The organism is Bartonella callosciuri, from assembly GCF_014203215.1.
Taxonomy (GTDB): domain Bacteria; phylum Pseudomonadota; class Alphaproteobacteria; order Rhizobiales; family Rhizobiaceae; genus Bartonella; species Bartonella callosciuri.
This window is the reverse complement of sequence record NZ_JACHIM010000005.1, coordinates 57,672-115,342: the sequence shown is the minus strand read 5'-3', so window position 1 is coordinate 115,342 and position 57,671 is coordinate 57,672. Positions and strand designations below refer to the sequence as shown.

The window sequence follows — 57,671 nt, the reverse complement described above, 5'->3', positions numbered from 1 at the left end:
TGATAAATGCGGTGATGCTTTTATCGGGAACACCATCACGCCCAGCGGCAACCGCACCACGGGTGACGTTAACGGTCTTTTCTTTTGTCAACAAAAGAGACTGAACAGCGGCGATGGGGGTATAGTAGGGTTTAAAGATAAAGCTTGTTTTTCCCCTTGGGGGCACAAAAATATGGGTTTCACTAGGAACGGCACTTGTCGAAAAGTCTTCCTCCTCTTCATAGCGCAAAGCAGCCAAGCGTTTGCGTTTGAAACCACTGATATTGGCTTCTCCCTCTTGAATACTGAACACTTGCTTTTGTCCCTCTTTTCCAAGGGCTGTGACACGGCATCCTCGCACGATATAATGTCCATGGGCGCGGTCGTACGTCGCAATAGCTTGCATGGCCGGTTCAAGCAGAGAGGGGGATTTTTGATCAATGAGAACACCATCTTGCAAGATATAGACCGGAAAGAAAGCCCCTTGCTGGTCATCCTCTTTGAGAGCCCACACAAGCTTTGCGATCTCACGTGCCGCTCCGGGCTCTCCTTCTGCCAAGGATCCTGGCACTTGTCCCAACAGTTCTGGATCATCCTCATGAGTAACCCATTTCTTTTGCAACTTTACACCGATTTCAATGCGCCCCATCATGGAAATATTCTCCAAGACAGCATTTGAGACGGGAAAGATATCGCCTGCGATATAAATCTTGCCCTCCGTTAAGGTGATGCTTTGATTGTCTTTGTTGACGAAAGCATCAGCCCGTTCAACGCGGTCTCCTTCTTGTGCCACAAGGCGCCCCAAACGGTCATGACGCCCCCTGATAATGGTTTGAACTTCATTGAGTTCACCACCTTGAAGAAAAGGGCGTCTGCCATAAAACACCACGCTTTGTTGTTCATCTTTGCCTACCGATCTGTCAATTGCAAAGGGTAAACCACTTTCATGCTTCATGTTAAAACCTCAATAAAATTTTGAATTGTTCGCGAACATCGGCACGCAAAGGAATGTTGATAGGTGTTTTGAGGATCTCGACCCCGCCCTTCAGTTCATCAGCCCCTAACCAAAGCTTGCCAGGAGGTGTCTGTTGTGTGCATGTGGCATGAACGAGGAGGGAAACAGAGGCGGTTTGTTTGTCCTCAACATTGTGACAATCTGTGCGGGCAGCAAGAAACAACAAAGTGCCTGCTGGGGAAGGACTAAATCTGTTGCCGCAATGGCTGTAAACACCCTCTAAAGCTTGTTCGACAGGCGCGACAGCATAGCATCTGCGAAACCCAATCACGGCATTTTGGCTGTCTCTTAACACCAGATAAAGCGTGCGGTTGCCAAACCACTCTGCCATGAGGATATCGCGTTGATGTTTTTTGACCGAACACCAGGGAAAATTTGCCATGTCCCAAGGATAATCAATTTGGTTCCAGCTTAATTCCTCATCCCCATCATCTATCCAATTGCCAATAAGCCTGCCTTCTTCTTCTCCCAGCGTGTGGTTGATCTCTGTTGTGCGCCCAAAGGAAAACAGAGTGCCTCCCGTTGTCACCCACACACCGCTTTCATACTCCAACAGGCTGTCATCAAGCCGTGACAGATTGCCTTCTAGGGCTTGCACATCATAACCATAAACACCCCGGCGAAAATCAGAGCGCAAACTTTTGGAAAGGTCGGTGATTGCTTCAATGGCTTCAAGGCTGTTTTGCTCAGGCAAGTGATCAAAGTAGAGTTGAAAGGAATTCCACCATACCCGCCCTGACCATGCTGGTACAAAGCGTGCCGAAATCTCCAACCATGCAAACCCTCTCTCAATGGCGCCAAGAGAGCCGCGAATATTTTGCCATTGCAGCTCTTGGTCAATAAGATCGTAAGGATTAGTAAAATAAGGACTTAATTCTTGTAAGCCATATTCATCAATTAAGGAGGGCAACCAAGAAGGCGGACGCGTGATCAATTTTGCACGGGAAATATCTTCGAGCGTACTTTTAACGTGAGGATCAAAAGCCATCGCTTCTGCCAAGCAGCGTTCAAATAAGTTCGAATTTGGGGGCAAAAGTGAGGAAAGCATCAATAAGCACGCCCCCGTTCAGACAAGACAATCTCCCCTAGTGCAACCGCTTCATCCGGTGCGACCAAAAGATCCTCACAAGGGTGCGTTATGTTCACATGGTGAACGCCCTCAACCATCAAGCGGCTTAGGATCCAACTTAAAGACAGATCACGCCCAAGCCTTTGCGCACGCGCCCATTCTGCTCTTAAATTCTGCTCTGCTCTTTCCAAGACAAAGGAGCCTTCATCCGGTAACAACCAAAAATCAGCAGAAACATTGATCATCCGCTGTACCGCGCTTTTCACAAGGATGTGGTCATTGGTCATTTTAACATGAGGGTCATCAAGAGCTGCTTGCACCTTGGCAATTAAAGCCTCATCAGCCACCCCTGAGGGGCTGTCACTAAAAAGCGCCACATGAATAAGCGGGCTTTTGCCTAAACGATAAACAAAAGCATCTTTGACATGGATATCACTGGAGAGGGCAAAATATTGATAATGTGGCACTGTGCCACCTGTGGAATGTCCTTGTCTCTTCAAGCGAATGCGGCGGCGAAAACGGGCATCATCTTCATCCAAAAGGCGCGTGACCCCATGAAAATCCCCTAAATGATCCAAACTTGTTCCACGAGCAAACGCAAGCAAATTATCCCGTGCACCTCATTGATCCGCTGGCGCAAGAGCAACTCTTCATAAGCCGCCGCTTGCAATTGAATGACCACCGGATCATAAGCGGTCTTTTCCACATTATAAGGAATATGATGCACCGCAAAAAGTTCAGTCAAACGCGTGATTTTTTGCTGTAAAATTGCTTCAACAGAAAGCTCTTCAATAATTTGTGGCAGAGGGAGTTGTGGATGAGGTAAATGTTCAAACTCTGTCATCACCAACCTCTAAATTGATGTGCATTGGCTCTTTGTGTGACCAATCTCCCAAATGTCCATCGGGATAAAAAACACCGGTTAAAACAAAATGGAATGTGCCTTCACGCGTTGCTTTTGTCAGATCAATCCTCTGCAACGAAAAGCCAGGCTCTCCACACTCTGGATCATCGAGTGCTTGCACAATGGCTTGATAAAGCTGCATCATCGTTGCAGGATCAGCATTAGCATCTTGGAATGCTCCAACATCACACCTATAATGACGACGCAAAACCCGTGTCCCAATCCTTGTCGTCAAACATTTACGGATAGACTGTTGGCAATGGTCCCAACCATATAAGAGAGAGCCATCCTTTTCGCTCATCCCGCACCGCATGCTTTAAGCCCCTTTCCTTGTCTTTACCGAAGACACGCTTGGAGCCGCAGAAACAACAGGGGCTGGTTTTTCAGCAATCTGACCAAGCAGCAACGGATATTTAGCCGCTTCCTCACTTAAACAAATTTCCTCACCTTTGCCCGGTGAACGCTTGCCTGCAACAAAATCGGCATTGGTTAAAATAACATAACTGTTCTCATGCATGATAAACTCCTTTAAAGGGGGTGAGAGGTTGTGGAGGGACCTATTTTGACCCCACCGTGAACATGGCTTGCGCCAACAGATTTTTGATTGTGCTGTAAATCTTCTGCTTGAATGTGCACACTGCTCGTTAATGCCACACGGGTTGATTGGTGGCAAAGCACCAGACCTTTTTCACTCAAATGGATTTGGTTTTCCCCATGGGAGAGAATGAGTTCATCTTTTGTGATACGCAAAGCACCACCAGCATAACACAGCGCCAACTCTTGGCAAGAGCGTGCGGGATTAGGTGCATCCGCACTATAACTGTCGCGCACCACTAAAGAGGCAGAGCCAATTTCGCCATGGGGGTTTAACAACCGCACCGGATCACCAATGTTTAAAGGCATATTGCTTGAGAGAGCACCAGAAGCTTCTTGTGCTTGCAACCAAGGCGATAAAACTGCTTGTCCATTGGAACTCTGTTCGGAAAGTTTCACCCGCACCCTATGGCCATCAACTTCTGCAACCCGCCCGATCATGTGCTGGTTAGCAAGACAGCGTTCAAGCGCATCAAGACGCTTCATGATTTGCCGCAAGGTGTCACTCAACAAATGCGCATCATTCATGGACACACCTCGTTGTCCCATGATTCATTGTCACATGAGAGCAAACCAGTTTTGAGTTGTCCCTCATCACAAAAAATATCCTGTCCCAAATGATGCAAATCTTGGTGCCATTCCACCACACTGATCGACACACCACGCTGCTTAATCGCCGCCGAAATAATCGGTTCGATCTGGACATCACGCGGGGCACTTAAATGCGTTAACCCCCACAATTGCCCGCTATGACAAAGCACTGCAATGGCTTCTGCCAAAAGCCAACTTTGAACATCACGCTCTTTGCCCGTGGTGATAATAAAAGCCCCTAAATGAAGATCGGCACTCTGCTGCCCAGAAGCCACAGAATTTAAGCGACTTTCTAACACCGCAACCCGTATGGCTGGTGCCACTAGCATTTGTGTTTCCAGTTCTTCTAAATTAAAACGCCCAAATTGACAGCTGCAATCACGTACATCCGGCAAAGCCCTTTTAAGGTTCTTTATCACCGCCTCACGAAACTGATTAATGCGCCCTGCATTTTTGACCGTTTGACTCATGAAAAGACCCTTCCCAACCAATCTTCTGCCGCTTTGACAATTTCCACTTTATTGCGCTCTGAAAGCCCCAAATAAGGCCGTGCCGGCATACTCACTTGAGGTACACACACGAAGCGATGCGCATTGCCGCTTTTTAAAAAAAAGCGCAGTGTCTTGCCACTTTTCGGGCGAATGACCCCACCCAATTGATGAATCCGCGCATAAACCAATCCAGAGCCCACAATCACCTGTTCTGGTGATGCCACCATATCAATGGAGCGTGAAAGCGCTCCACTGGCAAAAAGAATGGAGGTACGGGCATGATTGTTTTGCCATTTCTCTCCTTGAGGAGAAGTTTTTTCGCTTTGTATCCGCCGCCTTGTGCTCTCTTGGATGAGACGCCCCACCCCTTGTGCCAAAGTTCCCATCGAGCTCTCAGCGCCTTTTTGTAAAAAAGATAAAGCCGCTTCAAGCCCTGTCTCTTTAATCTCAATATGGGTTGAAACAGACATGTTATCTTCCTATCAAACGCGGCTTGGCATGGAAAAAAGCGCCATCCTTCACCGGACCATCTTCACTCATAATCTTAGGTTCATCCACACCCAAACCCGCCTTGCCTTCCGCAATGCGTTTCAATACATCAACCGCCTGTTTGTAACGATCTTCAATGGCCGTGGTCAGTGCCGTATGGCGTATGGCTAAATTATAAACGGCAATATTGACACAGATCATCGCCAAAGCCGCTGGCTGTCCAGCAATGGGGACAGAGTAGCGATGAGACAAATGCACATCAATCTCACCGCTTGCTTGCTCTAGAGCGCGGGCAATGGCTTGCTCTAAAAGAACGGGATCAAAATTCTCGTCAACCCCGCATAAATCGTCTAAGAAGTCATCACCCCAGAGCTCTTCAATCAATCTTTTGCTTGCATACGCTATGTTTAAAAGATTCCCTTAGACAACCTCTTGCAGCAACACACCGGCATCTTTTGCTGCCACCAATTCGCACACACGTTCCCCCACACGCACCCGTTTACCGCCTGACAAGCCGATATCTGGATCATTAATCACCCCAGACAAACGCTCGCCCAACTGAGCACTAAAGCCCCAACTAATGACCGAGCCATCCGCCTGTTGTTTGGTCGGATCAATATAAAGCAGAGCAATCTTATTGCCCCAAACGCGTGCCAATTGTGCTGTGCGTCCTTTGCGGGCTAAATTCACTTGCGATTCACCAATGAGTAAACGTTCAGGGTGTATTTCCATTAGATCCGCAAATTGCGCCTTGGTCACAAAACCATCAGCAGTGCCACCGCCTTTAACGGCTTTGATAATTTTGGGATAGCGTTTAAGCTTTGACCAAACAACTTTGCTCATCACAAGGGTATTGGGCGTATAGACGAGACTTTTATCCATCGCCTCATCTAAGACAGCGTAAGGATCAGATTTCTCATAATCACTAAACTTATTCTCACCTTTAAGCGTTATCACGCGCTCTGGTGCATAATTTTCACTCTTTTGTACAAGGGCCGCTACACGCACTTCACGCCCCAATTCCAACAAATTGGCAAGTCCTTCCACAGCTGTCTTTTCGGGGTTATAACGAGAGCGTTTTTCCGCCCGTGCCCGTGCCACCGCCTCAATATCTGAATTGGGAATCAAATCATCAAGCCCGTAATCTTTGACACTGGCTTCCCGTTCAAAGGCGGAAAATTCCACCACATTCGGGCGCCCTTTTCGCCCAACCTCAAGTTCAGGCACGGTAAAATTTTCCGCTAAGTGAAATTCACTATATTTAAACACCTCACTTAAAACACAAACGCGTGGCAAAATTTTATCGCCAATAAGAGAACCTGCTGGATTGCGATAACCAATAGCAATGGCGGTAAGTGTTGGATCAATGGGAAATGGTCTGTTCATTTTAAGCCTCGATTAATTTATTTTAAAAGAAATAACATCACCAGCAGAGCCATCACTCATGGCAATACCAATGGTGCGATCTGCAGCTTCAGCCCTTATGGCGTGCCCCTTTGGGTCAGAGGTCAAAAAATCGCCAAAGGAAACATTGCCCCCACAAACCACTTCGCCCCAACCACATTGGCCAACATCAAGCATCTCACCAGCCTTTGCACGCAAAGAGCCAGCTGTTCCTAATAATTTATCACCCTTACCAGTCGCCGTTGCCACCATTCCGTCGGTGCGCGCTGCAACAATGCAATAAGGCGAAATCTCTGCAGCAGCGCAAAAAGATTTAATCAAAATCATCGTACTCATCATTGGTACTCCTTTTGCTCGCAAATATGCTCAACCGCTTGGCTAATAGTGATGTCCCAGCCTTTTTTCTTCTGCTCTTCCTGATAATGGCGTGCTGCAAGAGCAATCTCTTCTGGCGCAAGCTTTGGTTCTTGCACCAAGGCACACACTTCTAAAGAGCTTGTGGAGGCAAGCGCTGGCAATTTTTCGACCAAACTTTTAAAATGCTCCATCCCTCCTTCAAGGCTACAGAGCGCACGGTATTCTTCGCGGACAGCAGGCAAAATCTTGCCCTCTTCAATGGCCTTGTCTAAAAGACTCTCAATAGCGGCATTTTTCTGCTCTTCCCGCAAAAGCGCTAAATCTTCTCGCGCTTGTGTTAATTGCGCACAAAGCTCCACGCGTTCCTTTTCGCGCGCTTTAAGCGTTGCTAAAACCTCATCCGCTTTAGCATCTTCTGCCAGCGAGAGTGCACTGGCAATGGCTGTCAAATCCATCATTTTCTCCGTCAAGGTTATAATAGGGGAAGGTTGTTCACGGCTTAAAGCCGTCATGACAAGAGCTGGACGGTTCACCAAACCAGCACCAGCTAAATTCAAAATTTCACCTTTCTTCGAATGCCTAAATTCCGGCGAAAGATAGCGATATTCTTGGGCGATAATTTTTTTGCTTGCCATATCGGTCCATTTAACCCGCCCCCAAATCGCACCATCCCGCTCTGCTAACTCTTCAATCCAACCACTGGCAGGCGCTTCTAAACCATTTCTCGCACGGTGATGTTGCCCATGCTCATAATCAATTACAAGCGGTCCTTTATTGGCTGCAAAAGCTTTTAAAATGGTTTGTGAGTTATAATGCCATTGCCTGCCATCACGTGCCTTCACATGCGGCCCTTTGGGCAAAAGCTCTACCCACTCAGGTGCTTGGCTAACGGTGATATCTTGGCAGAAAATGTCTTTGCATAAAACACCTGGGCAAAGGTCAATCAATTTGCCATAAAATGTCCCGTCATGACATATCTCAGCATACCCATCTTCGCCATTTTCGTGAAATTCTTGCTCCATACATTGCCTATTGCTTTACAATTGTCATTGGCAATACAATGCATGAAACTTACGCATCTCATAAGTCTAACACTGTCAGTCAAAAGAACATTTCTCAAAAAAGCACTTTAAAAAGCACTCTTTTTCCTATTCTTCTTCTCTTCTTGTGAGAGAAAACCTCCTGCCAGACCATCCCATAAAATCGTTTTCAAAGGCACTTCAAAGGCGATAGAGCGCCGTTGTGAAGTGAAAGGTACAAATATCACTCCACATAACAACGCTGCTCCTAGAGCGTTTTTTTTAAATTTGCTTTTGAACTTTTAAACTGCTACATTATCCACGAGGCGTGAGCCAGTTATACCAGGACGGTTTTACCGGATCTGCGAGGAGTTGACCGCCCTCCACGCCTTCTCATTTTCCCTTGCACCTTTTCCGCTAAGATCACATGGCTTTACGTGGTTTTATCCTATTGTAGCACCGTAAAAGAGTGCCTTTTGAGAATGGTATGAAACGTCAAAATAATCTCTCACCCTTTTTTTCAGCCGCATCCAATAAGCGTCCAATTTCTCTGAAGCTTTTTTTATGCATGGAGGTCAGCCACCATTCTTGTTTTCTTACCACAAATTTAACTGCTAAGCGCCACCATGCCCCATCATTTTCACCCAAAAACACAACGCTCGGCACACCTTTTCGCCTCATAATGCCATGGGGTTTTATGAGTGTTTGAATGGCGCCACGAAAATCATCCAAATGAAGAGCACGCGCTTGATGCTCTAACAAAATATGTTTTACACTGTCTGAAGATAAGCGAATAAGAGAACTTTCCGCTGCAAAAACATCACGCACCTTTTGTATCATTGGGGCAATGGGAATAAACCCGTGCGGCATACGTCCTTCAAACATCGCTTCCAAAGGCGGCGAACCCACAATATCTTCAATGGCAATGCGCTTGCGATTGTCCCCCATCACAGAGACTTTATCACTCAAAAAACGGCTTAAATTTTGCGCCCGATGCTTCCCAGGGTTCAAATGCCAACCAGGATCAATGCCTGCTGGTATCTTCTCAACTTTCCCCGTCCGCTTATTGTGCCAAAGTTTCTGTTCCACATGAAGGGGCTCTGCCCCCTCTTCATAGCCTAAATTGTCTGCTTCATAACGGCTTACCTGTCGCACACTGCATTTACACCGCCAACCATTGGGCGGATAAAGCCAATCCCAAACCGGATCATCAACAGGTGCGGTAAACCCCACCCAACTTTCATGTTCTAAACGCTTATGTTCTGAACTGGACAAAGCATAGGTGAGATAGGGCAAAAACGCTTTATTATTTTGTGTACGCTCCCACTCACCTGCCGCATGGGCACTCATGGTATTGGCCCAATAGACCGTCTCTAAGCGTCTCGGACTCCCTAATTGCACCACGCTCTTTTCACCACTCACAGGATCAATTGCTAATTTTTTCCCCCACCAGCCCTTTTCCTGTAAAAGCGGCATCAGATTTTTTTGAAACTCTTGCAGAGGGCGTTGATACTTTATTGCCTCTTCAACGGCTGCTTTAAAATCAATCCAAAATGTCATAGCCCACCGATTTTGCCACCGTAAAGGAAAATGCATGCTCTTCTGGTGCCACATCACGCCAATCAAAGCTTGGAACAAGAGCCTTGGCTTCAAAATAACGGGTGACCTCTTTAGGGGCGGTTTTAAAAAGTTCCTCATCCATGATACCCAAGCCCACGTGCAATCATTTGCACCTTTGCCAAGCGCGCTGCTAATGCGTGATGATCCATTTCACCAAGCAATTCATCCAAGTCTTTGAGGATATCCTCATAACTGGTTGCTTCTCTCACAAGCTTTTTAAAAGGCTCTAAAAGAGGTTCTAAATCCTCTTCCCAGTCACTTAAAGCTTCTTCAGAAAGCCGGTCCAATTCGTCATGATGTTTCCCACCCTGCTCTCCTTCACCCTGCTTTCTTGTCACAGAAACATCAAAAGCACCCCCACGATCAGCACAAACATGAGCCTTTTGTCCCCTCTCATCATCAGGCGCATTATCAGGAGCCTTTAAAACATCTTCCTCTTTTGTTGGTTGCGAAAAGCCAATCTTATTGCGCACTTCTTGCGCCCCAACACGCAACCCCAAGGGAACAAGTTTTTGCAGCGCATCACTTATGGCTTTAATATCTTCATTCTCAGAAATCGGCCAATAGACAAGGGGAGGGCGTTCTTGGCGTCCAAAATTAATCTCAACAAAGGGCACAATCAAATCACGATTAGCCGTTAACGCCAATTGCCGTGCATCAGCTCTGGCAATATCATGACGCACATTTTCATGTATACGCGCTTGTGAAAAGGACGAACCATCATCCGTCGTCATCGTTTGTCCCAACACACCTTTTGAGATCTGCCGATCTAAATATTCAGCCTTCGCAGCAAAAACCGCATTGCCACTGCCCCCCGCTGCTTCAATAAATTCAATCTCCATCTCCTTGGGAATGATCGCTGCCGCATCACTGGATAAATCACGCACCGCTTGAATGAGAACCCGCCGCTCCTCATGAGAAGAGCTCGCACCATATTTGCCAACACGCAAAGGCATGCCGTAAACTTCTAAGAAGGCCATCCAATCTTTCAGTGTATAAGACTTAAACAAAAATGCCCAAGCCGCAAGCCGTGCAAGCCCCGTACGGATAGGCAAACCACTTTTTAACTTTGGTCTGTGAATGGAAAATTTATAAGCAGGCAGTTCACTTACATGAAGAGATCCCTCTTCTTTTAAACGCAAATGAAAGCCATCCCGTCGATCCAATTGAAAAAACCGCTGGTCACGCCATTTCCAAGCAACCGGCCCCCATTCCTTGGCACTCTTATCCCACAAGGTTTCAACAACCGCATAGCCTTTTCCCAAAGCATCTAATAAATCCGTCACATAATCATCAACAAAGGTCGGCGCACTTATCACTTCTCGAACAGCATCCGCTATCTTTTTGTCCTGTGCACTGTTGCTTGCCGCCATGACCCCAGGTTCTACCCCTGTGAGTGCATTTTTACGCATGCCAAGCACAGCACGATAATGCAAATCACGCTCTTCCATATCATCGGCAAGTTGAAAAAACTGCTCTGGAGCACCCCGTGCTGCCTGTTGCAAAATATCAGCAAGTTGCGCAGAGGTCAGACCACTGACAATGGTTTGCGACCACACATCACGAACACCGCCAATGCTAGGCGCTGCCACCTCCCGCTCTAGCCCTTTGATATGGAGTGCCCTGCCCCATTGATCAACCAGTTTTACCATCTCATTATCCCATCAATAAATCTTTGAGCGCATTGTTGAAAAAAAAGGAGTTGAAAAAAGCGGGCTTTCCTCAAAACCATAAGCCTCTCTCACAGGCGTATACTCATAAATTTCAGGCGTTTGCCGGCTAGCAAAATAAGCCAAAGCACAAGCAATCGCACTATCCCCATGGCGCATAAAGCCATCACTGCCTTTAAAACGATGATTGTCAGGAATTTTCACAATGCCATTGACATAAGCAAGTGCTTGATGATCGGCAACAATGTCACTATCGCGCGGCAAAACAATGGACCCATCCCCAAAAGCTTCTAAATAAGCCGGCATCTCCTTGCCATACCAACTTTGCGACAATTGTACTTCCTTTACAAGCCCCCCATAACGCTGCACCGTCTTTTCCGCTAAATAAGCCCCATTGCCCCGCGCATCCAAAGCGCCCCCCAACAAACGTGGCAAGCCATTCACCACATAAAATAAAATCTCTCTTTGTTGATCAAACGGCGTATTGCGCAATTCCACCATAAACCGCACACGGCGCACCAGATCTTGTCCCACTTCCATCACCACAATCGATGTCGCATCCCCACTGCGGGCAAAATCAACACCAAAAACATGTTGACGCCGCCGGTCAAGCCCAGCATGAAAAGGTTTTACATGCTTCTCACACCAAGCAAAAGCAGCAACACTTCGTTGATGTTCCGATTGGTTTTTAAACTCATCCACACAAGCAAAACGCAACACCGCAATATCTGGCGCACAACAATTTTCAATCTGCAAACGCGTTAAAGCCGCCCCTTCTTGATCAGCCGGTATGGCATCTAATTCTTGCCGCATCGCACTCAAACGCACCCCATAAGAAGCACGAATCTGCTGTTCCCATCGTTGTTCAGAGGCTAAACTCCACACCTCCCCCTTTATAGCACAAACCCGTTTAAACAAGCCATTTTTAACCGCTATACCAAAGGAGTAACAATGCACCGAAAAAGGCACTTTGCCCGCTCGCGCTTCACGGATTAATTCATTGAAAGGGTTTAACACACCGTTATGGGTGGAGATCACACGGATCTTGCCTCCCCAAATCAACAAAGCATTGACCGCATCCAAAACAGCGCGCATATCTTGATGAAACGCCGCCTCGTTAATCACCACAATGCCCTGCAACCCCCGAATGTTTTCAGGGCGGCTAGAAAGCGCCTCAATCCGAAAACCTGAAGCAAAACGCACCCGATAAGCTGAGATATATTTTGTTGACCCATCCGCCCTTTGATCCGAGAATAAAAACTCCTCCACATCCCCACTATTGCTGGTAATAGCCCTGGAAAAATTGCTCACATAACCAATAAATTCGCGTCCCTTTTCTTTGGTGTCTCCAATGTAAAAAACATTATTGCCACCAGCCTCAAGCGTCGCTGCAGCAATCAAAGTATCATCCAAAGCTTCCGCAAAAGTAATGCCGGTGCGTCGCCCCTTTTCAACCAATTTTAACGGGGACTTATCTTCAATCCATGTGCGTTGATGCGCCATCAAAACACCTTCCGCTAAAGGATCTTGCTCTTGGGGAAAAGCACTCGTCTGCCAAATATCAAAACCACTTTGATGCGCAAAGGCATGATTTTCTAGAGGGGGCTGTTCAGCCATTTTTCACTCCCAACACTTGTGCACGGATAGCACGTGCCGTCTCTTTTGAGAGCCCCGCTGCTGCTACATCAACCGCTTTGCTTGCTTTGGTGGTAAAATCTTTTTCCAACTTTTGCCGTCTGGTGGTCGACAAATGTTCAGCCGCCAAAACCCCTTTGAGCGCATTAGCCAATTCTTGTGCCGCCTTTGGTGAAAGACTTTTCCACTGCTTAACGTCGAAAATATCAGTTCTTTAATCGCCGCTGCCGTCAACAGAGTAATATTGTCAGAAGCTTTGGCATCAAAGCGCTGGGAGAGGCTTGCTGCAATTTCACGGGTTTGTTCTAAACGCCGCGATATCATCGCTAAACGCAAAGAATAACGATTAAAACTGGAAAAGGAGGGAATAGAAAAGCTTAAACCCGTTTCTTTTTGTAAAGCCTTCAAAGCCGCTTTAAACTCATCATAAATAGCCATTTGTGTCTTCTCACGCCCATTTAAAGCCTCAGCAGCCGCAGCAATAATCTGATCACAAGCTTGTGGCAATAAATCAATCGCCGTTAAACATCCACGCCCGACCTTGCGCATCCTTCACCTCGTCTTTTATTGATGAACGTTTAGGCCGCTTAATCTCCTCAATGGAAAAGCTCCGGTCTAAATGACGTGCTCCACGTTCTGTTAACGCCGCAAGAAAAACCGAACCCACCTGTTTTAATGTGACAGCGCCTTGATCTTCCATCCAAATGAGCTCATTATGCACAAAATTGCGATCACGCCGGATGCCATAACTGTATAAAAGCCGCTCAATCATCGCACTCGATAAAGTTTCGCTACGCTCACAAGCAAGCCCTTTTAAAATAATCAATCGGGCTTCTTCACGGATGATTTTATCCATATCTGCTTTCATTTCTTGGCATTCTCCAGTAAAAACTCTTGCAAGCGCTCACCTATCGCCGCCACCGGTTGCAATTGCGCAGAAAGCGTGTTGAGGCGACCATTCAATTTTTCCATATTCACTTCCAATCTTTGCAACGCATCGCGATCAGGCAAAAAATCTATCTCCGTTTCTAACTTCTGCACACGCTCTTTAAGCACCACGAGATCTTTCAGCATTTCCCGCGCGCCAGAAGAAAAACAAGCTCTCAAAACCCCACAAATCGCAACAATCGATAACAATAAAGACAACCAGCCATTCGCAACACTGATATCCAAATTCACTTGAAAGTCCCCTCTCTTTTGCCTAGAATTGCTTTAACCGCAGCTCCTCTACGCTGTTCGCAAATCAATAAAGCAGCGCGATCACGGCTCCAATAACGCACCACTTCACGCGCATTCAAAGCACGCTCTGGCAGTAAAGAAGGGCGGGAACACGCCATGCGAACAACAGGTGGCAATTCAACCGATAAAAACCGATCAAAAAAGCTATTCACGGGCTTGGTTGTTGAGCAAGCGCACACGCTCAAGCCCAATGCCACCACCAGGAATAGTTGGCAAGACTGCATTGATCTCCTCCATTTTCACAAGCTTTTGTTCCAAAGCCAAAATCACCCCTTGCGCTTGATGCTCTGCTTCCCACGCTGCTTGCCTCTGCCGCTCCTGCGCAAGCTGTACACGAGAAGAAACCTTGGCAATCTCCAACTGCCAATACAAATCACGTGCCCTTTCCGCCTTTAAAATTTCAGCTTTCATAAAGCCAAAAGCCGCTAACAACACACTTGCCAAAAACAACAATCCCAAAGACAGTTTCAAAACAGGGCTAAACATTGCGCTTATTCTCCCACCCCACTATCTCCCCGCCATCATAGGAGCTGGTATGCCGCTTATGGGAATGCTTCCTATTGGAGAAATCCAAAGAGCCAAAACCGCGGTGCACACCCAAATTGCCAACAAGGATCGCCACCATCGAAGGAATAGAAATGCCTGCCATATCAACAATGCCAGGCACGCCCCACAAACCACCAGAAACAAGCAAAAAAATACCCCCCCAAGCAAACCAAAAGGACCACCACAAATAGAGCCTAGAACCACGATAAGACGGTTTCATACCTTCGCCTCGCCTCCAATCCCCAAAAGCTTTTTGGCGTGGTTCAAATAGGTCAAACGTTGCACAAGTCCATTCTTGTCACCATTAATCGCCTTGGTAATCCTCACGACATCATCTTGATCTGCTAACCTATTCAAGCCTTTCATCTGCCAAAACCAAAGGGCAGACCAAAGCGCTACCGGAAATTTTTCCACCACTTCTGGAAAAGCTTCACAATCAACCGCTTGTTCATCGATTGAGCGCCAAAACTGTGTAAAGCGTTGATAATTCTTGCGCCCCGTTAATTGGATTAAGCCACGCCCCTTAAAGCGCACGCCATCCCCAGGCTTAACATTGCCTAAATCTTTGCGTCCTTCATAAGCACGCCCAGAGGCATATTCACAAACGGTAAAAAACCCGTCACTCTCATGCGCACATTGGCTTAAAAAATGTGCAACACGTAAACACGTCGTGATCGCACCATAAGACAAAGCTTCAGGAAGCACACGTGCCATTTCAACAATAATATGATCTTGCCGCGTGTGATGAACCAATTTAGGAGCAAGCTTATGAAGAAAAGATGTATCTATTGAAACCATAACAAACCACTGAATGCATAATAAAAATCCATTCGCAGTTTATCGGATCTCCACCCCCCAATATAAGTCTGACACTGTCAGTCATTGATGTCCTCACCAGTCTCATGACGCTATTTTACGGCATGACAAAACAACCTAAACACTATGGTATGGTGAAGCTTAAAATCATTCAAACTCTGGAGTCATAAAGCTCTGGAAATAACGAACCTTGTGGTTCTTGCAAAGATATTTTCTTCTTCAAGCGATAAGCCGTGCGCACATGCATACCAGAAACAGCAGCTGCAGTATCCACCGACCAGCCTTTTTGCAACGCTTTTAGCATTTTTTGCCGCCGTTCCGCATCTCTGCCAAGGGGGACAAGAAGGCGCACACCCGAACCATTCAAACAAAAATACTTGATCAATCGCTCGGCTTCTTCAAACCCAACAATTTCAATCAACCAATCCGCATTTTCAAGACGTCCGGGAAGATAAACTTGTCGTCCGCCAAAAGCCCGCATCATATTCCATGCCGCATCCATGCCTGCAACATCAGCTATTTCACGCAACAATGCAGGAAAATCGCTATAGGCTTCCTCGCGCATGCATGCTTACCCCTCGGCTTTTAACAGCTTTACGGATTGTCCACCCCCAAATATTCATCACTTCTCTAAAATCATCCCCATCCATCTTGGACAATGCTTTACCACTTAACGCCATAACACTTTGATGAAAAGTCTCAAGGTCAAACACAGCATCGGGATTTAAACACTTCCATTGGGCACGCAAAATCAAATATCCTGGCATTTTCTGCCAAGAATCTTGAATCTTTTTCCCTTTCCAGTCAACCCCACCCTCACGCTGCAACCAACCTTTCAACGCCTCAATAGCTTTGCCCGCATCATCGCTATCGCGTAAAAAACGAATATGATCAATCCCCGTTTGCCGCTTTACAAAGGCAAGCAATGCCTTATCTGAACGATCACGAATAATGCCAAGATTCCACCCAGCAATCCACAGCGCCTGGAGCTTCTTGGCATATTTACCCTCTAAACGCTTCACATTCGGCTCAAAACCACACGCTTTCATTTCATCAATGACTAAACGCTCTTCTAAAACACTCAAATCTTTCGTCGAGTGTTTCCCCGTCAGGCGATAAAGCAATGCGCGATAGGTCTCATCATCAAGACCTAACGCGCGTTTGCCCATATGAAGGACAGCTAAAGACATGTTGCCCCTCATGTCTTCGCAAGATCAATGGTCACAGCCCGCCAAGGGCTTTCCAATGTATCACGCTCATAAAAACGCACATATTCCTTAGAGGTCGTCACACGAATGGCTTCGCGAATAGCACGCATCGCCTCATTCCAGCGGGGATCATCAATATCCAAACGCAACAGCATAAAGATTTCGCCGCGATTCACCTTTCCCTCTTTATCCGTATTAAAAGCGCGCGTAATAATCGCACGGATTTCAGGGCGTGCATCCGCAGACCATTCATTCAAGCATTCATCAAGAAGGCTTTTGGCAATTTGCAATTGTGGTCCAAAATCAAAGCTCTCTTGCACCTGCACCTTAATACGCTGTAAACCATCAAAGCTCGTATACGTGCAATTGCCCTTTTTACCACGCCGCTCCACACCATATTCTTGCGCAAGCAAGCTATCAAAACCACTCAAATCCGCAAGCGTATGGCTGTTAAAACGCGCAATCCTTGCCGATAATTCTTTGGCAAAACCCATAATTTTGCGCACCGTTTCATCCTCAAGCAAATCCACAGGGCGGATCAGGCTGACAGGCACCAAAGCCCCTTTCGCATCCTTCATATAGTGCGTGCCTTCAAGTTCAATTTGTCGATTCATCACCAACTTCCTCCTGTGTTTTTTGAAAACGGCGAAACGGCACAACAGCCCCTGAATGAGGCGTGTACCCCGCCTTTATTTGCCAACGACACCGCAAAAGCTCATGACCTAAAACGTGGTTATAGCCCGCGAGACGACGCAAATAATCATTCAATTCTCGAACATCTTTTGCACTCAGAAAAATGTCCTCCATTTCATGCTTGAGTAAAGCAGAACGCAAAGCAACCAAGCAATCTCTCACCATATAAGGGTTCCGTTCCATCATTTTCCTCCTCCAAAATCCATATGAATAACCGTTCCTTTCTCACCCTCATCACTCTTGGCATGAAGCGCTTGGCTACAACGTAAAACTTCCACGACTTGCCCCTCTAAAACTGCATCGGCTTCGCTTAAGCGGTGAATACTCAGTTCCAATTCAAGCGATAACGCCAAATCAACACACAATTTAAGCGGCTCTCCAATATCCAAACCCCGTTGATAATCATCATAAAGACCAACAAGCGTATTCGATAATTCTCTATTGCTTATCGAGATCATGCCAATTCCTCCACATCGCGGTTTCTCCATGCCGCTTTGACATGTTTCAGCGTCACCTCACTCCCATCCCCAAGCGCTGCCATGCGTGCTAACATCATCGTCTTGTCAATCTGCCGCAAAGCACCAGATTTCAAGCCAATCCCTGTCAAAAACTTTATCGCACCAGCATCTTCAATTCCCCAATCATGAATGCGCGCAGCAATATCTTCGCTATAGGGCTTGCTACGTTTTAGATGCATCGCCAATCGGCTTTTAATTTGCGCATAAGAAGGACCATTTTGACGATGAACCAAACGCCCTGAAATCTCATCATTCCCCACCAAAGCTAACCCTTTGCCATTGATATCAACAAAATGACGTAACTGATTAATGGCTTCATCCGTTAAATTTTGCGCTTCATCCACAATCAATAATGTCCCACCACCAACACGCTCTAATCTCTTGCCAATCGCACGCGTTAAGCGGGTGGGGTTATATTCCACCACTTCCAATTCCGCTGCCATATCATTCAAAATACCGTGAACACTGCGCGTATGCGGACTTGCTGTCACAAGGTAAACATGCGGGCGGGTCGCGCGGTAATGGCGGCAAGTTTCCGTCTTGCCACTGCCCGCATCAAGCGTAATCATCACCATATCCCCCGTACTTTGTGCCAGTGTTAAAGTGTCAATAATCTCACCCGCTATACGATTCCTCTGAAAGGCTGGCTTTTCAGGGATCTTCTCCAAAAACCCCGCCGTTTCTTTTAAAACCTCAACCCATTGTTGAACCTTTGCATTTTGCTTGCCCAATTGCCCCGCATAACTGCCCGCATACCATTGCGAAAACGTCCCATCTGGCATACCAATGCGTCGCGCTACCTCTGCTTTCGACCAATCATTCATTTGCCCCAAAGCTCTCACCGCATCCACAAGCTCATTCCATAAAGCAATGTCATCACTGTTGCGGTTTGGGGCTGTTACACTGGGCTGAATTTTAGGTCGCGCCCAAGGATTTTTATCGACCGTTGCATTTATCGCGTACTTCATGTATATTCCCCTCTGTATTGATTTTAGACTTCGAAAGGGGAACGGCTTAAACCCGCCTCTTTCTTTTGTCTTCAATAACGCTTCAAGCCGTACGCGATACAAAACCGGCTCCTTTGAAAAATCCCCCTTGGTTCTTTCACACATCGGGGAATTTACGAACTTCACGCTCCTCACCTGATCAGGCAAAGGCACCTGAAATTTTGATCCTATTGATTTAAACTTTGAAAGGATTAAGATTCCTCCCCCCCCTTTCTTTGTTAAATCTTCAAGCTGGCACGCGATACTTAACCAGCCCCCCCTTGTAGGCACTCTTGTAAGCACCCTTGTAAATCCCCCCTCTCTTTTTCTAGTTCCTAGGAAACTTGATCACTTCACGCCCCTCATCAGAGGCCGAAAGCCGCCTCAAAGCTTTGTGCAAGTGCGTGCTAAACTCTTGGGCTTCCAAAGCCTCATCATCGTCTGCTGTCAAAGCTAAATTCCCCACATGGTTTGGAACCAAGCGGCTCACCTTTGGCTTGATCGGAAGCGTTGCTTTTAAAGCCTCACCCTTTTTCTCAAGGCGCCCATAAACATCGGCCAAGTGATCAGGTGCAAGCCTTGCCGCTAGCTGTTTTTCTGCTTTAACTGCCTTCACATATTCTTTACGCAAACGCCCATTGAGACGCGCCGCCTGCTGGTCATAAAAGCCAACATCCGCAAGACATGCTGCCATGCAAAGCAACCGATTGTTCAAATCATAAACCCGCAAATCCTGATGCAAATTATCCGGATCAAAGCGTACAATCACCTTTTTTCCAGCATACTGATTAAGTTCACGCGCCCAATAACGATTGCCATAAAAATGAATCTCGCCCGTCCCCTTTTGTGTACGCAATGCCTCTGAGGTCAAAAGCCATAAAGCACGCTGCGCCGCTGTTGCTTGCCGGATAATCGTCCCCTCTGCTGTCAAACTTTCTACAAAAGTCTCATCAAAACTGCGCCCCGCACATGTCAGCGCCTTGCGCCCTGCTTGTGCATTATGCGCCACAATCTGCGCGCCAACATGGGCTTTGAATTCTTCAAATCCTATCGCACGCCGCCCATAATCTTCAGGCTTAGCATCCGGTTTATTGCCCGTATAAGCCCCCGACAAAAGGGGTGTTTGGAAATCGCTTCTGCCAGATCACGCCATGCCCGCTCAATCGGTTTCGACTGTCCGCTATAGGGTGTGGTCCATTGCAATTGCACACCCAAACTCGTCAAAAGCCCTTGCGGATCATCCGGTTTAATCTTAAAACGAAAACGGTTTTGCACACCTCCAGAAATCCACTTGCTGGTAAAAGCACGCCCATTATCCAAAGTCATGCGCTCCGGTATGCCATAAGCCTCCACCATATCGCCAATCACCAAACGCACAATCTCCCAACTCTCCGCATCCGACAAGCGCCACGATAAAATCTTGCCTGAATAAAGATCTTGTATCGCTATCAAATAAAGCCGCACGGGCTTTGAGCTCCACGGAACGCTCACAAAAACATCCAGCTTATGCCCGTCCATATTCACCGCTTGCAGTGCATGCAGGCTCGAGCGATCACGCCGCTGTGCCGGATAAAGCTTTTTTGCCTTTTCCTCACCCTCACGCGCCAAAACAACAACCGCTTTGGAAATTTGCCTTTCAAAACGACGACGCAAAGCCCGCTCTGAAGGCACAGGCTCCCACCCCCGTTCCTTCGCCACCATCACCATACGCCGATAACATGCCGAAAAAGCAGGGCGAGACGGGCGCAAATAATCCCAACATAAAACCTCCCATGCCCCCTTCATGACACTCAGCCCATTGGGACAAACGCTCCTCACCATAACAAGGCGCTAAAGCCGCCAACCAATCAGTGCGCTCATACCCTTCCACCATCTGCCGCCAATGAAAAAGTGATCTGTAACTCACACCAAATTGCACCGCACACAAGCTTGCCGCATCATGCACCCCCATACCCGCTTGAAGCAAATCATCCATAGAACAAAGTGCCTTCAAACGCTCTTCACAACGTCTTTTATGCGCCTTTGAAAGCCCCTCATAACGCACCCAAATGCTTGCCTTTTGATCGCTTTTCTCTGTCTTTTCTTCTACACAAACCCCACCAGAGCGCACCAACAATGCCGCCCGCGCAGCTTCCGGTAATAAAGACACATGATACTCCCAAACCGGCTTGATTTTGCCTCCCACTTTCCTCGAAAGTTCAGCGTTTTTTCTCCAATATACCCGCCCATGGTTTTCAAGACTTTTATAGGTCGATGGCAACCCCTGGCAAAGCCGCCTCTGCCAATTCAGCAATAGTAAACCATTCCTTCATGGCTGCCCCCTTTTAATGCGCACCGGCGTTGCACGCATGGCTTTCAAGCGCGCTGCAATCTCCCGCTGTTCCTGCTGGAGGCGCGCAATCTCCGCTAAACGCGCCTCATCCCCTTGCAAAAGCAACAATCCATCTTCACTCACCACCTCATCCCAAAGCCAATAGGCTTCTGTTGCCCGCACAAAGGCTTTAAAACGCGGCAAAGAAATATCCACCTGCTTACTTTCTGCCACATAAGCATCCAAACTCGCCTTACTTAAACAAGCAATCCCTAAATAATGCGTCATGCGCTGTGCAATCTCACTACGCTCATGCCGGCATTCTCTCAACGCCCGTGCCATGGCACGCTTAATGCGTGAGCGAAACCGCCCCAAATCAATCTGCGCAACCGGCTCACGGCAAGGAAAAACAGGCTTTTGAAAAAAATCAAGCTGTTGAAAACCATGCGTCTTCATGCCTGCTCCTCCCCCCGTTCTCTTGCAAGATAAGCACAAAATCGCGCCCGTGTCTGCGCATCTGCTCTCTGCCACACCCCCAACAATTGAGCAAAAATCCGTTCCTGTTCATTGATTTGCGGTGGCGTATTAACGCCATTGACCAAATCAACAGCCCGCCGCAAATCTCCCTCAACCTGTTGCAAAGCAATCGCCACCCGCCGTTGCAAAACCGGCTCCATCTTGGCTAATTTTAACAACTGCGCTTGATTATCTGCCAATGCCGTGCCACGCAAAACCGCCCGCAACTCCGGCTGTAAATACTTGGAAATGCGATTGAGGAGTTTTATCGACTCCTTCGATAAACCAATGCGGTCCGCCACATGTTTAGCAAAAGATAAAACTGTCCCTTTGCCATTTAAGTCACCATCCTTTGGCAAAGGGTAAACTTTACCCTTTGCCACTTTGTCCCCTTCACACCCGATTTTGTTGTGATCTGAAGCTGCATTGCTGTCCCTTTGAGCAATAGGGTCAACTTTACCCAATTGCTTAAAATCTGCATCACCACCGATCAAAGGGTAAACTTTACCCTTTGATTTTCTGTCGCCACCAACCTTAATTTCCCCATACTTCTTTTCCCACAATTCGCGGTAGGTCTGGACAAACAAGGCACGGTCAATAACAGACAATTCATTGCGAAAAAGGTTCTCCGCCACTTCTAAAAGCGCAGCATTATCCTTATCGGCTTGCACCACAACCGCATCAATTTCGCTATAGCCTAAAAGCTCCGCAGCCCTCAGCCGATGCGCACCAGCAATAAGTGTGTAATTGCCCTCTTTAGCATTGGGGGTATGGCGCACAGTAATCGGATTCATCAATCCCTCCCGCGCCATCGATTGTGCAAATGCCTTGGCATGCTCATCATCCACAGGGCGTATACGCTCCGGCACCACAATCAAATCTAAAGCAATCTCTTGAAACTGTGCCATCACGCCGCCGCCTTTCTAATCTCTTTAAAGAACAAATCCATCGCACGCCCCGCCCATCTTCGATAGGCTTTCGCAAAAACGGGTTCTTCTAAACGCCGGTTAATCACTTGCATAGAAAGAGAAATAGAAGTCCGCTGCCGTGCCTGTATCGCAACAATACGCCGCCGTGGCACCTCAAACTGATAATGCAAGATATGAATAACAATCTGTCGTGCTAACGCCGCATCAAATAAGCCATGCGGAGGGTCAATAATATATCGGATCGGCAGATGCTTAAATCCACTACTCACAGCTTTTAAAGAACAGGAAAGCATAGCTTCTAACCGTTCAATCTCGGAATAAGGATTGAGAATTTCTCTTTTTGCCTCGGAGGTCCATAAATTATAAGCAGCAACCATAACCACCCCCGATAAAAACAATGTGACCACCAGCTAATCGCCAAAACCAACCCATCCAAACGGCTGCCTGACGACGCAATTCTCTGCAATTTATCTTGCCCATTTCGTATTGATCTTTAGACATTGATAAACCTTTTTATCTTATGGTATTTAAATTCATGGCAAGTGCGTTTAACGCACAAAGCCGTGTAACGAAGTTTAAGCAGCGTTACCGCGCAATGTGGAATGCTTTATCGAATCCGTATTGGCATGTTTTGCTGCTTTAAAAATGCGACGGCGACTTTTGGGGTAGCGGTCGTAGAAAACTTGCTCAACGGGCAAGCCGATAAAATCGGCAATAGCGCGTTCAGCTTTCTCGTTGGGTCGTGTCCAGATGTGTTGAACACTGGATAACGGGAGTTGATAAGCTTTCGCGAGCTCCGCCAAGGTCATATTACGGCGGCGTAGCTCGGCTAAAATACTATGGCGATCCCATTTTTGGGTGGTTGTCATAATTTTCGCTCCTGCTTTAAACGGATGCTCAAACCATCCGTTTTTTGTGGGGTTATTTGTAGACTATATGCCCTCTATAACGGGCGGTAATATGAGTTAAATCCATTTTACGGGTTTTGTCAACCCATAAGATGGTCTTAATGGGTATTTTTTTGGCACGTTTAGAAACAGAACCTAAAACACCATTGGCAAAACGCTTACGTGACATAAGACGAATCCTCGGAAACGAAGAACGAGGTGCTTTTGCAAAAACTCTTGATTTGGCGAAAAATACGCTCGCAAATTATGAACTCGGTATAAATGAGCCACCAGCATCTATCGTAATTGCCTATCACAAAATTTATGGCGTAGACTTTCATTGGCTTCTTACTGGTGAAGGTGAAATGTTTAGTGACATGGCAAAAGCGAAAGCAGCTGGTTTTAAAGCGCCCACCATTCCTACTGGTCTCATGAAAAAGCTTGGTCGCGTGGCTTATACAACCTATCGCGACGCAAAAATAAAACTCCCCCCTGAAGATATAGCGGAACTCGCGGCGGAACTTTATAAAAAACTGCAAGAGCTTGTTCAAAACATCAACGACACAGAAGAAGTCGAACTTACTTTGCCTCTTCTAAAATTGCATTTAAAGCGTCAAATCGAAGCTGAAAGTGCACATCTAGAAACCACACAAGATACGGCTTAATGCCCCTCTAAAATCAAAAATGAAAGTGGAAATCTTTTTACTTTAAAGAAATTATACAACATATTGATAAACAATATTTTTTAATCAATTTTTAGAGATTTCCACGCATATATGGAAATCTTTTTTGCTTTTTGGGTCATTTGGGGTTGATTTTGGAGTCGATTGAACTTTTGGATTGATTTTTTTCAAAGGGTCTTTAAAGGCGGTTTTCTAGGCTTTCACGGACTTTTTTAAAATCTTCAAAGGATTTTCAAAGACCTTTCAAAGCCTTCTCTCATTTTTACCATGAAAACGCACTTTTTTCTGATTTTCACTCTTTTTCGCAATTTTAGGTGTCAAAATCCAATTTTACAAAACGCGCTTTTAATGCTAAATTTTATGCATAAAAACAACAAATTATCACCTATTCCTAACTAATCCCACCTCTTCCCACTTACTGCAAAACCTACTGTCAAACTACATTCTTTTTTACTAATTTTCTCTAGTAATTTTTTGAATGCTTCTAAATCTTCTTGTGAACAACCTCTCTCACTCTCATTTTGCACCTTATAAATCAACGTCCCCTGCCCTTGCCGTTGTATCTTTCTGTTAACCTCACCTATCAACGGTTCACAACTCAATACGCTTCTTGGCAAATCACCCCGATAAATCCAAGCTTTCACTTGCGCCTTGGTACTGAAATCCGTATTCTCAGGCATGTCATAGTCTTGATCACCATAAAATTCTTCGTTCTCTCTCCTACCATCAGGATATTCGTAAAGGTTATAAAAATGCTCTGCCACTCCCAGTCCCCATGGTGCATGACCAACCGTTGTTGCAATAAGTTTTTTGTGTATTATGTACATTTGCTGTTTACGTTTTTTAAAGAATCGTTGTTTTAATATTTGCATACTTAATCCATAATTTTACCAATGGGTTATTTACCTCAAATTTGGCCGTACAGTGCGTTTTATATTCTGTATGTGATTTCATAAAATCTTTAAATCGCTCTGTACGGTGCCTTTTTATCGATTTAAACGCATATCTAATCACAAAATCATCACCATTTTTCACTATTTTGCTATTTATTCTTCGATCCCTTTTAACAACCTCTTCAAGTCCTTTTTGAAGCTTCTCAATGCGGTCTGAGGTTAACTGTAAATCTTATGATTTTCACTTTATCTTAGGCTTTTGCAGATTCTTAAGAATACGATTTGCTTGGTAACGAATATCGCTTTTAAATTTTTCACAATAACGATAAAGGTCTGCTGTTGAGGACAATAAATCTTGAGTTTAAATCCTCTCTGCTTTGCCTTTCAAAGCGTTCTTTGTTGCTGTCTGCAATACCCATCTGCTTATACCTTCAAGAGCGTAAAGATACGCAAGCGCTGTTGTTTTCTCATCTGATCCCATTGGGCTCTTAAGTCTATTTGAAAGGACAAGATACGCCATTTGGATTTCTTCTTCGGTTGCTTTTCTTTCAAGCTTTTGCAACACATCATGGACTAATGAGGTAATTCTCTGAGCTTCTGCAATCAATGGTTTTTGCCCCGTTTTCCAAAGGGATGACGGTTCGGTCGCCATCCTCGAATAAAAATTTGTATACACTATCTGAATTTTCGATATCGAACATGTGCTGTGCAACTCGATAACTCCACCCGCGCTGTTCTTCTGTTTGAGACTTGGTTTGTTTTCCATAGTTTTTTCCTTGTCTGTAATCCTTTGAATTTCCTACCCAGTTACGCCACGTAGCTTGCCAATCGATTTTGCTAGCACCCCTTCCGGATTTGGCAGTCTAGTAATCTCGAAACTTTGAAATCTCGACTTTCACACGCTCCAGAGGCAAGCCCTCTGCAATGGCAAAATCGTAATCGGGTTCAAAATCCTTAGGCAAGCAACAGCCGCGATTAGCTCGTGAAGGGATGGTTGGTTATCTGATGCTGTTTCGATTTGATCTGATTGGCTCTCAACAGCATCAACCTTTGTTGACTCGTCAACCTGATCTTGGATTTCTGAATTTTCAGAATCCATTTCTTTTTTTGCTAACACGACAGTGTTAGTTTTTTTATTATCACTGTTAATGTTAGTGTTGTTGTTTATGTTATATATATAGGCATCATTAAGCATGGTAAGCATCATGCTTAGCATCCTTAAAATCATGCTTAATGTCACATTTAGCATTTTTAGCATCGTTTTTAGCATAGTTTTCAGTATTTTCAGGGGCTTTAGCATCATCACAAGCATTATTTGTATGTTTTGCCCATCTTGCCTGCGCTGCTTTCTGTGCCCTTTCCGATAATATCTTTGACCGTGCTGCTTTAGAGACCTTATCTAAATTCTCATGACAGTTAGTGAGTTCTTCTTCGACTTTTAAATTCCACAAACGACCATCCTCTAAACGGATGATCTTTTCATCACGTAATAAGGAATTTAATGCATTTTTGAGAACCCGTACCGAACAACCAGCCCACCTTGCTAATTTAGGGGCATCTTCAACAATCGGTCGGCGCTCTTCACACATGTATAAAACAAGGGTCATATAAAGACCTTTTTCTACTACACTCATGCCACTAACATCTACAATCCATTGAGATGAAAAAAGCCTCGTCCAAGCCAACTTAGTTGACATGCCTTGCCTCCTCTTTTCTTTTGTTCCACCTCACAAGGGCTGCTTTCGAAGCACGCTCTGAAAATTTATTAATAGCATCATGATCAAAGGCAAATGACCTATGCCATAAGCTGCCATCCTCTAAACGTGTGGCCCGTGTTTATTAAAGTTTCTAACGTTTTTTGAAACGTTCTGACTGAACAACCACACCAACCTGATAAATAAGAGGCATTATTTAAAAGAGGCGTTCTTTTGTCACTCATCAGCAACACGAGTGTTGTGTAAACAGCCTTCTCGACCGCTTTCAAACCTGTAAGCTCTTTTAAAAATTGATCAGGATAAAGTTTTATCCAAGGTGATTTCGTCAACATGCCCAATCTCCCTCTCTAATTTATTAAATATAAAATTGCTAAAGCATCTGCTTCGTTATCATCACAAGGTGCATGCCCTTTTGCACGCACCGCCTCTATCATCTCTTCTTTTGATGCGTTCCCCTTACCCGTCGTCGCTTTCTTTATCGTACTAACAGGAATGCCTTCATACGGTATTTTGTAATACTCACACCAAACTTTTAAGGTTGCTAAAAAACCACCATAAACATGGGCAGAATCGGTCCCAATGTGACGCCTCACCCCTTAAAATACACCGCGTCAATGCCACCAACTGTCTGCTTTATTTCTGAAAGCCATTGTAAAGCGCAAGTAACGCATCCCACCATCCTCAAAACGGTGGGGTTCAGAATTGACGGTATCACTGAATATGTCACCATCTGCACCACGTATCGCTCAGCCCGTTTTGGTTCCTAGATCTAAACAAAGAATCGTGTTAATCACCGCACCACTCCATCCAAAATGCTTGGCATTGGATCAATAACAGTACTGTCATATCTACTATTATTGCGACACTTTTTCTCAGTATTGGAGGTTTTTTATTTAAGTATTTCAAACTCTGTAAAAGGAGGAAAATTTCAGAACAAAAGCTAATCGGGACAAATAATCCGATAATGTTTTTACCAAGATTAGAGTGTAAAGAACCATATAAAAGACCCTTAATCTTTATACCCTTAATCATCAAAAATCCTACAAAAAAGATATTAGAATCAATCAGATACGTCTTATTGAAGAAAAACCTTTTGAACTTATTGCTCCTATGATACTTGATCCTATTTCTATTGGATTTTCTAGAACAGATCCTAAATGTGTCAGTTTCGAAAAACAATTATCAAAACTTGTATCAGTCATAACTTTTCTGATGAAGAATTTGCCGCCTTTATTTCTGTTGCCAATACTTATGGACTAAACCCTCTCACAAAGGAAATCTATGCACTCCCTAAAAGAGGTGGTGGTATCATACCCGTTGTCTCTATTGATGGGTGGATTAAGATCATTAAAGCAAATGCCAAATTTGATGGCATGACCTTTCAAGATCAACTCGATAAAGACGGGAAGCTCATTGCTATCAAATGTGCCATTCGTCTCAAAGGCATTAAAGACCCTATCGAGGTCACAGAATATCTCAAAGAATGTCAACAAGCAAAAAGTGAAGCATGGCAAAAATATCCAGCACGCATGCTCCGTCACAAAGCTACAATACAATGTGCACGTTATGCTTTTGGATTTTCCGGCATTTATGAAGAAGATGAAGCCGCACGGATCAATGATGGAAACCACACCATACAAAATGAGTTCGTTTCTCATGATGTGCTTACAAAAATCAGACAGTTAATACATCAAACCCAAACAGAAGAAGAAAAGATACTTGCTTATGTAAAAGTCGAAAAGCTTGAAGATATGCCTGATAAACAAGCACAAACGGTGTTGCATCTTTTGGAAGATAAACAAAACAAGCAAATGGCTAAAATACAACAAGAGCAAACAGACGCTCCTATACAAGACGTTGAATATGCTCACATTCAAGATATCGAATATGTACCAACCCAACAAGAACAGGGAATGGCGGTGTGAAATGGAACAAAGGACTGCAGAGTGGTTTCAAGCAAGATTAGGAAAAATCACCGCATCAAACATTTACAATATTATCAGTAAAACAACTAAAGGAACACCTACAAGCAAATATGAAGAGTACAAAATCAAACTCATTACTGAACGTTTAACGGGTGAAATAAGCCCCTCTTATGAAACAGAAGATATGAGATGGGGGATCGAGCATGAAAAGGATGCCTTGCAAGAATATAGCTTCATTTATAATGCCGATATAATAAAATGCGGCTTTATCCAACATCCCACAATGGAAATGGCGGGGGCTAGCCCTGATGGGCTTATTGGTGAGGATGGGTTAATCGAAGTCAAATGCCCAAGATCAGTAAATCATATGCGCTTCTTTTTAGACGATAAGATAAAACCTGAATATCTCGCACAAATGCAATTCCAAATGGCGTGTACAGGGCGCAAATGGTGTGATTTCGTAAGCTATGACCCACGGTTCACCGATCAATCATTTCACTTGCGCATGAAAGTCAAACGTGTGCACCGTGATGAAAAACAAATTACATGTATCAACGAAGCTGTTGAAACCTTCTTAGAAAAGATAGAACGAGAGATAAAACAACTCTCGATAAAAGCTGCTTAACCCTATGGGGGTGCACTTACAGCCTCCCAGCACCCCCATCCTTTCATAACAACTTTCAAAACAAGCGTGATTCACGCCACAAGTGAATTGCATCTAAATGTAAGGACGAAGAGATATAGCACCTCACCTTGCTACCATAACACAACCAGCTATCGCACGCGCTCTACGAGAAGCGAAAAAACAAGGATGCGAATTAATAGAAATAAAACCTACGGGTGAATTATTCATTCATCTCAATAAAAATAGCATCAACAACAACGAGGAATGTTTATAGCGTCAACGATTTTCCTCCACTTGAAAATGAATAAAAAGAATGCAGTACAAGCCCATCCTGCCTTCCTGTTTATGATGACATAAAGTTTTAACTATGCCCAAACGTCGTCCACCACATCTTGTTCGTGAAGGTACACGCCATGGTAAAATCATATGGTATGTACGTATTGGTCATGGACCACGATTTCGGGTTGAAGGAACCTATGGAACGCAAGAGTTTGTTGACAATTGTACGCTGGCTATTAAACAAACGCAAAATGGCACCTCCAAGAAAACAAACCAGATTTACAGAAGGGTCTTTCGATTGGTTGTTGCATCAGTATTTACAAAGTATGCAGTGGCATAATCAATCAGAATCCACGAAAAAAGTTAAGTACAGAATTCTGAACAATGTTTCTAAGTATATTGGTGATCGCTCTTATAAAAACATAGAAAAGCACCATATTATTGATGCCGTAGATAGAAGACGAGATACTCCCGCGGCAGCAAAACATTTTTTAACGTCTTTAAATGGTCTTTTCAATTGGGCTGTTGATAATGCCCTTTTACACAGAAATCCTGCTTTTAATATTAAAGCACCAAGGTCTCTGAATACCAAAGGATTGCTGCCATGGTTAGAAGAGGACATCTATAAATATTATCATCGCTGAGCACATGGTACCCATGAACGCGTCTGGATTGATGTTCTTTTCTATACGGGCTTGCATCGTGGTGACGCTGTTCGCATTGGTTGGAAAGATGTCAAAGATGATATTATCCATCTTAAAACAGAAAAAAGCCAATTTAAAACAGATGTTTTTCTACTGATTTTGCCTGAGTTAGCAGAAACTCTTAAAATTGGTCCTATTGGAGGTGAGAATTCATTTGTGGTAAAGGCGGAAATAAACTCGTTAAAGAAAGTTTTGGCAATCTATTTCGTGAGGCATGTAATACAGCGGGTATTAAAAAATCAGCATACGGCTTGCGAAAATTAGCAGCAACACGTGCCGCCAATGCTGGTGCTACAGTTTCACAAATAAAAGCACTTTTTGGCTGGTCAGAAGATAAAACGGTATCCCTTTATACAAAAACAGTCGATAGAAAACGCCTCGCAATAGAAGCTATCAAAAAACTTCAAAAAAGTTAGAGCAATGGGCGGCAGCTCAAAACAAACCAAAGCCCCGTCAAAATTATGAACAAAATCAAAGCGGCGTTTGAGGTACATCAGAAACCAGAGGAGAAATAGGTGGTTGTGCCTGTTGCATTGTTTGCCATAAATTATAGTTTGTTTGCATATCCAACCAAAATTTTGCTTTACTAAAACCAGCTAATTCTAATTTAATTGCAAACTCAGTACTTATAGAAGCATGACCGTTAATAACTCTTGATAGAGAAGCTCTTGTCATATGGAGATGATCAGCTAATTTTTGTATTGTTATCCCCATTTCTTCTAAGAAAGCTACTTTTAAAACTTTCCCTGGGTGTGCAGGATTATGCATCATTTGTTTTCGTTCCTTTCATCAATGGTAATCCTGATAATCAACGGGTTCAACGTTTGTTCCGATAAAGCGAAAAGTAACACGCCAATTACCGTTTTTAAGAGGGTGCATTTTAAAGGCGGGTGCTTTTAACATTTCAGGACATATAGCACTTGTTAAAGCCGTTAAGATAACACGTAATTTTTTTACATGATCTGGCCGAATAGCTTTTGTGGAACCTGTTGTATAAAACAACTTTAAGCCTTTATGTTTAAAGCTCACAATTGCCATTAGTGTCCCTTATTGTATACCATTACTATACGGTCAATAAAAATAAGAATCAAGCACCCTACTAGCAAATCTGATTTCAGATCTAGATAAAATGCTAGATAAAATGATTGAGAATAAGCTATAAAAAAGTTCGGGATAGACATAAAAATAAGTTAAAAGAATCAACGGACTCGAAATCCCCTTACCTTTATATAAGTTATTGATTTTATATAAATATAACGCTCCTACCCCCTCCGCCATAGCACTTTTATCATGCTATAAATTATTGATTTTATATGTATTTTTTAAAGGTGTGGTGTAGCTTGCCAGCAGGTTTTGTACCAATCTATTTTTTCTCAAAGGGTTTTAAAGGCCTTCTTAGTACAAAAGCTACCGTCAAACTACGCCAAAAACACGCGCGATACATCATCTAGCTGCTTCTTGGTACTTTCCATGAAGAATCTTAAATACTCACGCGCCTCCTCATCAAAGTGCTCAAACCGCATTTGATGAGCCTCGGTGGATTTTTCTTGAGTAAGTGCTTCCAATTCCACTTGCGGTTTAAAAGATAGTTGCTCGATCTCCTCTGGTTTTGGTAGGTTAATAATCCGTGAATTTCTCATGCATCACTTGCTCTAACCCGTAGAAACCAGCAGAAGCAATCATAGAGGTAAAATTATCTTGCATATATAGAAATAGAAAGAGTTCACTTCGATAAAAAAACTCCAAACTTCCCTGCACTTCAATATTACTTTATCAATACAATCAATTGCTGCAAATATTCTTCTCCGTAGCGAGCAATGGCCCGTTACGCTTGAGTTGAGGAGCCGCTCATTCCAATAAAAGCCTCGTATGGAATCGTCATCGCCCAATTGTGCGTATGCAAAGCAACCTTTTTTGGATTTACCCCAAAATCATCGCTCATTTTCTGTAAAAAATCAAAATTACGATAACAACGGGAATAGTTAAGGCTCATTTTCTCTAACAATATCTCATAACCAGCGAGAAATTCACTATTCTTAAAATCACGATTGTTTTGAATGACCGCCATGATACCATTGGTTCGAAGTTGTTCTGAAACAGCCCAAAGTAACTTAGGACGATCCATCCACTGAAACGCCTGTGCCGCAACGACAAGATCGACCTCGCGATTTGGGACAAGAGGCTTTCGACTCGGCCTTGATACCACTGCACAGTAGGAAATTTTCTTCGTCCCTGCTTAATCATATCTGTCGATACATTGATAGCATGATATTGGTGTTCATTCCCCAGAAGTTCGACAATCTCCTCTAATGCGATACCTGTCCCAGCCCCCACATTCACGATAAACAAATGCTTTTTGTCCTTAAAAGGAAGCAGCATGGTTTTAAATAAGATGAGGGGGTAGCGCGGACGATAACGATCATAATCATCACAGCCAATCCGTAAAATTTTTCACTTTGCGGTTGAACACTTTGTATCATAGAATGTTATCTTCCTTATAATTGCTGACATACATAATTGAGAAGCCCTACTTTGACCAGTATCTTAAGCATAAATTCCAAAGGAGGGTTAAATAGGAATTGCCCTTTAATGCTTTCTATCTTTTCTTCTATAAAATTAATGCTTACATTTTTCGCTTCTTAAAATAATGTGTTTTGGAGCTCAATCGTAATTAGGTCGAGATTCCATGCATTTCGGTAAAAAATCCGTCCAAGTTCTGGTGTGATTACAGTTTTGATGCCCTTAGCCAGTATTAAACTTACAGCCTACTTGCAGGAACTGTCAAACCCAAACACTCGATTGCAAAAGAATGAGATCACCTATTTGTACCGTATCAGCAGAACGAGCTTGAAAACTTTTAAAAATGTGAGACGTTAAATATGCTAAGTTTGTGTATCTTTACACGTGTGTTTATACCTAGCAGGGATTATATAATCTGTAGAAATATCCCCAACAAGATTGCGGACTCTGAGGTTTTGTAAAGCCATTAAGCTAATTCCATCAAAGTCAGAATTTATCCTAGTAAGGCGCTTTTTACAGAGATGAAAGATAAAAAAGTTGAAATAAATATATGGCGACATCAGTATTGCCCATATGCCCTTTAAAGTTGTGGTTCATCTAGTACCTTTGTTTCTCCTACAGAAAAAAACCTTTGAGTCTCTCCCAACACTCCATATCCAAGTTGCAAGATTAAGAGCTCCGGATTCTACGAAGGATTGAATATAACCTTTCCTGCGTATTTTCAAATAAACTCCTTGTAACCCTCGTATTGTGATATAGTAAATGCTTTTATGAACCTGGTCTGCCTGTAATATTTGTGCTACGTTGACTAAATCTTCTCATTCACTCTGATCTTATACAGCCACGACTAAAGCTCTTTTTCAAGTATGTAAACTGTGCAAATGCCATGTTAAACCTTGTAATTAACCTAGTGCTGTTATTGTTTAGTGTGATTAAAATAATAGGACTCAAGAGTGCCATATTGAATCCGCAGCTCAAGTGTGAATTTCCAAATGACAGTAATAATATTTATGAATGTAGAGCATCGGTAAACTTTTTTTTCTTCAAAACAATCAACAATCTATCTATAACCTTTGATTCAGATCATCTAAATACATCTCACCATAGCAACGAGTTGGCATAAAAAATCATAAGACAGATTTTTTCTCATGCGAATACATGATCAGAATTTTACTGTTTTTCCGAGACAAGTCACTCCTATACAAACTTTAATTAATTCATTGTTTTGTATAAATAAAAATACTTGCTCTTTACAATTTTTATCTCTATAGTCTTCCCAAATTTTCTAAAAATTTTTCTCTAATTGTTTTCTCTAAAAGTAAGCGAAGTCTGAAAAAAGCGGAAAAGAACATGAAGTATAATATGTATAAATATTAATTAACATTAATATTTTATAAATTTGCATTAAAATAGCATTATTATTTTGATATATTTGATATAAATGAATCAAAATAAATAAGTTAAAAATCATACAGATATAACTTTCTTCATAAAATGTCTGTTTATAAAATTCAAAATACTTTTCGCAGAAAAAATGCATCCTATATAATACGCAAAACAGCTGTGGAGAATTTTATGTTAAATGGACGAACTGGTTCAATTGTACTTAATGATCCTATGGTAAAAATGTTGAAACATTTATCAATTGCTACCTTCTTGGCATTTTTAATACCATTTTTAAGTGGCTGTGGATTTAATACGATACCAACAAATGAAGAAAAAGCACATGCTGCATGGAGTGAAGTGCTGAACCAATATCAACGCCGTGCAGATCTTATTCCTAATCTTGTGGAAACTGTCAAAGCCTACGCAGCCCATGAACAAGCTGTTTTTACAAACGTCATTGAAGCACGTGCCAAAGCAACGCAAGTCAACATTAATGCTGATATGTTGAATAACCCGCAAATAATGGAGAAGTATCTCAACAATCAAACCAATTTATCAAGTGCGCTTTCGCGTCTTATGGCTGTTGTTGAAAACTATCCTGATCTTAAAGCAAATCAGAATTTCCTTGCTCTACAATCGCAATTAGAAGGAACTGAAAATCGTATCTCTGTTGCACGCCGTGATTATATCGAAACAGTACGTCTCTACAATACTGCTCTCAAAACAATGCCAACAATAATTTGGGCAAAATTATGGTTTCGCAATGCTAAGCCTATGCCAACTTTTACGATCGATACTAATAGCCAACCAACACCAAAAGTTAATTTCAATTAATGAAACAATTCCAATACTCTATACAATGCATTGTTTTTCCATATTTACTTGCTTTTTTTAGCATACTATATTGGGTCATTGCACTAGGGAGTATCGCTCATTCGCAGCCCCAATTTCCTCCCTTAACTGGTTATGTTAACGATGTGGCTCATTTGCTCGATACCGAAACCATAGAAAGTTTAACAGAAAAACTGTCTGCACTAGAGGAAAAAACGGGAGATCAAATTGTTATTGCCACTCTCCCTACCCTTTCAGGAAATGATATAGAAACATACAGCAATTCTCTTTTCCGTGCATGGAGACTAGGTCAAAAAAAGATGAATAATGGTGTATTACTTGTTATTGCACCAAATGAGCGCGAAGTACGAATTGAAGTGGGATATGGTTTGGAAGGAGAGCTAACAGACGCTATTTCCGCAGTCATCATTAATAACTTTGTTCTTCCCAATTTTCGTGAAGGAAATTATCGAAAAGGCATTATTGAAGCAGTTCATGCAATTATAAAAGTCATTACAGAGAGCAATTCAGACTTTTCTTTTCGAATCAAGGAGAAAGCTAAAGCTATTGAAGAACAACATAAAAAAGCGGAAAAAGAAGAAATGGTAATCAATACAATTGTGTTTTTAATCCTTTGTACAGTGGTTGGTTTGCCTATGCTTGCGATGATTTTTGGCAAAAAAGTAGGTCCACAAAAGTATCTCTGGATGGGTATCGTCTTCACACCTTGGTTTTTAAACTTAAATGCCGGTGGCAAACGTTTTGGTGGAGGCTTCGGTGGGTATTCAGGAAGGGGAGGATTCAGAGGTGGTGGTGGATCATCAGGTGGTGGTGGTGCAACAGGAAGATGGTAAAATAAGTGCAGCTTTTTTGAGCATAGAAAATTTTTAAATAAAATTCATGAGCATATTATCTCAATTTTAATAAACCACTCCATATCTTACTCTGCAATACTTTCAATGATTACAACTGAAAACCCAAACACTAACATAAATATTGCTCATGACATTTGAATTGAAACATACTGATCGTAATCACTTCCAACCCCATTTTAAAACAACTTCTGGTAACCCGCCAGTTGAATGGAAAATAAGTGATAACTTGGTCGAATATCCTGAAGCACTAAGTTATATGCAAAAGCATGTAGAAAAAATTCTTGCAAAAAATGCACATGAGCAAGTTTGGCTTCTTGAACATCCTTCTCTTTATACAGCTGGTACAAGTGCGAATAAAAAAGATCTTTTGGCACCTCATTTATTCCCTGTTTATGAGGCAGGCCGTGGCGGTCAATTTACTTATCATGGTCCGGGCCAACGTATTGCTTATATTATGCTTGATCTTAAACGCAGAAAGCAGGACATCCGTGCTTTTATTAGTGTGTTAGAAGAATGGATCATACAAATGCTTGCAAAATTTAATATTAAAGGTGAACGCCGTGAAGATCGCGTTGGTGTCTGGGTTAGACGATCCAATGGCGCATCAATACAAAACAACATTTCTTCGGAAGATAAAATTGCAGCTATTGGCATTCGAGTACGCAAATGGGTAAGCTTTCATGGCATTTCCATTAATGTTAACCCTAATTTAGCCCATTATTCAGGAATTGTTCCCTGTGGAATCACAAATTACGGTGTAACCAGCTTTTTTGATTTAGGTTTCCCTGTAACAATGCACGATATTGATATTGCTCTCAAACAAGCATTTGAAAAAATTTTCGGTCCAACAATTGATGTTTCCTAAGCACATTGATTTTTAAATAAAAAACAGGCATAAAATTTATTTTTATTTTAAGAGTTTGTTTTAATGAGGTGGACAATCAAACGTCATGAGCGATAACAGCAAAGATCTTTTTAGTATTTTAAATAATGCTCAGTCTCGGATAAGTACAAAAGAGAACAATCTGCAATCTCCAGTGAACTCAGAAGCGACGACTTTGAAAAAAAATACGAAAGATATGCAAAAAGATAACTATAATGCCCTCTCTATTCGCGTTCTTGAAGGCTTAGAGCCTGTGCGTTTACGCCCTGGAATGTATATTGGTGGGACAGATAGTAAAGCACTTCATCATTTGTTTGCCGAAATTATTGACAATGCCATGGATGAAGCCGTCGCTGGTCACGCCGATTTAATTGATGTATCATTAGAGAGAAGTGGTTATTTAACCGTTACAGATAATGGACGCGGTATTCCTGTTGAGAATCATCCTCAAATGCCTGATAAATCTACTCTTGAAGTCATTATGACTCAACTTCATTCAGGTGGAAAATTTGATGGAAAAGCTTATCAAACTGCTGGTGGATTACATGGAGTAGGAATTTCTGTCGTTAATGCTCTTTCCGATGATATGGAAGTTGAAGTAGCACGAGAACGAAAACTTTACCGACAACGCTTTTCACGCGGTGTTCCTCAATCTGGATTGGAAGATTTAGGCGATGTTTATAATCGTCGTGGCACACGCGTTCGTTTCCATCCCGATAGTAAAATTTTTGGCGAAAAAGCAGCTTTTGATCCAGAAAAAATTTATAGGATGGCACGCTCTAAAGCCTATCTTTTTGGCGGCGTAAAAATTCGTTGGAATTGCGATCCTTCCATACTTGAAGGTACTAAAAATATTCCTGAAAAGGCTGTTTTCTACTTCCCCGATGGGCTTAAAGATTATTTACTTTCATCACTGAAAGATGAATATCGGGTAACGTCGGAAATTTTTGCTGGTAAAACAAAATATTATGATGGCCATGGCTCTGTTGAATGGGCTATCGCTTGGCATGGTGGCGATGCTTGTGTACAATCTTACTGTAATACTATTCCCACCGGAGAAGGGGGAACACACGAAACAGGACTCCGTCAAGCTCTTTTGCGCGGATTAAAATCCTACGCTGAATTAATAGGAAATAAACGCGCTGCTATTATTACGTCCGATGATGTTATGATTTCAACGGCGGCAATACTTTCGGTCTTCATCAGAAATCCGGAATTTGTTGGACAAACAAAAGATCGACTAGCAACAATCGAAGCGCAGCGTATCGTTGAAAATGCAATACGTGATCCTTTCGATCATTGGCTGACAAATTCTCCACAAGAATCAACAAAACTTCTTGATTGGGTTATTGAACGTGCTGAAGAACGCGTTAAACGGCGTCAAGATAGAGAAATAAATCGACAAACAGCTGTACGAAAATTACGTCTGCCCGGAAAACTCGCAGATTGTAGTCAAAACTACGCTGCTGGAGCTGAATTATTCATTGTGGAAGGTGATTCTGCTGGTGGTTCGGCTAAACAAGCGCGGAATAGGGCAAACCAAGCAATTTTACCGCTTCGTGGAAAAATCTTAAATGTAGCAAGTGCTGCACACGAAAAAATGAACTCAAGCCAAACAATTAGTGACCTTATACTTGCGCTTGGTTGTGGAACACGCTCTAAATATCGTGAAAAAGATCTCAGATATGAACGCATTATCATCATGACGGATGCAGATGTTGATGGTGCTCATATTGCCTCACTCCTTATTACCTTCTTCTTTCAAGAGATGCCCGATCTTATTCGTCAAGGACACTTATACCTTGCCGTGCCTCCTCTTTATAGAATATCACAAGGAGGTAAAATCGCTTATGCACGTGACGATGCCCATAAAGATGAATTGCTTAAGACTGAGTTTACTGGAAAAACTAAAATTGAAGTTGGTCGTTTTAAAGGGCTTGGAGAAATGCGTGCTGAACAACTTAAAGAAACGACTATGCATCCTCAAAAACGTACATTGCTCCGTGTTTCTATTGATGCAATGGAAATGCAAGAAACTAGAAATACAGTAGAAAATTTAATGGGAACAAAACCAGAAGCGCGCTTTCGTTTCATACAAGAAAATTCTACTTTTGCTTCCAATCTAGACATTTAATTTTCAAAAAATATCTCTCTTATAACACCGCTGCTGCGTCAATCACACGCAACTGTGGAGTAATTGTTCCATTCCAATAATTCAAAGTAAGATTACCAGCCAAATGGATCATTTCACCAACATTTCTAGACAGAAAATCACCAAGCGCTGTACCCACAGCACGGAAAGCTATTCCTTGCAGTTTTTTTTCTTCAATATTCGACATTATAAGACGAAGATGTCCCTTACCAACCTCACACAGATTCACTAACCGGTGAGAAGGAAGAACAAAAACAGGTGTCATATTCCCTGAACCAAATGGCCCTGCTTTTTCGATCATATCAAAAAGCGCTTTATTAGCGCCAGAAGCAGAAAGGCAACCATCTATGCTAAGAGACTTTTTAGCACGTAACTGTGAGACCATGGAAGAGACTTTCTCTTCCAACCATTTTCGAAAAGTTTCAATTTTTTCCGACTGAATTGTAATCCCTGCTGCCATACTATGGCCTCCACCCTTTTCTAATAAATTTAATGCAACAGCTTCACGAACAAGTGCTCCTAAATCTATGCCGCTGATTGAACGGCCCGATCCTACACCACTTCCATCTTCTTTCAAAGCAATTGCAAAAACAGGGCAAAAAAACCGCTCTTTTAAACGAGATGCAAGAATACCAATGATTCCCGGATGCCATTCTTGATGAGCAATCACAAGAGATAGCGGTGTTTTTTGATCTTGATAAAGAGAATCGATATAAGATTCTGCTTGTACTAATTGAATGCCCTCCATTTCTTGGCGTTCTCGATTAAGCCGATCCAATTGTTCTGCTATTCTTTCAGCTTCCTCTTTATCCTCACAGCTGAGCAAACGTGCCCCCAAAGCCTGGTCTCCAATACGCCCTCCCGCATTAATTCTAGGACCTAACAAAAAGCCTAAATGAAAACTATTAAGCGGCTCACCTATACGTGCAACCTTTGTTAAAGCCACCATCCCGTGATTATGCATAGAACGAGCAACTTGAAGCCCTTTAACCACAAAAGCACGATTAACACCTTTTAATGGCACAACGTCGCATATAGTTGCCAATGCAACAAGATCAAGCATACTTAGAAGGTCAGGAAGTTCTCCCAAAAATTTCTTCTTACGCAATAAATGATTAACCCATGCTAACGTAACAAAGACAACGCCAGCAGCGCATAAATGTCCTTGTCCAGAAAAATCATCAGGACGATTAGGATTAACAAGAGCAACAGCTTCTTGGTGAACATCTGACATTTGATGGTGATCTAAAACTACAACATCAGCACCTGCAAGCCTTACTGCTTTTACTGCATCTGGGCTGTTTGCACCACAATCAACTGTGATAATTAAGCGAGCACCTTCTTGTACTAACATCCTCATTGCTTGTTCATTTGGACCATATCCCTCAACAATACGATCAGGAATATAAATTTTTACTTCAATACCAAAATAACGGAAAAAACGTGCTATAAGAGCTGATGAACAAGCGCCATCAACATCATAATCACCAAAAACTGCAACCTTCTCTTGATTCAAGATAGCCCTCACAATGCGTTCTGCTGCGCATTGCATATCGGTAAAACTTTCTGGATTAGGCATTAGCGTGCGCAAAGTTGGATTGATGAAAGCAACAGCTTCAGATTCATCCACATCTCTTGCCGAAAGAACACGGGCTAACTCATCTGGAAAACCAAATTTTTGAGAAATAGCGCGCGCGTTATTTATCCCTTGAATATCAAGGGCATCTAACCAAGCCTGACCGCAAACAGACGATTCAACATTAAGAAAGTAACGGGACCGCTGCATCACTATGTATTCTACAATGAAAACCAAAAAAAACACAATCGAGAGTTAAAAATAAAGTACTCTTTACACAGCACCTACTCTTTTTCTAAAATATGCACAAGTACTTTCATTGAGGTATTATAATACCTCAATCATAAAGCACTGTTTTATAAGTTTTTATTTTCTCTTGACGCAAGTCAAAAGACATTATATCAGGGTAAACGATACGCGTTAAATATTTCGCTGTAATAACAATTTTCAACGCAAAACAATGAAAATGTCCCTATGTTAACAAGGGCTTAATAAAGGATACTTCTATGGCAACTTTTTCACAAAAGCCAACTGAAGTGGTGAAAAAATGGGTTATTATTGACGCAGAGAACCTCGTTTTAGGTCGTCTTGCCACCTTCGTTGCTAACCGCTTACGTGGCAAACATAAAGCTACATTTACTCCACATGTCGATGACGGTGACAATGTTATTGTGATCAACGCAAACAAAATATCTCTCACCGGTAAGAAATATACAGATAAAAAATATTATTGGCATACCGGCTATATTGGTGGAATTAAGGAACGTACAGCGCGTCAGATTCTTGAAGGACGTTTTCCTGAACGTATTGTTGAAAAAGCTATAGAACGCATGATTCCTCGCGGACCACTTGGTCGTCGTCAATTGAAGAACCTACGTGTTTATGCTGGAAGCCAACACCCGCATGAGGCACAACAGCCAGAAGTTCTCGACGTTGGTGCTTTAAATCGCAAAAACAAAAGGATTGCTTAATTATGGCTGAAATTAATTCTCTTTCTGAGCTTAGCACAGTAACAAATATTGTCGAAGCTAATGAAAATGTCGCTCCTGTTCATGTTCAAAAACTTGATTCACAAGGACGTGCTTATGCAACAGGAAAACGTAAAGATGCTGTTGCTCGTGTGTGGATCAAACCAGGCTCGGGAAAAATTACAATTAATAATAAAGAATTCGACAAATATTTTGCGCGTCCTGTTCTGAGAATGATTCTTCGCCAGCCAATTGTTGCAACAAACAGAGATACTCAATTTGATATCACTGCAACCGTTGCAGGTGGGGGTCTTTCCGGACAAGCTGGTGCAGTACGTCATGGCATTTCCAAAGCTCTAACCTATTACGAACCAGAACTTCGTACAATCTTGAAAAAGGGGGGCTTTCTTACGCGTGATAGCCGTGTTGTTGAACGTAAAAAATACGGCAAAGCGAAAGCACGCCGTTCTTTCCAATTCTCAAAGCGTTAATTTCGCTTTTTGTGCAACATATAGGTCCCGTTTCGGCGGGGCTTTAATGTTTTCTGAAATAATTTTTAGGAAGAGAAGTGTAATAACCAGTTCTTACTGTATAAGAAAAAAATTGGTTATTTTACTCTCTTAAACTTTTCTTCTTATAGAGAAAAGAACTAAGACAAGATCGATTGGGAAAATTTTAAAATCCTAAATATAATTTCCAGGATCTGCACTTTAGTAGTTTAGTCCGATCTGCATGCTAATTCAAAAGAAAATTTGCGATATAACTGCGATTACCTCATTAGTTTTTTTATCGTTACTTAGCAAAGATTTAGTCCACAAAATGCTTTACCATTGTAATAAAATGAGGAACGGAGATAGGTTTTGACATGTATTCTTCGCATCCACTTGCACGAATTCGCTCTTCATCCCCTTTCATAGCAAAGGCTGTTACAGCAACAACGGGAATAGATCTAAGCTCCTCATCCTCTTTTAATTGTTTAATAACATCGATTCCTGATACCTCTGGCAACTGTATATCCACAAGGATAAGAGAAGGCATTGATGAACGAGCTAGATCTAATGCAAGAAGACCATTACGTGTTTCAACTGTTTCATAACCACTTGCCTCTACAAGATCACGGAATAACTTCATATTAAGTTCGTTATCTTCCACGATCATGACTTTTTTTGACATTAATATAACTCCACCCTTTTGAGATAAAATAGATTAAGTAGAAATTAACACACACTCTCCCTTTGCTAAGGTAAAATGATAAAAAAAATTGTAAACTGCGAAGAAATGAAATAACACCCGATAAAAGCATTTTTTCAAAAACATTTGTAAGGTTAATCGTTATGCTCCTTTAGTTTATAAGAGTGAAATCTACAATAACCATAATTGTATATTTTTTGAGTTGCTATGCAAAATTTATAGATATCCAAATCAGCTCGCACACCTTTTCATCATAGAAAAGATATAACATATGAGAATTAGCTTAAATATGAATTTCGAAGAGAAAAAAAATAATTAAGTGACTTTTATCTGTTATATTTTTATCTGTTATATACAGACGTTTTATTATTCAGCCATTATTGTTTTGTATATCAGAGTATTTACTCTTTTGATATTTTGTTGTCTCAGATACTTTGATTATACATCAGTACAGCTCTCAATAACAGATAAAATAGAGGTTATCTATGAATTTTAAACGGAATTTTGAAATGAATCATACACGCGATTAAGATATTGTTAAATGCAAAAGCAGTAACAACATTGGAAAGTGAGAAATCTCATCACAAATGCTAATATCTCCTTACCATTCAATTGTTCTCCTTATTATTATTTTAAAAAAGCTCTTTTAAGAAGGTGTGAATGGAAAGAAAAAATTTCTTCGTCTTTTTAATTTCGCTATCATCAGTTACTTTGTTTATGACTAATAATCAATAATATCCGTATGTTTATCAGCCTATTTTGCAACATCAAATGAAAACGCTGTTTTTTCTTATTGAAAGAGGACCTATACAGATTCATTTTAAGCTTTACTTCTTTTTAAAAACTGCAAAAAATCAAATCATTAAATTATAGAAATACTTAAAATCAATAACTTCTTAATCTTAATTAAAAGATCAAAAAATAATAAATAAAAATATATTGTTTAATATTATTAATTAATAAATATATTAGATAAATAATATATACTTATTAATAAAATTACTTATCTATTATACGTTTTTAAAATATTTATTCCTATGTTTTATTCTATTTTTATAAAAATTTGCACACATTAATACTTTGTATAAAAAGGTTTTTTGTAAAAATGATAATTAAAGTATATATTAAAAGTGTCTTTAAAATAAGTATTTAAAAAATAATACAAAATTTATTGATTATATTTATTTTTGTATAGAAATTTAATATACAACTCTCATATAATTGCAAGAACTCTTAAAAACGATAGCGCAATCCACCAGAAAACTGAATGCCGGAAAAACCAGCCTTAGTAAGCTTATGCTGATAGTTTAAATCACCGTAAAGTGTAATTTTGGGAGATAATTGCGAATTGACACCCAAGGCAGCTTCTACAGAAGATCCAAAAGAACCTAACCGGAAAGTATCTTTAAAATGTATAAACTGTTCTTCTCCAAAATGATGAGAAAGATGAATCTTACCATAAAAGGAAATGACACGATCGTTTTCAGATGCTGTAAATGTCTTGGTTAAACGTCCACCAATACGCATTATCCATTGATTAAATTTCCCCATATCAATATCAAATCCATCAATATCATGGGACTTATGAAACTGAAGATTTTGATAAATAAGCTGAATTTGCGGATTAAAAACAAAATCCTCATATCCCATCATAAATGCTTTACCAGCAGCCAACGAAACGTTCAGAGGATTTCCTTTTAATGTTGCTGCCTTACCCCGTGCAAAGGTAAAAACATGACCTTTAAAAAGACCATAGGATAAAAGAGCATCCATATAAAAACCACCATCATGTTTTATACTACCATATGTGGTAACTAACCATTTATGAAATACACTTTTTTGACTTTGTTTAACATCCCGAGGACGCAAAGAAACTTTTCCATAAGAGCCTATGAATCCAAAAGACGTTTTACTATATGTGCTCTCTACTGTTTTGAGCAAAATAGATGCCTCTATGGCATTGTAATCAAGATCGCCTCCATACCCATATTCAATTGCGGAAAGATCTGAGATATAATGATAATTTCCTCCATAACCTTGCATAGATAAAGCAAGACTTTTATCAGCCTTTAATAATTCACTAGAAACATTTTGTATTTTGTTCAAATGCTTGTTGTGATTTCTGATCTCCACTAACCCAGTATGGAATAAGGTATTTGGCAAAAGAAGATAAGTTGGAACTTGTGGAACAACCTCTCTTACCTTTAACTCAGAATGAGGTACAATGGGTATATCATGAGTAGGCTTAATGTATTTACTCTCAAGACGGAAATCCCAAAAGCCCCCATCACCTTTAACTAATCTTTGAGCGGTTTGGGCCTTCCCAAGGGTAGAATCTGGACCATATGCATGAAGATAATATTGGTAAGGCAAACCTTCCAACGCAATATAAGGACTACTCAGCTGAAAAGAATCTTCCGCCGCTTTTCCAGAAACTTGAATAAGCGAAACACTTTGAACATTTTCATCATCTCCTGCTCCCCCCTTATTTCCTATAATAAGTTGCACATGGACTGTTGTTTTTCCAGAAACATTACCATGTATCAAAAGTCGATCTGTTTTTTTATTATCAAGTAAACCATCACTATTGAGATGTGTATTGAGATAAAGATATGCACTCTCCTGTGCATTGTAAACTTCTTCCTCTCCCTTCCCGATATAAAGTGTCTGATATTCTTGGAACATTGGGGCTTCGAAGGCAATAGAACTCTCAGAAAGTTTTACAAAGGAAATGGATGAAGCCCCATGATTCAAATCCCGCAAATTTTCCCTTTTTCTTCTTGTTAAAACCCATTGTGAACCTCCCGTCAAATAAATTTCCGCAATAGAATCATCGGAAACGCGGGTTCCCCCTGTAAGTAAAGAAGAATCCGCCAAAATCGCTACAGAAGCCCCCTTCTCAGCTGCTAATAATAAATCACCGGAAATCTCTGTTCCGGCTGTTACAGCAAGATAAGCACTGCTCTTACTGCTATGAATAACTGTACCATCTGGAACATCAAAAACTGCCTTTTTTAAAAACACAATTCCTTGTTTATACTCCTTGTCTTTTTTGTCTATATCAAAGTGCATACCATGCTTGTTCCCTGTTACTGTAATTTTTGAATCTTCAATATTAACCCGTGAAACCAAAAAACTCCCTTCTTGTTCCTCACTCAATTGTGCATTAGAATCTAATCCAATCTGCAAACCACGAACATCGGTAGCAAGAACATTGGTATTCTTTAAATAAAGAATACCCTGATGACTCACATTCAAAGCTGCATGAACAGTATTATCTTCTTCATCTGCATTTTCTCTTTCTACCGCTTTTTGACTTTCAGAAGTAATCGTAACACTATCTAAAATTGCACTCCCCCTTGTTCTCACACGAAGTGCGGCTGCATTTGTCACTTCAATTGATCCACGCGTCATCTTAATATTCGCATCGGCGCCACTGAAAAGAGCTGCGTTTTGGCCAATATCTTGACCACTTACCTGAATTTTTGCATCCGTTAAAATAACAGATGTTCCTGACTTCTCTGCATAAACACCTACTTGAGTAGCCTCAACTACTCCACGATTGGCCTCAATCGTTCCACTATCAGCCAAGAGACCAATTGATACATTTTTAAAAATTGAATCGCTTAAGATAACTTTTCCACCTTGCAAAGCAATAACACCATAAGCCCCTTCCACACCATCAAAATTGTTAATTGTTACATGACTTGCTTGGATAACTGTACCTGGCTCCTGTGCTACTATGACAGCAGATGATATGAGAAAATCGCCATGCCCATTCTCTTCTTTAGAGGACTTGATAAACTGATATATTTTATCAGTAATTTTATGTTTTGCTCCATCACTGCATCTATAAGGTAATTTCCCTTCATCGCACAAAAATGATATGGATGGATGATAATGTGCCTCAACACCTCTATCTGATAAAAAAGAGAAAATAATTGCTATAAAAACACACGAATAGAAGCCGCTTTTAGACACTCTTTTGATCATCATTCCTCTTAAAATTTTCTTTTCTTAATAAAAAAATGAGTTGTGATTTAAAATACAATAAGTACAAATAAATTAAGAAGGCTTTACCAATTATCTGAATAATCATTGTTTTTATAATACGATTTGTATTTTATGTAAAGCGACAATAAAAATAATAAATCATAATTTACACTTACGACCTTTAAAAAGAATCGGTCCCAAATGCAGCTAAAAATAAACGACAACACAGTCTACAAAAAACAAATTTCGGAAGCTTATGCTGATCAAGAAAACGTTATGAAATAAAAACTCTGAAGGTCGTTGAATATTAAAACTTAATATCACTTATGTAAAAGAAAAATTACAAAAATAAAAATAGTCTTGAAAGTATAAAACATTATTTACGTTTATAAAAATACGAAAAATGGAAACCGTATAGAAAATAAAACAACACGCATCTCTCCAATAACAGAAAAATTTTAGAGAAATACGCACCAATATACAACGGCATATATATACAACAATTTGATAACAAAATTGGTCATGCCTAAAATAAAGATTGGATTATACAAACAGATTTTTTGACCAAAGCAGTTTTTTATACCCTATCCTCAATGTTTTACTATGACTCAATAAAGCCTCCCCCCAATTCCCTAACATTGCAATCTTTGCTTCATAGAAAGATAAAAACATTACCTCTAACAGCCATAAGATAAAAGTTAAGTTAAAACAAAGATATACAATGAGGCATTCATCATCCTAAAACTGATAGGAATTAAACCAAATATTTCACTAAAGTCAGCTCTATTAACTATAGCCTCTATGGTCATATCGGAGTAAATATTTTAGCAAAACTTTTTTATATCGAGTAAGTTTCCAGTAGATAATAACTAATAAGAATACCCATACAGTTTAGACCGACAATAATATTACCGTTCTGAACTCTCATGAACTTTATCTATATTGTGGTTAAGAGAACCATTGTTTTTTGGCTCTCTGTCCGTTCGTGTTTTTTATCCCATTACTTTTTTAAGGGTGTGGGTAAGACTGATGGTCACTTTTGTAAAGATTTTTTGTTTTCTGATGTTTTTTTCATTTTCAAAATGCTTTATCAAAAGGCGTTCCTGTTCCGTTGCATTGGTCACGCCAAAAGTGTTATTGTCCATAAACTTCTGGTATCCGGACATCATTAGATTCTCTAAAAACAAGTTACTTCATGATAGAGCTTGTGAAAAATAAACTCCCTTTGAATCTTGCAGTTTGTACAGATAACCTGCTTTAGTCATGCATTCATGGACTGATACAAATTCACTCATACGGGAATCCATATCTTCAGGAGAAGAATAAACTGATTTCCAGTCACATTTTAACAGTGCTTGTTGTATCGTAGTTTAATCAACACCCGGCTTTTTCCATAATGCCAATGTCGATGGAGGAATTTGGTTAATACACCCAGCCCTACTTAAAAGAACTATTCTAGTCAATAATTTCAAGATTTTTTCATTTTCCCTCTTCTTCAATGGGTTTATTTACAATGAGAGACTCGTAAGTCCTTTGATATTTTTATCTCCACTTTTCAAGAAAGCTATGGAAATTTTGGGATGGTGGATTGAGAAAACAATCCTGCACAGACAATCAAAAGCAAGAATGTGAAAATTTTAATCATCACCAACAATAAGACTTAAGGCTGGCATTCACATTGTTGTGGATGCTTTTTACAAAAAGAGTTATTCAAACGCTTTTTAACACTTCCTTGAGGGATGACTAAACCAGGACAGCAAATGAGCAGATTCCCAACTTTATGATTCTTACACCAAGTGCTTTTTTTATCACGGCCCCTGGACCAGGCAAACATCAATGATTGCATTCTTAAATTATCTTTTTCTTCCTCGACATCATAAGGCGTTGGCATTTCACATTTTAAACAGTGCTTTTTCTATCTCAGTAAAGTCTGCACCAGAGTTTTCCCGACACCCCTTATAAAGGAATTTAGGCCTTGTACCTAAGTTATGTCCAACAATACCTAACAGTGTTAGATCGCTTAATAATCTTAAAGTTTGTTTCATTTTTTCCTGCTTGAAGGAATTTATTTACTATAAGACGGAGCATAAAACCTTCTCTAAACCTATCATCCTCATTTCTAAAGCAAGTACGGGTATTATTGGGGATTGTCAGCATGTTGACTGCTTCTTTACCAGTTAACTACCAGCAGGCACTGTCTCGTAGGTAAAATCATTACCGCCGATCACTCTGCTCACAAATTCATATCTATGTCCATCAAAGCCGACATGCGTTTGTTTGTCATCGCTTAGCTTCTCTAACTGACCTTTTGCCATCACAAGATTAGATGCCGGTGCATAGAAATTGACTTTTATTTGACATGCTATACCCTGTATGCCCATTGTTCTAAAAAATTCAACGCATTATAGACTGTCATGCCGTCACGACTATGGGCATAAAATTCCAACCGCGTGTACCATAAGCTTTTTACAAGATCCTTTATTTCTTGTGCCAAGTTGGTTAGGTCAAAGAAGCTATTTTCTATAAACTTCTGATATCCTGCTACCCTGAATTCTGATAGATCCGAGTTGGCTTGGGGAAGAGGATAAAATAAAATGTTTCATTATTATATTATTGGCATGTTGAACCACATAGCCAACTGCCTCATCTGCTAAAGTTAAAGATACCATTGAAAAAGACATGGGACTTGCCATAAAAACCGGCTTGGCATTGGTGCCTTCACTGTTATGCTGCTACTTATCAGTAAGGCCTACGCATTTGCCAACATAAAGACCGTAACTGCTGCTATGGTATGCTTTTTTATATGGTGGACGTCATCAACAACAATATGATGAATTGCAAAGCAGTATTCTCCCCCCTGACTTCCTTCCGAAAAGTTTTGAATTCTTTTGGTGTTAAAGCGCCTCAATTCTCTGGTCTCTGCTTCTCAGAGTGCCTGTGAGCAAAATTATCTATCGGCGAGCATGAATATAAAATAGCTGAAAATCGCGCATAAACTGTACAATATTCAACAAGCCAAATAACAAAGGATGGTTAGAAAAAAACTGAATAAGCACTCCTGGCGTAAAATATAAATAATATTACAAACTTCTCCCGCATTTTCTCATTCATTTAGCGTTGCTAAAAAATCGCTTCATGAACGTTTGACAGTAAGAGAATGCCCACTAACAATGGTCATTATCATCTTAAACTTTTTAAAAAGAGCACATTTTTTTTCATCTCCCTACAGTTGTAAAAAGCATCTTACTTTCTTCCACTTGTTATATACCTTGCTCATCATATCCAAGTCAGAAATACTATAACAAAGATTGTCAAACTAAAATCCATTCAATGAAACAAAAAACTTGTTCAAAAAATAGGGTTGTTCCCTGCACCTCGACAATAATAAAAATGATAACTATGGAAAAATTCAAAACTCCCTTCATTCGCGTAAACAAGAACCTCAATCGCTTCTTAAAAAAGTATAAAATATCCGTTCTTCACTTTGACTTACAAAAAAATATTCCCTGATGTTTAAGGTATAAAGCCACTAAACGAATAAATTTACAAATTCAAAAAACTTATGAGGATAATTTATTCTGTTCAATGTAGTGCGGATAAGAGAAAAATGTATAATAACACTCATGTTGTATGTATTCATTTTTTTAAATTATTAAACAAAGGAATACATTTTTATGATATAAAATATATCTTTAAAACTTAATTCCTATTATAAATATAAATCATAATTCTATTTGAAATGCTTAGAAATATAAATTTCTACATCTTTGTATACTACAAAATCTACTTAATTCGCATCCTTATTACTTGTATTATGGCTGTTATATTTAGGACATTATCAATCACAATGATCTATCAATTTTGGTACTATCCCCGCTCTAGGTGATTTATCTACCGTGGTTAACAATAGAGTTCGCATAGCTCAAAACAGTATAATAATTGGAATATATTATTCCTCTCTCTGGAGAATAATTATCAAAGAACTTTCTGTCCTGAAATCATCTGCCATTTTTCTTATTTTAGCCTTTATTCATATTCTAAAACACTTTGTTTTTTCTTCAAGTTATAAAATTTAAGTGCATAAAAACAAATAACAAGCCAAACAATCCAACTAAAACCGACGATCAAAACTGGCCGCGTCTCATCGAAAAACCATAGGAGAATAAAAATAAAAACCATAAAAAAAATGGACAAAACTGATCCTATCGGCCAAAATGGAATTGGAAATTTTAAATCATATTGTACTTCTTTAGACATTTTAAGACGCATAAAAATTTGCGAAAGTAAAATCATCATCCAAACAAAAACCGTTGCAAATGTTGCCATTGCTGCAATAAGAAAAAAAAGTCCCTCATGATAAAAATAATTAAGAACAACACCAAGAAGGAAGATAATAAAGATCAGTAAAATAACAAAAATTGGTATACCATTTTTTGATAGATATTGAAACTTTTTCAAGGCATAACCTTCTTGTGATAACCCATGGATCATACGACAAGCACCATACATTCCACCATTCATCGCCGAAATAGCCGCTGTAACAACAACAATATTCAGAATGTTCGCTGCATATGAAATCCCAAGGTTTTCAAAAATTGAAACAAAAGGACTGTCCATAAGTCCAATTTTATTCCAAGGATAAAGGGACATTAAAATAGCTAATGTCATGACATAAAAGAGCAAAATACGAACTGGAGTAGAATTAATTGCCTTTGAAATCGTTTTATGAGGATTTTGTACTTCCATCACTGCCATCCCTATGATTTCTATGCCACCAAAAGCAAAGACAACAACACTAAAACAAGCCAAAAAACCAAACCAACCATTGGGAAAAATACCTCCATTTTTCCACAAGTTGTGAATACTAATAGGAGAGGAATTTATCCTTGCATCCCAACCAAACACAATAATTGCGATTCCTAAAATAATCATAGCAACGATAGCAATAATTTTAATAGAAGACAGCCAAAATTCTAATTCACCATACACTTCAACGGCTGCTAAATTAATCCCTGTAATGATCAACGTAATACTAAATGCCCATATCCACGGCGCAATATTAGGGTACCAAAATCCCATATAAGTCGCAAAAGCTGTGATATCAGCCAAACCAACAAGAATCATTCCAAATACATATGTCCATCCCGTTAAAAAACCAGCCAACGGTGATATATAATTTGCAGCATAACGGGCAAAAGAACCGGGCAGCGGATTATAAATAATCATCTCACCAAGAGCGCGCATAACCATAAAAATAGCTAAACCAGCAATACAATAGGCAATGAGAACACTTGGACCAGCAAGTTTGATCGCTTGTGCAGATCCGTAAAAAAGACCTGTACCAATAGCAGAGCCAAGAGCTAAAAAAACAACCTGGCGCTTATTCATGCCACGTTTCAGTTCATTTCCTACCATTTCTTTCCTTCTTCATTGAAATATTGATAAATATCCGTCCTACAAAACCAGCCGTATAATAAAGTAGGGCTTCATGTTTCTCTTATGAACAGATTAAAAAATATTGAACAACAGCCACTCAGATACTCCATCCTAGGCAATGAAAAAATACTTTTATTACGAATTATTCAGCTTTTTTATAACCTAAAATTTTGTATCATTTTATTTAGATCAAAGAGTAATAAAATTTTAATTATCGTTGAATTCATTTTTCTATTTTTTGCAGAAAAATATTGGATAAATGCAACATAAATCCCGATCCCTTCTTTTCAGTTTACGAAATAGAAGTTTTAAAATCTGTACTAGGCTATTTGAGAATGAGCGCGTTAATTTTTTTACTTTAAGCAAACTCTCTCTTACTTTTTTAGTTCATAACAATAAAAAATTATACACGATAGCGTATAAACCAATTTATCACACCAAATAGATAGTGTAATCAAGTATAAAGTGAAGATTTCCAATCTTCAACACCTTGATAATATGCATTCCCAGCCCATTTCTTAAGCATATTAAACGCATATCTTCCAAGAAAAAAAACGACTGCGAAAAAAATAACCTTTTTAATATTCCGTTGAATAATAGATTTACTATTCTCTCTAGTGCTTTTATCTGAAATAGCAACGATAGCTGTATTTGTCGCCTGACAAAGAGTATCTTTTTCTTGTGCCACCATAGCAAGGAAAATACCCTCTTGAGATTTTGCTCTCAAAATATTCGCATTAACCTCTATAATTTGTGAAAAACAAAAAACAACTGCCATAAAAATTATGAATATGCTTCTTGTAAACATTTCTTTCCCTTTTTTTGATTTAGAAATACAACAGAGTAAATATAAAACTCATAAAATATCTGAAAATAAGAAGAATAGATAATAAAAATGTTATATTTACTATATAGAATACAAAAAATAACCTTTTAAAAGGATAAAATATATAAATATACAATCTATATTTTTTAGCTTTAGCTAGAATAGGATAAAGGTGTTATTGAAAACTATTTGAAAAATCAGTTTCTTAGGTATGAGCCTTTATAAGCTTATTCTAATAAAAGATATCACCATGAAACACAATATTAAGAGGATAATTTGGCATTAGGAGAATAATTTGGCACGAACAACCGATACATATCGGTAAATAAATGAGCACACATCCATTTAATTATAAAAATATACCACCAGCTCCCTCCAATCTAGCATGAGGAAGTCCAAGAATTAAGTGTCCTTCCTTCCTCATTGATCTCAAAATAAATATTATTTTGATCCTAGTTTAGGAAAAATTGTTTTCGGTAAAATGGATAATAAATGCCCTTCACGCACAAGCATATGCACCTTATGAAGATCTGGAGCCATGTAGCGATCTTCTTTAAGGGTATCAATATTTTTGCGTAGATGCTCCATAACAGACTGTAAGAAAGAGCTTGTTTTTAAAGGAGAACGGTATTCAATTCCTTGCGCCGCAACAAGCGTTTCAATGCCAATAATAGTAAAAAGGTTTTCACTCATTGCTAATAACCGGCGAGCACCATGGCAAGCCATTGAAACATGATCTTCCTGATTTGCTGAAGTTGGTGTTGAATCGACTGAAGCAGGATGTGCCATCTGTTTATTCTCAGACATTAAAGCAGCTGCAGTTACTTCAGCAATCATAAAACCTGAATTAAGCCCCGCATTTTCTGCTAAAAAAGCTGGAAGTCCATAAGAAACTGCTGGATCAACCATAAGGGCAATACGTCTTTGAGAAATCGAGCCTATTTCACACAAAGCAAGAGCAATCTGATCAGCAGCAAATGCTACAGGTTCAGCATGAAAATTTCCACCTGATACAACATTATCATTACTTAAAATCAATGGATTATCTGTAACCGCATTTGCTTCAATAATGAGTGTTTTTGCTGCTGCGATCAGAATATCAAAACATGCTCCCATAACCTGCGGTTGGCAACGTATACAGTAAGGATCCTGCACACGATTATCATCACGCAAATGTGCAACCCGAATTTTTGAATCCTCTAAAAGCTTTTCTAATGTTTTTGATACAGCAATCTGCCCATAATGGCCTCTTAAAATATGGATATCAGGATGAAATGGTGCCGTTGACCCCATGATAGCATCTGTTGTCAATGCCCCTGCGAGAAGTCCACCACACAATGCACGATACCCTCGAAAAAGCCCCGCAAGAGCAAGCGCTGTTGATGTTTGGGTACCATTGATAAGAGCGAGACCTTCTTTTGCTTTTAAAATAATAGGAGACAATCCTGCTTTCTCTAAAGCTGCCGCTCCATTCATGCGAATGTTTTGAAAGAATGCTTCTCCCTCTCCCATCATAACAGCAGCCATATGAGCAAGGGGCGCAAGATCACCTGAGGCACCAACAGATCCCTTTTCAGGAATGACAGGAATAACCCCTTTTGCAAGCATATTTTCTAGCAAATGGACCAACTCTAAACTAACACCAGAAGCTCCTCGCCCTAAAGAAAGAAGCTTTAAGGTCATTATCAAACGCACAATATTTTCTGCTAAAGGTTTTCCTACACCACAACAATGTGATAAAATAAGGTTCTTTTGTAAAAGAGCTACATCGTTTGCATCAATTTTAATCGAAGCCAATTTGCCAAAACCAGTATTGATGCCATAAACTGGCTCAGTCCCAGCAGCAATTTCAGCGATGCGCTCTGCCCCCTTTCTGATAGAGAGATGCGTATCACTGTGAAGTTTGCTTACTTCACCATTGAAATAAATAATCTCAAGTTCGTTTAGAGTTACCTCACCCGGTTTTAGCATAATAGTCATAGTTTTCTTTCTTATTTATTTTTAAATATAATAATTTTAGAGTGGTTGATTTTCCTATAAAACAAAAAAGGTATAACCACTCTCTAGAAGAAATTGAAACCGATCAGGTAAAGAAATTCTCATCCTTCTTCAATTTATAATAGTAAAATCGACTATTTGCTTCTATTTAAACATCATTTTATTAGAGAAGTTATTTATACATCTTTTCCCAGCTCGAACTGGAATTCGCTCTTTTGTTATTTGAAGAATTTGTTTGTATTTTTTGCGTCATTCCCCCCTTCAAGACAATAAAAAATCTAGTAAATTTACATCTTTTAAAATAAAAATATAAACATTTTAATAAATTTATGTAGCATAGAAATGCTCAATTAAATTTATGATTAAATATATTAAAATACTGTAAAAATTTAAAAATATGTATATTATATTAATATAAAATATTACCTTAGATAAATCATATAATAATTTATTGATATATTTAATTAATATTTTAAAAATTCGATATTTTATAGTATAGTACGTAGTGTATTATAGAGTCATTGCTGATTTTTTCAAAGTATTGAATTTATAATGATAATTCATCTTTTTATATGTTGAGTGAGAAACCTGAATATAATAAAGATTCTCTCATTTCAACCCTGTTCATGATACATCGATCGAAACCATTCCTTACACATCATAATGGGAGTTATCGTGTGAATAAAAATCGTTTAAAAAGGACTAAAAATACCTCTTATGAACCGTCTAAAGACAAAAGCTGTCAGCAAACATTGGAAGCTTGCCAATATAATGATGGTGCCTAGCTTATTGCAAAGTAATAAAAATGCCAAAACTCGTGTTTAATGACTTTTAAAATAGACCTGAGGCTTTGAAAGCTCATACAATGAAAGAGGGTAATTATAAACTACAATAGAGAGCACCTTTTTTTCATAGAAAAATTTGGAACAAACTTTAATGATCTAATATTCGAGTATACAAAGAAGCTTCTGTATGCTCCAAAGAGCTTCACCAAAAGGAAAATTCATATAGAAGAGACTATAATATGCAATGAGATCTCTCGTTTTAGCAATACAGCCAGAATACGGTCTTTTCCTATAGAAGTAGTGCATACAATAATGCCTAAGGAAAACATAAGACCACCAGTAAAATAGTTATCATGAAATTAAAGGGAATATTTAAAAGCGCGATACAGTGTCTTTACGAACGAAATAAAGTTTTTACTACGCTGTTATACAAAGTCTATATATGGTGTTTTTATTTCTTCTTACCGAGTATCAAAAAAGACTTTTAACTTCAATAATTATAGGCTTGTTTAAAAAGCTCTAGAAAGCATTAATAACAATCCGTAGAAAAATGACGAAATATGGTATGATCTTTTATAATACAAGTGCTGTAAGCCGTAAACGATTGTAATATTTATAGAGGCACTATGCTTTTTTTACGATTTTTTGCATAACTTTATGGTAATCGATTATTTTTTGAATCTACTGTTCAAAATGTTTAAATCTGTATTTGCAAAACACCATCATAAAGAATTCTTAGAAAGCCTTTTACGCAAAAGTATTGATTCTTAACCTGTAATTACTGTTTACACAGAATTATGTTGCTCATGAATGTGATCACTCTGGAAACAGAATTATCCAGTATAGACTTCAACAAGCGTTTTTTGCCGCCTACATGGCTAAACGAAAATGCTTGACAGGCCATTCTGATTGCAAACTTTTTAATAGATCTCTCACGAAAAATAATAATATGATGAGTATAGATCGATACCTCTTTACGTATAATTACAAATAAATTTTATAAAATATTTTCTTAAGAGAATAATAAAGAACGTCTTTACTCTGTTTACAGAAAGAAAAAAGATATTGCAAATACAGTTCTTAGATGATTTTGATCTCTTACTGAAAAAACAAGATAAAGTAGTTTTACATGATAAATTCTTCCATGTCGTATTTCTCTCCTTTATCTCGATATTCAAAATACTTTACAAAAAAGATTATACAAACAGTAAAAAAGCTTACTTTTCTAAAATCATTATCTCTTCCAAGACAATTTGGTTATAAAAATAATATGATATAAAATCAGAAAATTTTGGTGCACCCGACAGAATTCGAATCTGTGACCTCTGCCTTCGGAGGGCAGCGCTCTATCCAGCTGAGCTACGGGTGCTTACAACTGAACAGTGATCTTTTAACTGATCATACTCTCAGCTTCAATGGTGAATTATCATTCTTTTAAAAAACACTCGTTTATACTTTATGTCACTATGCAATCTTTTTATCCTATCCTGCTATGATACACTACCTTAAACAGATTACTTTTCATACATTATCCTTTTTCTTACAAAAACGGTTTTTATATACAGCTTCAAAATTCTCCCAAAATACGCTAGAAAATAAGTTGTGAATATCAGGATAATTCTTAATGATTACATTACCAAACCGCTTTCATTTTATTTCTGCCGAAACTGAGGAAGCTATCAAAGCTACTCATAAATTAATTTCTGTTTACGGTCATTCTTCTCTAAAAGAAGCAGACGTTGTTATTGCAATCGGTGGCGATGGAACAATGTTACAAACAGTACGGGACGTTATGAACACTGGAAAACCCATTTACGGCATGAATCAAGGCTCTGTAGGATTTCTTATGAATGAGTTTCATGAACAAAAATTGCCAAATCGTATTGCTGCCGCGCATAAAAAGGAAATTCATCCCCTACGCATGATTGCAAATGCTGAATG

At 40.4% G+C, this 57,671-nt stretch carries 56 protein-coding genes, 1 tRNA gene and 7 pseudogenes (2 of these 64 cut by a window edge); 11 read left to right on the top strand and 53 right to left on the bottom strand.

The genetic code is table 11. The annotated features are described in order from the left end of the window. The 35 genes and pseudogenes from HNQ69_RS08175 to HNQ69_RS05505 form a co-directional block, all read right to left on the bottom strand. Positions 1 to 934 carry the 5' portion of a DUF4815 domain-containing protein gene (locus HNQ69_RS08175; protein ID WP_281380946.1) on the bottom strand. The gene continues 1,394 nt to the left of window position 1, outside the view, so 934 of the gene's 2,328 nt are visible here — the first part of the coding sequence; its start codon is at positions 932 to 934; its stop codon lies off the left edge, out of view. 1 nt (position 935) lies between these two features. Then, on the bottom strand, positions 936 to 2,042 hold the full coding sequence (locus HNQ69_RS05665) for a phage tail protein (protein ID WP_183229093.1): 1,107 nt from the start codon (positions 2,040 to 2,042) through the stop codon (positions 936 to 938). Continuing rightward, positions 2,042 to 2,907 (bottom strand): annotated as a pseudogene (locus HNQ69_RS05660) (baseplate assembly protein). The gene HNQ69_RS05665 and the pseudogene HNQ69_RS05660 overlap by 1 nt, the downstream one beginning before the upstream one ends. After that, the gene (locus HNQ69_RS05655) at positions 2,894 to 3,280 is read right to left on the bottom strand and encodes a GPW/gp25 family protein (RefSeq protein ID WP_183229091.1); all 387 of its coding nucleotides are present in this window, start codon (positions 3,278 to 3,280) and stop codon (positions 2,894 to 2,896) included. Before HNQ69_RS05655 ends, HNQ69_RS05660 begins: the two are co-directional and overlap by 14 nt. Positions 3,281 to 3,283: 3 nt before the next feature. Next, the gene (locus HNQ69_RS05650; RefSeq protein ID WP_183229090.1) at positions 3,284 to 3,484 is read right to left on the bottom strand and encodes a hypothetical protein; all 201 of its coding nucleotides are present in this window, start codon (positions 3,482 to 3,484) and stop codon (positions 3,284 to 3,286) included. Positions 3,485 to 3,495: 11 nt separating this feature from the next. Continuing rightward, positions 3,496 to 4,089, bottom strand: a complete 594-nt coding sequence (locus HNQ69_RS05645; protein WP_183229088.1) for a phage baseplate assembly protein V — start codon at positions 4,087 to 4,089, stop codon at positions 3,496 to 3,498. Next, entirely contained in the window at positions 4,086 to 4,622 is a 537-nt protein-coding gene (locus HNQ69_RS05640; RefSeq protein WP_183229087.1) for a hypothetical protein, read from the bottom strand. Before HNQ69_RS05640 ends, HNQ69_RS05645 begins: the two co-directional genes overlap by 4 nt. Continuing rightward, entirely contained in the window at positions 4,619 to 5,113 is a 495-nt protein-coding gene (locus HNQ69_RS05635) for a phage virion morphogenesis family protein (RefSeq protein WP_183229086.1), read from the bottom strand. Before HNQ69_RS05635 ends, HNQ69_RS05640 begins: the two co-directional genes overlap by 4 nt. A gap of 1 nt (position 5,114) precedes the next feature. Beyond that, the gene (locus HNQ69_RS05630) at positions 5,115 to 5,537 is read right to left on the bottom strand and encodes a phage protein Gp36 family protein (protein ID WP_183229112.1); all 423 of its coding nucleotides are present in this window, start codon (positions 5,535 to 5,537) and stop codon (positions 5,115 to 5,117) included. 15 nt (positions 5,538 to 5,552) lie between these two features. Then, positions 5,553 to 6,518, bottom strand: a complete 966-nt coding sequence (locus HNQ69_RS05625) for a major capsid protein (protein ID WP_183229085.1) — start codon at positions 6,516 to 6,518, stop codon at positions 5,553 to 5,555. 12 nt (positions 6,519 to 6,530) lie between these two features. Next, positions 6,531 to 6,875 (bottom strand): hypothetical protein, encoded by a 345-nt coding sequence (locus HNQ69_RS05620; protein WP_246348527.1) that lies wholly within the window; start codon positions 6,873 to 6,875, stop codon positions 6,531 to 6,533. Further along, entirely contained in the window at positions 6,872 to 7,915 is a 1,044-nt protein-coding gene (locus tag HNQ69_RS05615; RefSeq protein WP_183229083.1) for a phage protease, read from the bottom strand. Before HNQ69_RS05615 ends, HNQ69_RS05620 begins: the two co-directional genes overlap by 4 nt. A gap of 492 nt (positions 7,916 to 8,407) precedes the next feature. Then, a complete protein-coding gene (locus tag HNQ69_RS05610; RefSeq protein WP_246348526.1) occupies positions 8,408 to 9,472 on the bottom strand; it encodes a phage head morphogenesis protein in 1,065 nt (354 codons plus the stop codon). Continuing rightward, positions 9,456 to 9,614, bottom strand: coding sequence for a hypothetical protein (locus HNQ69_RS07935; RefSeq protein WP_246348524.1), 159 nt, complete (start codon positions 9,612 to 9,614; stop codon positions 9,456 to 9,458). The genes HNQ69_RS05610 and HNQ69_RS07935 overlap by 17 nt, the downstream gene beginning before the upstream one ends. Beyond that, positions 9,607 to 11,184: a DUF935 domain-containing protein gene (locus HNQ69_RS05605; protein WP_183229082.1), complete on the bottom strand. Its 1,578-nt coding sequence runs from the start codon at positions 11,182 to 11,184 to the stop codon at positions 9,607 to 9,609. The genes HNQ69_RS07935 and HNQ69_RS05605 overlap by 8 nt, the downstream gene beginning before the upstream one ends. A gap of 12 nt (positions 11,185 to 11,196) precedes the next feature. Then, on the bottom strand, positions 11,197 to 12,819 hold the full coding sequence (locus HNQ69_RS05600; protein WP_183229081.1) for a hypothetical protein: 1,623 nt from the start codon (positions 12,817 to 12,819) through the stop codon (positions 11,197 to 11,199). Continuing rightward, positions 12,812 to 13,386 (bottom strand): annotated as a pseudogene (locus HNQ69_RS05595) (phage protein Gp27 family protein). The gene HNQ69_RS05600 and the pseudogene HNQ69_RS05595 overlap by 8 nt, the downstream one beginning before the upstream one ends. Further along, the gene (locus HNQ69_RS05590) at positions 13,349 to 13,705 is read right to left on the bottom strand and encodes a VpaChn25_0724 family phage protein (protein WP_183229079.1); all 357 of its coding nucleotides are present in this window, start codon (positions 13,703 to 13,705) and stop codon (positions 13,349 to 13,351) included. The pseudogene HNQ69_RS05595 and the gene HNQ69_RS05590 overlap by 38 nt, the downstream one beginning before the upstream one ends. Continuing rightward, entirely contained in the window at positions 13,702 to 14,016 is a 315-nt protein-coding gene (locus HNQ69_RS05585) for a DUF2730 family protein (protein ID WP_183229077.1), read from the bottom strand. The genes HNQ69_RS05590 and HNQ69_RS05585 overlap by 4 nt, the downstream gene beginning before the upstream one ends. Further along, entirely contained in the window at positions 14,013 to 14,255 is a 243-nt protein-coding gene (locus tag HNQ69_RS05580) for a hypothetical protein (RefSeq protein WP_425486679.1), read from the bottom strand. Before HNQ69_RS05580 ends, HNQ69_RS05585 begins: the two co-directional genes overlap by 4 nt. Then, entirely contained in the window at positions 14,221 to 14,562 is a 342-nt protein-coding gene (locus HNQ69_RS05575; protein WP_183229075.1) for a hypothetical protein, read from the bottom strand. The genes HNQ69_RS05580 and HNQ69_RS05575 overlap by 35 nt, the downstream gene beginning before the upstream one ends. After that, the gene (locus HNQ69_RS05570; protein ID WP_183229074.1) at positions 14,555 to 14,842 is read right to left on the bottom strand and encodes a hypothetical protein; all 288 of its coding nucleotides are present in this window, start codon (positions 14,840 to 14,842) and stop codon (positions 14,555 to 14,557) included. The genes HNQ69_RS05575 and HNQ69_RS05570 overlap by 8 nt, the downstream gene beginning before the upstream one ends. Then, on the bottom strand, positions 14,839 to 15,420 hold the full coding sequence (locus HNQ69_RS05565; RefSeq protein WP_183229073.1) for a glycoside hydrolase family 19 protein: 582 nt from the start codon (positions 15,418 to 15,420) through the stop codon (positions 14,839 to 14,841). The genes HNQ69_RS05570 and HNQ69_RS05565 overlap by 4 nt, the downstream gene beginning before the upstream one ends. 169 nt (positions 15,421 to 15,589) lie before the next feature. Next, positions 15,590 to 16,003 carry a helix-turn-helix domain-containing protein gene (locus tag HNQ69_RS05560; protein WP_183229072.1) on the bottom strand — a complete coding sequence of 138 codons (414 nt, stop codon included), beginning with the start codon at positions 16,001 to 16,003 and terminating at the stop codon, positions 15,590 to 15,592. Continuing rightward, the gene (locus tag HNQ69_RS05555) at positions 15,984 to 16,628 is read right to left on the bottom strand and encodes a gp16 family protein (protein WP_183229070.1); all 645 of its coding nucleotides are present in this window, start codon (positions 16,626 to 16,628) and stop codon (positions 15,984 to 15,986) included. The genes HNQ69_RS05560 and HNQ69_RS05555 overlap by 20 nt, the downstream gene beginning before the upstream one ends. 8 nt (positions 16,629 to 16,636) lie before the next feature. After that, the gene (locus HNQ69_RS05550) at positions 16,637 to 17,260 is read right to left on the bottom strand and encodes a DUF3164 family protein (RefSeq protein ID WP_183229069.1); all 624 of its coding nucleotides are present in this window, start codon (positions 17,258 to 17,260) and stop codon (positions 16,637 to 16,639) included. After that, entirely contained in the window at positions 17,244 to 17,522 is a 279-nt protein-coding gene (locus HNQ69_RS05545; protein WP_183229110.1) for a hypothetical protein, read from the bottom strand. Before HNQ69_RS05545 ends, HNQ69_RS05550 begins: the two co-directional genes overlap by 17 nt. Continuing rightward, the gene (locus HNQ69_RS05540) at positions 17,522 to 17,797 is read right to left on the bottom strand and encodes a hypothetical protein (RefSeq protein WP_183229067.1); all 276 of its coding nucleotides are present in this window, start codon (positions 17,795 to 17,797) and stop codon (positions 17,522 to 17,524) included. Before HNQ69_RS05540 ends, HNQ69_RS05545 begins: the two co-directional genes overlap by 1 nt. Next, positions 17,794 to 18,825, bottom strand: a complete 1,032-nt coding sequence (locus tag HNQ69_RS05535) for an AAA family ATPase (RefSeq protein ID WP_183229066.1) — start codon at positions 18,823 to 18,825, stop codon at positions 17,794 to 17,796. The genes HNQ69_RS05540 and HNQ69_RS05535 overlap by 4 nt, the downstream gene beginning before the upstream one ends. A 346-nt stretch (positions 18,826 to 19,171) precedes the next feature. After that, a pseudogene (locus HNQ69_RS05530) lies at positions 19,172 to 21,155 on the bottom strand (transposase domain-containing protein). Next, positions 21,152 to 21,610 carry a hypothetical protein gene (locus HNQ69_RS05525; protein WP_183229064.1) on the bottom strand — a complete coding sequence of 153 codons (459 nt, stop codon included), beginning with the start codon at positions 21,608 to 21,610 and terminating at the stop codon, positions 21,152 to 21,154. The pseudogene HNQ69_RS05530 and the gene HNQ69_RS05525 overlap by 4 nt, the downstream one beginning before the upstream one ends. Beyond that, the gene (locus tag HNQ69_RS05520) at positions 21,607 to 22,578 is read right to left on the bottom strand and encodes a ParB/RepB/Spo0J family partition protein (protein WP_183229063.1); all 972 of its coding nucleotides are present in this window, start codon (positions 22,576 to 22,578) and stop codon (positions 21,607 to 21,609) included. The genes HNQ69_RS05525 and HNQ69_RS05520 overlap by 4 nt, the downstream gene beginning before the upstream one ends. Next, complete coding sequence (locus HNQ69_RS05515) at positions 22,578 to 22,976, bottom strand: hypothetical protein (protein WP_183229061.1); 399 nt, start codon at positions 22,974 to 22,976, stop codon at positions 22,578 to 22,580. The genes HNQ69_RS05520 and HNQ69_RS05515 overlap by 1 nt, the downstream gene beginning before the upstream one ends. After that, positions 22,960 to 23,100, bottom strand: coding sequence for a hypothetical protein (locus HNQ69_RS05510; protein ID WP_183229059.1), 141 nt, complete (start codon positions 23,098 to 23,100; stop codon positions 22,960 to 22,962). Before HNQ69_RS05510 ends, HNQ69_RS05515 begins: the two co-directional genes overlap by 17 nt. 74 nt (positions 23,101 to 23,174) lie before the next feature. After that, positions 23,175 to 23,468, bottom strand: a complete 294-nt coding sequence (locus HNQ69_RS05505; RefSeq protein ID WP_183229057.1) for a helix-turn-helix domain-containing protein — start codon at positions 23,466 to 23,468, stop codon at positions 23,175 to 23,177. A gap of 152 nt (positions 23,469 to 23,620) precedes the next feature. Here HNQ69_RS05505 and HNQ69_RS05500 point away from each other — a divergent pair, with 152 nt between their 5' ends. Then, a complete protein-coding gene (locus HNQ69_RS05500; protein WP_183229108.1) occupies positions 23,621 to 24,151 on the top strand; it encodes a helix-turn-helix domain-containing protein in 531 nt (176 codons plus the stop codon). Positions 24,152 to 24,564: 413 nt separating this feature from the next. On the opposite strand, the gene HNQ69_RS05495 is transcribed toward HNQ69_RS05500, so the two are convergent. The 5 genes and pseudogenes from HNQ69_RS05495 to HNQ69_RS05475 form a co-directional block, all read right to left on the bottom strand. Then, complete coding sequence (locus tag HNQ69_RS05495; RefSeq protein ID WP_246348522.1) at positions 24,565 to 25,041, bottom strand: hypothetical protein; 477 nt, start codon at positions 25,039 to 25,041, stop codon at positions 24,565 to 24,567. Between the two features lie 382 nt (positions 25,042 to 25,423). Further along, entirely contained in the window at positions 25,424 to 25,582 is a 159-nt protein-coding gene (locus tag HNQ69_RS07930; protein WP_246348520.1) for a hypothetical protein, read from the bottom strand. Between the two features lie 46 nt (positions 25,583 to 25,628). Further along, positions 25,629 to 26,759: pseudogene (locus tag HNQ69_RS05485) on the bottom strand (DUF1376 domain-containing protein). Between the two features lie 98 nt (positions 26,760 to 26,857). After that, positions 26,858 to 27,109 (bottom strand): DUF1376 domain-containing protein, encoded by a 252-nt coding sequence (locus HNQ69_RS05480; RefSeq protein ID WP_246348519.1) that lies wholly within the window; start codon positions 27,107 to 27,109, stop codon positions 26,858 to 26,860. A 15-nt stretch (positions 27,110 to 27,124) separates the two neighbouring features. Next, positions 27,125 to 27,520: pseudogene (locus HNQ69_RS05475) on the bottom strand (crossover junction endodeoxyribonuclease RuvC). A gap of 414 nt (positions 27,521 to 27,934) precedes the next feature. On the opposite strand from HNQ69_RS05475, the gene bet reads away from it, so the two are divergent. The 3 genes and pseudogenes from bet (at position 27,935) to HNQ69_RS05460 (ending at position 30,726) form a co-directional block, all read left to right on the top strand. Then, on the top strand, positions 27,935 to 28,702 hold the full coding sequence (gene bet, locus HNQ69_RS05470; RefSeq protein WP_183229056.1) for a phage recombination protein Bet: 768 nt from the start codon (positions 27,935 to 27,937) through the stop codon (positions 28,700 to 28,702). A 1-nt stretch (position 28,703) separates the two neighbouring features. After that, the gene (locus HNQ69_RS05465) at positions 28,704 to 29,327 is read left to right on the top strand and encodes a lambda exonuclease family protein (RefSeq protein WP_183229054.1); all 624 of its coding nucleotides are present in this window, start codon (positions 28,704 to 28,706) and stop codon (positions 29,325 to 29,327) included. 367 nt (positions 29,328 to 29,694) lie between these two features. Further along, positions 29,695 to 30,726 (top strand): annotated as a pseudogene (locus HNQ69_RS05460) (tyrosine-type recombinase/integrase). A gap of 55 nt (positions 30,727 to 30,781) precedes the next feature. Here HNQ69_RS05460 and HNQ69_RS05455 read toward each other — a convergent pair. The 5 genes and pseudogenes from HNQ69_RS05455 to HNQ69_RS08335 form a co-directional block, all read right to left on the bottom strand. Continuing rightward, the gene (locus HNQ69_RS05455) at positions 30,782 to 31,081 is read right to left on the bottom strand and encodes a HigA family addiction module antitoxin (RefSeq protein WP_183229053.1); all 300 of its coding nucleotides are present in this window, start codon (positions 31,079 to 31,081) and stop codon (positions 30,782 to 30,784) included. 18 nt (positions 31,082 to 31,099) lie between these two features. Further along, on the bottom strand, positions 31,100 to 31,348 hold the full coding sequence (locus HNQ69_RS05450; RefSeq protein ID WP_183229052.1) for a type II toxin-antitoxin system RelE/ParE family toxin: 249 nt from the start codon (positions 31,346 to 31,348) through the stop codon (positions 31,100 to 31,102). A gap of 380 nt (positions 31,349 to 31,728) precedes the next feature. Next, the gene (locus HNQ69_RS05445; protein WP_183229051.1) at positions 31,729 to 31,950 is read right to left on the bottom strand and encodes a hypothetical protein; all 222 of its coding nucleotides are present in this window, start codon (positions 31,948 to 31,950) and stop codon (positions 31,729 to 31,731) included. A gap of 70 nt (positions 31,951 to 32,020) precedes the next feature. Then, a pseudogene (locus tag HNQ69_RS08340) lies at positions 32,021 to 32,790 on the bottom strand (class I SAM-dependent methyltransferase); the annotation flags it as partial. Between the two features lie 159 nt (positions 32,791 to 32,949). Continuing rightward, a complete protein-coding gene (locus HNQ69_RS08335; protein WP_425486680.1) occupies positions 32,950 to 33,048 on the bottom strand; it encodes a hypothetical protein in 99 nt (32 codons plus the stop codon). Positions 33,049 to 34,405: 1,357 nt separating this feature from the next. On the opposite strand from HNQ69_RS08335, the gene HNQ69_RS05430 reads away from it, so the two are divergent. The 4 genes from HNQ69_RS05430 (at position 34,406) to parE (ending at position 38,939) form a co-directional block, all read left to right on the top strand. Beyond that, a complete protein-coding gene (locus HNQ69_RS05430) occupies positions 34,406 to 35,050 on the top strand; it encodes a LemA family protein (protein ID WP_183229050.1) in 645 nt (214 codons plus the stop codon). Then, complete coding sequence (locus tag HNQ69_RS05425) at positions 35,050 to 35,901, top strand: TPM domain-containing protein (protein WP_183229049.1); 852 nt, start codon at positions 35,050 to 35,052, stop codon at positions 35,899 to 35,901. Before HNQ69_RS05430 ends, HNQ69_RS05425 begins: the two co-directional genes overlap by 1 nt. Positions 35,902 to 36,049: 148 nt before the next feature. Beyond that, a complete protein-coding gene (gene lipB, locus HNQ69_RS05420; protein WP_183229048.1) occupies positions 36,050 to 36,787 on the top strand; it encodes a lipoyl(octanoyl) transferase LipB in 738 nt (245 codons plus the stop codon). An 85-nt stretch (positions 36,788 to 36,872) separates the two neighbouring features. Then, positions 36,873 to 38,939, top strand: coding sequence for a DNA topoisomerase IV subunit B (gene parE, locus HNQ69_RS05415; RefSeq protein ID WP_183229047.1), 2,067 nt, complete (start codon positions 36,873 to 36,875; stop codon positions 38,937 to 38,939). 19 nt (positions 38,940 to 38,958) lie between these two features. Here the strand turns inward: parE and recJ are convergent, their stop codons facing one another. Next, a complete protein-coding gene (gene recJ, locus HNQ69_RS05410) occupies positions 38,959 to 40,743 on the bottom strand; it encodes a single-stranded-DNA-specific exonuclease RecJ (RefSeq protein ID WP_183229105.1) in 1,785 nt (594 codons plus the stop codon). 296 nt (positions 40,744 to 41,039) lie between these two features. On the opposite strand from recJ, the gene rplM reads away from it, so the two are divergent. Together rplM and rpsI are read left to right on the top strand one after the other, a co-directional pair. Beyond that, positions 41,040 to 41,504 carry a 50S ribosomal protein L13 gene (gene rplM / locus HNQ69_RS05405; protein ID WP_183229046.1) on the top strand — a complete coding sequence of 155 codons (465 nt, stop codon included), beginning with the start codon at positions 41,040 to 41,042 and terminating at the stop codon, positions 41,502 to 41,504. Positions 41,505 to 41,506: 2 nt separating this feature from the next. Then, positions 41,507 to 41,992, top strand: coding sequence for a 30S ribosomal protein S9 (gene rpsI / locus HNQ69_RS05400; RefSeq protein WP_183229045.1), 486 nt, complete (start codon positions 41,507 to 41,509; stop codon positions 41,990 to 41,992). Positions 41,993 to 42,308: 316 nt separating this feature from the next. On the opposite strand, the gene HNQ69_RS05395 is transcribed toward rpsI, so the two are convergent. The 7 genes from HNQ69_RS05395 to HNQ69_RS05365 all read right to left on the bottom strand — a co-directional run bounded on the left by HNQ69_RS05395 (position 42,309) and on the right by HNQ69_RS05365 (position 57,099). Continuing rightward, positions 42,309 to 42,674, bottom strand: coding sequence for a response regulator (locus HNQ69_RS05395; protein WP_183229044.1), 366 nt, complete (start codon positions 42,672 to 42,674; stop codon positions 42,309 to 42,311). A gap of 1,251 nt (positions 42,675 to 43,925) precedes the next feature. Next, entirely contained in the window at positions 43,926 to 46,685 is a 2,760-nt protein-coding gene (locus HNQ69_RS05390) for an autotransporter family protein (RefSeq protein ID WP_183229043.1), read from the bottom strand. Between the two features lie 2,177 nt (positions 46,686 to 48,862). Further along, positions 48,863 to 49,066, bottom strand: coding sequence for a hypothetical protein (locus HNQ69_RS07660; protein WP_210302693.1), 204 nt, complete (start codon positions 49,064 to 49,066; stop codon positions 48,863 to 48,865). A gap of 1,645 nt (positions 49,067 to 50,711) precedes the next feature. After that, positions 50,712 to 52,100 (bottom strand): amino acid permease, encoded by a 1,389-nt coding sequence (locus HNQ69_RS05380; protein WP_183229042.1) that lies wholly within the window; start codon positions 52,098 to 52,100, stop codon positions 50,712 to 50,714. A gap of 475 nt (positions 52,101 to 52,575) precedes the next feature. After that, positions 52,576 to 52,899: a hypothetical protein gene (locus HNQ69_RS05375; protein ID WP_246348516.1), complete on the bottom strand. Its 324-nt coding sequence runs from the start codon at positions 52,897 to 52,899 to the stop codon at positions 52,576 to 52,578. A 489-nt stretch (positions 52,900 to 53,388) separates the two neighbouring features. Then, the gene (gene hutH / locus HNQ69_RS05370) at positions 53,389 to 54,927 is read right to left on the bottom strand and encodes a histidine ammonia-lyase (protein WP_183229040.1); all 1,539 of its coding nucleotides are present in this window, start codon (positions 54,925 to 54,927) and stop codon (positions 53,389 to 53,391) included. Positions 54,928 to 57,022: 2,095 nt separating this feature from the next. Beyond that, a tRNA-Arg gene (locus HNQ69_RS05365) sits at positions 57,023 to 57,099 on the bottom strand. Positions 57,100 to 57,354: 255 nt separating this feature from the next. Here HNQ69_RS05365 and HNQ69_RS05360 point away from each other — a divergent pair. Next, positions 57,355 to 57,671 carry the beginning of an NAD kinase gene (locus HNQ69_RS05360; RefSeq protein WP_183229039.1) on the top strand. 457 nt of this gene lie beyond the right edge of the window, so the window shows 317 of its 774 coding nt (coding positions 1-317); it begins with the start codon at positions 57,355 to 57,357; its stop codon lies off the right edge, out of view.

What these genes read in the sequence shown, in the direction of transcription:
- HNQ69_RS05665 (WP_183229093.1), bottom strand. Translation starts at nt 2,042, where the DNA reads ATGCTTTCCTCACTTTTGCCCCCAAATTCGAACTTATTTGAACGCTGC.
- HNQ69_RS05655 (WP_183229091.1), bottom strand. Translation starts at nt 3,280, where the DNA reads ATGCGGTGCGGGATGAGCGAAAAGGATGGCTCTCTCTTATATGGTTGG.
- HNQ69_RS05650 (WP_183229090.1), bottom strand. Translation starts at nt 3,484, where the DNA reads ATGCATGAGAACAGTTATGTTATTTTAACCAATGCCGATTTTGTTGCA.
- HNQ69_RS05645 (WP_183229088.1), bottom strand. Translation starts at nt 4,089, where the DNA reads ATGAATGATGCGCATTTGTTGAGTGACACCTTGCGGCAAATCATGAAG.
- HNQ69_RS05640 (WP_183229087.1), bottom strand. Translation starts at nt 4,622, where the DNA reads ATGAGTCAAACGGTCAAAAATGCAGGGCGCATTAATCAGTTTCGTGAG.
- HNQ69_RS05635 (WP_183229086.1), bottom strand. Translation starts at nt 5,113, where the DNA reads ATGTCTGTTTCAACCCATATTGAGATTAAAGAGACAGGGCTTGAAGCG.
- HNQ69_RS05625 (WP_183229085.1), bottom strand. Translation starts at nt 6,518, where the DNA reads ATGAACAGACCATTTCCCATTGATCCAACACTTACCGCCATTGCTATT.
- HNQ69_RS05620 (WP_246348527.1), bottom strand. Translation starts at nt 6,875, where the DNA reads ATGATGAGTACGATGATTTTGATTAAATCTTTTTGCGCTGCTGCAGAG.
- HNQ69_RS05615 (WP_183229083.1), bottom strand. Translation starts at nt 7,915, where the DNA reads ATGGAGCAAGAATTTCACGAAAATGGCGAAGATGGGTATGCTGAGATA.
- HNQ69_RS05610 (WP_246348526.1), bottom strand. Translation starts at nt 9,472, where the DNA reads ATGACATTTTGGATTGATTTTAAAGCAGCCGTTGAAGAGGCAATAAAG.
- HNQ69_RS07935 (WP_246348524.1), bottom strand. Translation starts at nt 9,614, where the DNA reads ATGGATGAGGAACTTTTTAAAACCGCCCCTAAAGAGGTCACCCGTTAT.
- HNQ69_RS05605 (WP_183229082.1), bottom strand. Translation starts at nt 11,184, where the DNA reads ATGGTAAAACTGGTTGATCAATGGGGCAGGGCACTCCATATCAAAGGG.
- HNQ69_RS05600 (WP_183229081.1), bottom strand. Translation starts at nt 12,819, where the DNA reads ATGGCTGAACAGCCCCCTCTAGAAAATCATGCCTTTGCGCATCAAAGT.
- HNQ69_RS05590 (WP_183229079.1), bottom strand. Translation starts at nt 13,705, where the DNA reads ATGAAAGCAGATATGGATAAAATCATCCGTGAAGAAGCCCGATTGATT.
- HNQ69_RS05575 (WP_183229075.1), bottom strand. Translation starts at nt 14,562, where the DNA reads ATGTTTAGCCCTGTTTTGAAACTGTCTTTGGGATTGTTGTTTTTGGCA.
- HNQ69_RS05570 (WP_183229074.1), bottom strand. Translation starts at nt 14,842, where the DNA reads ATGAAACCGTCTTATCGTGGTTCTAGGCTCTATTTGTGGTGGTCCTTT.
- HNQ69_RS05565 (WP_183229073.1), bottom strand. Translation starts at nt 15,420, where the DNA reads ATGGTTTCAATAGATACATCTTTTCTTCATAAGCTTGCTCCTAAATTG.
- HNQ69_RS05560 (WP_183229072.1), bottom strand. Translation starts at nt 16,003, where the DNA reads ATGCGCGAGGAAGCCTATAGCGATTTTCCTGCATTGTTGCGTGAAATA.
- HNQ69_RS05555 (WP_183229070.1), bottom strand. Translation starts at nt 16,628, where the DNA reads ATGTCTTTAGCTGTCCTTCATATGGGCAAACGCGCGTTAGGTCTTGAT.
- HNQ69_RS05550 (WP_183229069.1), bottom strand. Translation starts at nt 17,260, where the DNA reads ATGAATCGACAAATTGAACTTGAAGGCACGCACTATATGAAGGATGCG.
- HNQ69_RS05545 (WP_183229110.1), bottom strand. Translation starts at nt 17,522, where the DNA reads ATGGAACGGAACCCTTATATGGTGAGAGATTGCTTGGTTGCTTTGCGT.
- HNQ69_RS05540 (WP_183229067.1), bottom strand. Translation starts at nt 17,797, where the DNA reads ATGATCTCGATAAGCAATAGAGAATTATCGAATACGCTTGTTGGTCTT.
- HNQ69_RS05535 (WP_183229066.1), bottom strand. Translation starts at nt 18,825, where the DNA reads ATGAAGTACGCGATAAATGCAACGGTCGATAAAAATCCTTGGGCGCGA.
- HNQ69_RS05525 (WP_183229064.1), bottom strand. Translation starts at nt 21,610, where the DNA reads ATGAAGACGCATGGTTTTCAACAGCTTGATTTTTTTCAAAAGCCTGTT.
- HNQ69_RS05520 (WP_183229063.1), bottom strand. Translation starts at nt 22,578, where the DNA reads ATGGCACAGTTTCAAGAGATTGCTTTAGATTTGATTGTGGTGCCGGAG.
- HNQ69_RS05515 (WP_183229061.1), bottom strand. Translation starts at nt 22,976, where the DNA reads ATGGTTGCTGCTTATAATTTATGGACCTCCGAGGCAAAAAGAGAAATT.
- HNQ69_RS05510 (WP_183229059.1), bottom strand. Translation starts at nt 23,100, where the DNA reads ATGTCTAAAGATCAATACGAAATGGGCAAGATAAATTGCAGAGAATTG.
- HNQ69_RS05505 (WP_183229057.1), bottom strand. Translation starts at nt 23,468, where the DNA reads ATGACAACCACCCAAAAATGGGATCGCCATAGTATTTTAGCCGAGCTA.
- HNQ69_RS05495 (WP_246348522.1), bottom strand. Translation starts at nt 25,041, where the DNA reads ATGCAAATATTAAAACAACGATTCTTTAAAAAACGTAAACAGCAAATG.
- HNQ69_RS07930 (WP_246348520.1), bottom strand. Translation starts at nt 25,582, where the DNA reads ATGGCGTATCTTGTCCTTTCAAATAGACTTAAGAGCCCAATGGGATCA.
- HNQ69_RS05480 (WP_246348519.1), bottom strand. Translation starts at nt 27,109, where the DNA reads ATGTTGACGAAATCACCTTGGATAAAACTTTATCCTGATCAATTTTTA.
- bet (WP_183229056.1), top strand. Translation starts at nt 27,935, where the DNA reads ATGTGTCAGTTTCGAAAAACAATTATCAAAACTTGTATCAGTCATAAC.
- HNQ69_RS05465 (WP_183229054.1), top strand. Translation starts at nt 28,704, where the DNA reads ATGGAACAAAGGACTGCAGAGTGGTTTCAAGCAAGATTAGGAAAAATC.
- HNQ69_RS05455 (WP_183229053.1), bottom strand. Translation starts at nt 31,081, where the DNA reads ATGATGCATAATCCTGCACACCCAGGGAAAGTTTTAAAAGTAGCTTTC.
- HNQ69_RS05450 (WP_183229052.1), bottom strand. Translation starts at nt 31,348, where the DNA reads ATGGCAATTGTGAGCTTTAAACATAAAGGCTTAAAGTTGTTTTATACA.
- HNQ69_RS05445 (WP_183229051.1), bottom strand. Translation starts at nt 31,950, where the DNA reads ATGAGAAATTCACGGATTATTAACCTACCAAAACCAGAGGAGATCGAG.
- HNQ69_RS05430 (WP_183229050.1), top strand. Translation starts at nt 34,406, where the DNA reads ATGTTAAATGGACGAACTGGTTCAATTGTACTTAATGATCCTATGGTA.
- HNQ69_RS05425 (WP_183229049.1), top strand. Translation starts at nt 35,050, where the DNA reads ATGAAACAATTCCAATACTCTATACAATGCATTGTTTTTCCATATTTA.
- lipB (WP_183229048.1), top strand. Translation starts at nt 36,050, where the DNA reads ATGACATTTGAATTGAAACATACTGATCGTAATCACTTCCAACCCCAT.
- parE (WP_183229047.1), top strand. Translation starts at nt 36,873, where the DNA reads ATGAGCGATAACAGCAAAGATCTTTTTAGTATTTTAAATAATGCTCAG.
- recJ (WP_183229105.1), bottom strand. Translation starts at nt 40,743, where the DNA reads ATGCAGCGGTCCCGTTACTTTCTTAATGTTGAATCGTCTGTTTGCGGT.
- rplM (WP_183229046.1), top strand. Translation starts at nt 41,040, where the DNA reads ATGGCAACTTTTTCACAAAAGCCAACTGAAGTGGTGAAAAAATGGGTT.
- rpsI (WP_183229045.1), top strand. Translation starts at nt 41,507, where the DNA reads ATGGCTGAAATTAATTCTCTTTCTGAGCTTAGCACAGTAACAAATATT.
- HNQ69_RS05395 (WP_183229044.1), bottom strand. Translation starts at nt 42,674, where the DNA reads ATGTCAAAAAAAGTCATGATCGTGGAAGATAACGAACTTAATATGAAG.
- HNQ69_RS05390 (WP_183229043.1), bottom strand. Translation starts at nt 46,685, where the DNA reads ATGATCAAAAGAGTGTCTAAAAGCGGCTTCTATTCGTGTGTTTTTATA.
- HNQ69_RS07660 (WP_210302693.1), bottom strand. Translation starts at nt 49,066, where the DNA reads ATGGGCATACAGGGTATAGCATGTCAAATAAAAGTCAATTTCTATGCA.
- HNQ69_RS05380 (WP_183229042.1), bottom strand. Translation starts at nt 52,100, where the DNA reads ATGGTAGGAAATGAACTGAAACGTGGCATGAATAAGCGCCAGGTTGTT.
- HNQ69_RS05375 (WP_246348516.1), bottom strand. Translation starts at nt 52,899, where the DNA reads ATGGCAGTTGTTTTTTGTTTTTCACAAATTATAGAGGTTAATGCGAAT.
- hutH (WP_183229040.1), bottom strand. Translation starts at nt 54,927, where the DNA reads ATGACTATTATGCTAAAACCGGGTGAGGTAACTCTAAACGAACTTGAG.